Source organism: Hymenobacter sp. PAMC 26628 (assembly GCF_001562275.1).
In the GTDB taxonomy this organism is placed as follows: Bacteria; Bacteroidota; Bacteroidia; order Cytophagales; family Hymenobacteraceae; genus Hymenobacter.
The window spans coordinates 4,900,747-4,956,331 of record NZ_CP014304.1 but is presented as its reverse complement, the minus strand read 5'-3'; the positions used below and the strand labels follow the sequence as shown (position 1 = coordinate 4,956,331).

Annotated in this window: 53 protein-coding genes (1 of these 53 cut by a window edge); 23 read left to right on the top strand and 30 right to left on the bottom strand. The window is 64.4% G+C overall.

What is annotated here, in order from left to right:
* Positions 1–855 carry the 3' portion of an isopenicillin N synthase family dioxygenase gene (locus tag AXW84_RS21435; protein WP_068239905.1) on the top strand. Its footprint begins 123 nt before the window's first position, so 855 of the gene's 978 nt are visible here — the last part of the coding sequence; its start codon lies off the left edge, out of view; the stop codon is at positions 853–855.
* A gap of 157 nt (positions 856–1,012) precedes the next feature.
* Entirely contained in the window at positions 1,013–2,269 is a 1,257-nt protein-coding gene (gene chrA, locus AXW84_RS21430) for a chromate efflux transporter (protein ID WP_068238217.1), read from the top strand.
* 72 nt (positions 2,270–2,341) lie between these two features.
* On the opposite strand, the gene AXW84_RS21425 is transcribed toward chrA, so the two are convergent.
* The gene (locus AXW84_RS21425) at positions 2,342–3,316 is read right to left on the bottom strand and encodes a hypothetical protein (RefSeq protein ID WP_068238214.1); all 975 of its coding nucleotides are present in this window, start codon (positions 3,314–3,316) and stop codon (positions 2,342–2,344) included.
* 60 nt (positions 3,317–3,376) lie between these two features.
* On the bottom strand, positions 3,377–4,762 hold the full coding sequence (locus AXW84_RS21420) for a 1-acyl-sn-glycerol-3-phosphate acyltransferase (protein WP_157887177.1): 1,386 nt from the start codon (positions 4,760–4,762) through the stop codon (positions 3,377–3,379).
* A gap of 205 nt (positions 4,763–4,967) precedes the next feature.
* On the opposite strand from AXW84_RS21420, the gene AXW84_RS21415 reads away from it, so the two are divergent.
* Positions 4,968–5,456, top strand: coding sequence for a hypothetical protein (locus AXW84_RS21415; RefSeq protein WP_157887176.1), 489 nt, complete (start codon positions 4,968–4,970; stop codon positions 5,454–5,456).
* A gap of 24 nt (positions 5,457–5,480) precedes the next feature.
* Here AXW84_RS21415 and AXW84_RS21410 read toward each other — a convergent pair whose 3' ends face one another.
* The 3 genes from AXW84_RS21410 to AXW84_RS21400 form a co-directional block, all read right to left on the bottom strand.
* Positions 5,481–6,143 (bottom strand): SOS response-associated peptidase, encoded by a 663-nt coding sequence (locus AXW84_RS21410; RefSeq protein ID WP_068238203.1) that lies wholly within the window; start codon positions 6,141–6,143, stop codon positions 5,481–5,483.
* A 228-nt stretch (positions 6,144–6,371) separates the two neighbouring features.
* Positions 6,372–8,021 (bottom strand): alpha-glucan family phosphorylase, encoded by a 1,650-nt coding sequence (glgP, locus tag AXW84_RS21405; RefSeq protein WP_068238199.1) that lies wholly within the window; start codon positions 8,019–8,021, stop codon positions 6,372–6,374.
* A gap of 190 nt (positions 8,022–8,211) precedes the next feature.
* A complete protein-coding gene (locus AXW84_RS21400) occupies positions 8,212–9,018 on the bottom strand; it encodes a septal ring lytic transglycosylase RlpA family protein (protein WP_068238196.1) in 807 nt (268 codons plus the stop codon).
* Between the two features lie 446 nt (positions 9,019–9,464).
* Between AXW84_RS21400 and AXW84_RS21395 the strand changes: the two genes are divergently transcribed.
* The 3 genes from AXW84_RS21395 to AXW84_RS21385 all read left to right on the top strand — a co-directional run bounded on the left by AXW84_RS21395 (position 9,465) and on the right by AXW84_RS21385 (position 12,810).
* Positions 9,465–10,379, top strand: coding sequence for a DUF72 domain-containing protein (locus AXW84_RS21395; protein WP_068238193.1), 915 nt, complete (start codon positions 9,465–9,467; stop codon positions 10,377–10,379).
* A gap of 120 nt (positions 10,380–10,499) precedes the next feature.
* Positions 10,500–11,870, top strand: a complete 1,371-nt coding sequence (locus AXW84_RS21390; protein ID WP_068238190.1) for a hypothetical protein — start codon at positions 10,500–10,502, stop codon at positions 11,868–11,870.
* A 232-nt stretch (positions 11,871–12,102) separates the two neighbouring features.
* Positions 12,103–12,810, top strand: coding sequence for a hypothetical protein (locus AXW84_RS21385; protein WP_068238188.1), 708 nt, complete (start codon positions 12,103–12,105; stop codon positions 12,808–12,810).
* A 54-nt stretch (positions 12,811–12,864) separates the two neighbouring features.
* Here AXW84_RS21385 and AXW84_RS21380 read toward each other — a convergent pair whose 3' ends face one another.
* The 3 genes from AXW84_RS21380 to AXW84_RS21370 all read right to left on the bottom strand — a co-directional run bounded on the left by AXW84_RS21380 (position 12,865) and on the right by AXW84_RS21370 (position 15,631).
* On the bottom strand, positions 12,865–14,043 hold the full coding sequence (locus AXW84_RS21380) for an acyltransferase family protein (protein WP_068238185.1): 1,179 nt from the start codon (positions 14,041–14,043) through the stop codon (positions 12,865–12,867).
* 131 nt (positions 14,044–14,174) lie between these two features.
* On the bottom strand, positions 14,175–14,765 hold the full coding sequence (locus AXW84_RS21375) for an arylesterase (protein ID WP_068238182.1): 591 nt from the start codon (positions 14,763–14,765) through the stop codon (positions 14,175–14,177).
* Between the two features lie 197 nt (positions 14,766–14,962).
* Positions 14,963–15,631 (bottom strand): carotenoid biosynthesis protein, encoded by a 669-nt coding sequence (locus tag AXW84_RS21370; protein ID WP_068238179.1) that lies wholly within the window; start codon positions 15,629–15,631, stop codon positions 14,963–14,965.
* A 99-nt stretch (positions 15,632–15,730) separates the two neighbouring features.
* Between AXW84_RS21370 and lptB the strand changes: the two genes are divergently transcribed.
* The 3 genes from lptB (at position 15,731) to AXW84_RS21355 (ending at position 18,649) form a co-directional block, all read left to right on the top strand.
* Positions 15,731–16,462: an LPS export ABC transporter ATP-binding protein gene (gene lptB, locus AXW84_RS21365; RefSeq protein WP_068238174.1), complete on the top strand. Its 732-nt coding sequence runs from the start codon at positions 15,731–15,733 to the stop codon at positions 16,460–16,462.
* Between the two features lie 245 nt (positions 16,463–16,707).
* Positions 16,708–18,258: a GH3 auxin-responsive promoter family protein gene (locus AXW84_RS21360; protein ID WP_071892400.1), complete on the top strand. Its 1,551-nt coding sequence runs from the start codon at positions 16,708–16,710 to the stop codon at positions 18,256–18,258.
* Between the two features lie 169 nt (positions 18,259–18,427).
* On the top strand, positions 18,428–18,649 hold the full coding sequence (locus AXW84_RS21355) for a hypothetical protein (RefSeq protein ID WP_068238170.1): 222 nt from the start codon (positions 18,428–18,430) through the stop codon (positions 18,647–18,649).
* Between the two features lie 28 nt (positions 18,650–18,677).
* On the opposite strand, the gene AXW84_RS21350 is transcribed toward AXW84_RS21355, so the two are convergent.
* The gene (locus tag AXW84_RS21350; RefSeq protein WP_068239902.1) at positions 18,678–19,460 is read right to left on the bottom strand and encodes a TIGR00266 family protein; all 783 of its coding nucleotides are present in this window, start codon (positions 19,458–19,460) and stop codon (positions 18,678–18,680) included.
* 182 nt (positions 19,461–19,642) lie between these two features.
* Between AXW84_RS21350 and AXW84_RS21345 the strand changes: the two genes are divergently transcribed.
* Entirely contained in the window at positions 19,643–20,128 is a 486-nt protein-coding gene (locus AXW84_RS21345) for a toxin-antitoxin system YwqK family antitoxin (RefSeq protein WP_157887175.1), read from the top strand.
* 165 nt (positions 20,129–20,293) lie between these two features.
* On the opposite strand, the gene AXW84_RS21340 is transcribed toward AXW84_RS21345, so the two are convergent.
* Complete coding sequence (locus AXW84_RS21340) at positions 20,294–20,659, bottom strand: hypothetical protein (RefSeq protein ID WP_068238164.1); 366 nt, start codon at positions 20,657–20,659, stop codon at positions 20,294–20,296.
* A gap of 108 nt (positions 20,660–20,767) precedes the next feature.
* Complete coding sequence (gene gltX / locus AXW84_RS21335) at positions 20,768–22,321, bottom strand: glutamate--tRNA ligase (RefSeq protein ID WP_068238158.1); 1,554 nt, start codon at positions 22,319–22,321, stop codon at positions 20,768–20,770.
* A 137-nt stretch (positions 22,322–22,458) separates the two neighbouring features.
* On the opposite strand from gltX, the gene AXW84_RS25265 reads away from it, so the two are divergent.
* The gene (locus AXW84_RS25265) at positions 22,459–23,454 is read left to right on the top strand and encodes an alpha/beta hydrolase family protein (protein ID WP_157887174.1); all 996 of its coding nucleotides are present in this window, start codon (positions 22,459–22,461) and stop codon (positions 23,452–23,454) included.
* Between the two features lie 96 nt (positions 23,455–23,550).
* Here the strand turns inward: AXW84_RS25265 and AXW84_RS21320 are convergent, their stop codons facing one another.
* The 3 genes from AXW84_RS21320 to AXW84_RS21310 form a co-directional block, all read right to left on the bottom strand.
* Positions 23,551–23,934: a RidA family protein gene (locus AXW84_RS21320; protein ID WP_068238151.1), complete on the bottom strand. Its 384-nt coding sequence runs from the start codon at positions 23,932–23,934 to the stop codon at positions 23,551–23,553.
* A gap of 127 nt (positions 23,935–24,061) precedes the next feature.
* Positions 24,062–25,900 carry a glutamine--fructose-6-phosphate transaminase (isomerizing) gene (gene glmS / locus AXW84_RS21315; protein ID WP_068238144.1) on the bottom strand — a complete coding sequence of 613 codons (1,839 nt, stop codon included), beginning with the start codon at positions 25,898–25,900 and terminating at the stop codon, positions 24,062–24,064.
* A 353-nt stretch (positions 25,901–26,253) separates the two neighbouring features.
* Complete coding sequence (locus AXW84_RS21310) at positions 26,254–27,066, bottom strand: glycogen/starch synthase (RefSeq protein ID WP_068238142.1); 813 nt, start codon at positions 27,064–27,066, stop codon at positions 26,254–26,256.
* A gap of 118 nt (positions 27,067–27,184) precedes the next feature.
* Here AXW84_RS21310 and panC point away from each other — a divergent pair, with 118 nt between their 5' ends.
* From panC to AXW84_RS21285, 5 genes are all read left to right on the top strand, one after another.
* The gene (panC, locus tag AXW84_RS21305) at positions 27,185–28,045 is read left to right on the top strand and encodes a pantoate--beta-alanine ligase (RefSeq protein WP_068238140.1); all 861 of its coding nucleotides are present in this window, start codon (positions 27,185–27,187) and stop codon (positions 28,043–28,045) included.
* 81 nt (positions 28,046–28,126) lie between these two features.
* Entirely contained in the window at positions 28,127–28,474 is a 348-nt protein-coding gene (gene panD, locus AXW84_RS21300; RefSeq protein WP_068238138.1) for an aspartate 1-decarboxylase, read from the top strand.
* 77 nt (positions 28,475–28,551) lie between these two features.
* Positions 28,552–29,577 carry a lysylphosphatidylglycerol synthase transmembrane domain-containing protein gene (locus AXW84_RS21295; RefSeq protein WP_068238136.1) on the top strand — a complete coding sequence of 342 codons (1,026 nt, stop codon included), beginning with the start codon at positions 28,552–28,554 and terminating at the stop codon, positions 29,575–29,577.
* 256 nt (positions 29,578–29,833) lie between these two features.
* Positions 29,834–30,583 (top strand): TIGR00730 family Rossman fold protein, encoded by a 750-nt coding sequence (locus AXW84_RS21290; protein ID WP_068239900.1) that lies wholly within the window; start codon positions 29,834–29,836, stop codon positions 30,581–30,583.
* A 156-nt stretch (positions 30,584–30,739) separates the two neighbouring features.
* Positions 30,740–31,966 carry a lycopene cyclase family protein gene (locus AXW84_RS21285; protein WP_068238134.1) on the top strand — a complete coding sequence of 409 codons (1,227 nt, stop codon included), beginning with the start codon at positions 30,740–30,742 and terminating at the stop codon, positions 31,964–31,966.
* Positions 31,967–32,116: 150 nt separating this feature from the next.
* Here the strand turns inward: AXW84_RS21285 and AXW84_RS21280 are convergent, their stop codons facing one another.
* Both AXW84_RS21280 and AXW84_RS21275 read right to left on the bottom strand, forming a co-directional pair.
* Positions 32,117–32,338, bottom strand: a complete 222-nt coding sequence (locus tag AXW84_RS21280; protein ID WP_068238128.1) for a DUF2795 domain-containing protein — start codon at positions 32,336–32,338, stop codon at positions 32,117–32,119.
* Between the two features lie 99 nt (positions 32,339–32,437).
* Complete coding sequence (locus AXW84_RS21275) at positions 32,438–33,754, bottom strand: DUF349 domain-containing protein (RefSeq protein WP_068238123.1); 1,317 nt, start codon at positions 33,752–33,754, stop codon at positions 32,438–32,440.
* Positions 33,755–33,954: 200 nt separating this feature from the next.
* Here AXW84_RS21275 and ettA point away from each other — a divergent pair, with 200 nt between their 5' ends.
* Complete coding sequence (gene ettA, locus AXW84_RS21270) at positions 33,955–35,619, top strand: energy-dependent translational throttle protein EttA (protein WP_068238120.1); 1,665 nt, start codon at positions 33,955–33,957, stop codon at positions 35,617–35,619.
* A 94-nt stretch (positions 35,620–35,713) separates the two neighbouring features.
* Here the strand turns inward: ettA and AXW84_RS21265 are convergent, their stop codons facing one another.
* The 7 genes from AXW84_RS21265 to AXW84_RS21235 form a co-directional block, all read right to left on the bottom strand.
* Positions 35,714–36,229 (bottom strand): hypothetical protein, encoded by a 516-nt coding sequence (locus AXW84_RS21265; protein WP_068238114.1) that lies wholly within the window; start codon positions 36,227–36,229, stop codon positions 35,714–35,716.
* A gap of 111 nt (positions 36,230–36,340) precedes the next feature.
* Positions 36,341–37,300 carry a hypothetical protein gene (locus tag AXW84_RS21260; RefSeq protein ID WP_068238111.1) on the bottom strand — a complete coding sequence of 320 codons (960 nt, stop codon included), beginning with the start codon at positions 37,298–37,300 and terminating at the stop codon, positions 36,341–36,343.
* Between the two features lie 159 nt (positions 37,301–37,459).
* Positions 37,460–38,080, bottom strand: a complete 621-nt coding sequence (locus AXW84_RS21255) for a helix-turn-helix transcriptional regulator (protein ID WP_157887173.1) — start codon at positions 38,078–38,080, stop codon at positions 37,460–37,462.
* Positions 38,081–38,300: 220 nt separating this feature from the next.
* Positions 38,301–38,594, bottom strand: coding sequence for a hypothetical protein (locus tag AXW84_RS21250; protein ID WP_068238107.1), 294 nt, complete (start codon positions 38,592–38,594; stop codon positions 38,301–38,303).
* A gap of 104 nt (positions 38,595–38,698) precedes the next feature.
* Positions 38,699–39,367 carry a zinc metallopeptidase gene (locus AXW84_RS21245; RefSeq protein ID WP_204248395.1) on the bottom strand — a complete coding sequence of 223 codons (669 nt, stop codon included), beginning with the start codon at positions 39,365–39,367 and terminating at the stop codon, positions 38,699–38,701.
* 78 nt (positions 39,368–39,445) lie between these two features.
* Complete coding sequence (rfaE2, locus tag AXW84_RS21240) at positions 39,446–39,925, bottom strand: D-glycero-beta-D-manno-heptose 1-phosphate adenylyltransferase (RefSeq protein WP_068238105.1); 480 nt, start codon at positions 39,923–39,925, stop codon at positions 39,446–39,448.
* 170 nt (positions 39,926–40,095) lie between these two features.
* Positions 40,096–41,355, bottom strand: coding sequence for an ABC transporter permease (locus AXW84_RS21235; protein WP_068238103.1), 1,260 nt, complete (start codon positions 41,353–41,355; stop codon positions 40,096–40,098).
* A 149-nt stretch (positions 41,356–41,504) separates the two neighbouring features.
* Here AXW84_RS21235 and queA point away from each other — a divergent pair, with 149 nt between their 5' ends.
* From queA to AXW84_RS21205, 6 genes are all read left to right on the top strand, one after another.
* Complete coding sequence (queA, locus tag AXW84_RS21230) at positions 41,505–42,554, top strand: tRNA preQ1(34) S-adenosylmethionine ribosyltransferase-isomerase QueA (RefSeq protein WP_068239896.1); 1,050 nt, start codon at positions 41,505–41,507, stop codon at positions 42,552–42,554.
* 152 nt (positions 42,555–42,706) lie between these two features.
* Positions 42,707–43,414: a 2-C-methyl-D-erythritol 4-phosphate cytidylyltransferase gene (locus AXW84_RS21225; RefSeq protein WP_068238101.1), complete on the top strand. Its 708-nt coding sequence runs from the start codon at positions 42,707–42,709 to the stop codon at positions 43,412–43,414.
* Positions 43,415–43,539: 125 nt separating this feature from the next.
* Positions 43,540–44,340 carry an enoyl-CoA hydratase-related protein gene (locus AXW84_RS21220; protein WP_068238099.1) on the top strand — a complete coding sequence of 267 codons (801 nt, stop codon included), beginning with the start codon at positions 43,540–43,542 and terminating at the stop codon, positions 44,338–44,340.
* 80 nt (positions 44,341–44,420) lie between these two features.
* Entirely contained in the window at positions 44,421–45,011 is a 591-nt protein-coding gene (locus tag AXW84_RS21215; protein ID WP_068238096.1) for a DUF4142 domain-containing protein, read from the top strand.
* A 93-nt stretch (positions 45,012–45,104) separates the two neighbouring features.
* Complete coding sequence (locus AXW84_RS21210) at positions 45,105–45,725, top strand: DUF4142 domain-containing protein (protein WP_068238092.1); 621 nt, start codon at positions 45,105–45,107, stop codon at positions 45,723–45,725.
* 107 nt (positions 45,726–45,832) lie between these two features.
* On the top strand, positions 45,833–46,531 hold the full coding sequence (locus AXW84_RS21205) for a TMEM175 family protein (protein ID WP_068238090.1): 699 nt from the start codon (positions 45,833–45,835) through the stop codon (positions 46,529–46,531).
* Here AXW84_RS21205 and AXW84_RS21200 read toward each other — a convergent pair.
* From AXW84_RS21200 to uvrA, 7 genes are all read right to left on the bottom strand, one after another.
* Positions 46,528–46,803, bottom strand: a complete 276-nt coding sequence (locus AXW84_RS21200; protein WP_157887172.1) for a YidH family protein — start codon at positions 46,801–46,803, stop codon at positions 46,528–46,530. The genes AXW84_RS21205 and AXW84_RS21200 overlap by 4 nt on opposite strands.
* Before the next feature lie 53 nt (positions 46,804–46,856).
* Complete coding sequence (locus AXW84_RS21195) at positions 46,857–48,233, bottom strand: hypothetical protein (RefSeq protein WP_068238086.1); 1,377 nt, start codon at positions 48,231–48,233, stop codon at positions 46,857–46,859.
* Positions 48,234–48,345: 112 nt separating this feature from the next.
* A complete protein-coding gene (locus AXW84_RS25260; protein ID WP_157887171.1) occupies positions 48,346–49,287 on the bottom strand; it encodes a hypothetical protein in 942 nt (313 codons plus the stop codon).
* Complete coding sequence (locus AXW84_RS21185) at positions 49,284–49,988, bottom strand: hypothetical protein (RefSeq protein ID WP_068238082.1); 705 nt, start codon at positions 49,986–49,988, stop codon at positions 49,284–49,286. The genes AXW84_RS25260 and AXW84_RS21185 overlap by 4 nt, the downstream gene beginning before the upstream one ends.
* Positions 49,989–49,990: 2 nt before the next feature.
* The gene (locus tag AXW84_RS21180; protein WP_082774030.1) at positions 49,991–50,533 is read right to left on the bottom strand and encodes an RNA polymerase sigma factor; all 543 of its coding nucleotides are present in this window, start codon (positions 50,531–50,533) and stop codon (positions 49,991–49,993) included.
* Positions 50,534–50,737: 204 nt separating this feature from the next.
* Positions 50,738–52,093 (bottom strand): Fic family protein, encoded by a 1,356-nt coding sequence (locus tag AXW84_RS21175; protein WP_071892955.1) that lies wholly within the window; start codon positions 52,091–52,093, stop codon positions 50,738–50,740.
* 160 nt (positions 52,094–52,253) lie between these two features.
* On the bottom strand, positions 52,254–55,325 hold the full coding sequence (gene uvrA / locus AXW84_RS21170) for an excinuclease ABC subunit UvrA (RefSeq protein WP_236943191.1): 3,072 nt from the start codon (positions 55,323–55,325) through the stop codon (positions 52,254–52,256).
* Positions 55,326–55,585 lie beyond the last annotated feature (260 nt).

The window sequence follows — 55,585 nt, the reverse complement described above, 5'->3', positions numbered from 1 at the left end:
GTGGCCCTGAAAAACCACGGCCTCAACGACGCGCAAACCAAGGAACTGTACGCCAATGTGCAGGCGTTTTTCCAGCTCCCCGACGCAGCCAAGCAGGCCTATGAAAAGCCGGAGCTGGCCGGCCAGCGCGGCTACATTAGCAAAGGCAAGGAGCACGCCAAGGGCCGCAACACCGGCGACCTCAAGGAGTTTTACCACGTGGGCCAGGAGGTGGACGACGCCACCGACCCCGTGAAGGGCGAGTACCCCGACAACATTTGGCCCGCGGAAGTGCCTGGCTTCCACGACAGCACCTTCACCGCCTACCGTACGCTGGAGGCCGCTGGCCAGGACGTGCTGCGCGCCATTGCCCTGTACCTGGAGCTGCCCGAAAACTACTTCGACGACAAGGTGCGCCACGGCAACAGCATCCTGCGGCCCATCCACTACTTCCCGATTGAGGACCCCGACGCCGTGCCCGCCGACGCGGTGCGCGCTGCCGAGCACGGCGACATCAACCTGATTACCTTGCTAATGGGCGCCAGCGCCGACGGCCTGCAAGTGCGGCGCCGCGACGGCCACTGGATTCCCATTACGGCCCTGCCCGACCAGATTGTGGTGAACGTGGGCGACATGCTCCAGCGCCTCACCAACGGCGTGCTGCGCAGCACCATCCACCGGGTGGTGAACCCGCCGCGCGAGAAAATGAACACCTCGCGCTACAGCATCCCGTTCTTCATGCACCCGCGCTCGGAAATGAGCCTGGCCGCCCTGGCGCACTGCGTGACGCCCGACAATCCCAAAAAAGAAGCCGACATCACGGCCGGCGAATTCCTGAACGAGCGCCTGATTGAGTTGGGCTTGAAGAAGAAATAATTATCTTTTCTGCCGTTTTGCCAAAGACCGCCCGGGGCCCCGGGCGGTCTTTTTTTGTGGGGCCCCGGCCGGCCAGCGGCGGAGGGCCGCTATCTTCGAAGCCCGTCATTCCCGCCCGTTCGTGCCGCCCCCGCCCCCCGTTCCCCGTTTGTTTCCTGTGCCGCTGCGGCGGGGCGGGCGCCGCCTGCGCCGGACGCGGAACTTCATTTTCCTGAAAGACGTGGCCGCGCTGGCCTGCACGGCCTTTGGGGGGCCCTCGGCGCACCTGGCCATGATGTTCCGGCTGCTGGTGGAGAAGCGCCGCTACCTCAGCGCCGCCGAGCTGCTGGAGCTGCAGGCCCTGTGCGCGCTGCTGCCGGGGCCCACCTCCACCCAAACCGTGACCGTGATTGGCTACCGGCTGGGGGGCCCCAACCTGGCCTACCTCACGCTGCTGGTGTGGGTGCTGCCGGCCACGGTGCTGATGACGCTGGCCGCTCTCACCCTCAGTCACTTGAATTCCGAACGGGTGGCGGCGCTGGTGCAGTTTGTGCAGCCGGTGGCCGTGGGCTTCGTGGCGTTTTCGGCCTACCGAATCGGGGAAAAGGTGATTCAGACCAAAACGGCGGTGGCCCTCACGGTGGCTTCGGCCATGCTGGCCTATTTCTTCCAGCTGCCGTGGGTGCTGCCGGTGCTGCTGCTGGCCGGCGGCGCCGTGACGACGGCGCGCTACCGCAAGCACACTATCGAAACCGAGAAGAAGCCGCTGCAAGTGGAGTGGGCCAATTTTCTGCTCTGGCTGGGCATTTTGGTGGGCGCGGCGCTGCTGGGGCACTACACGCACTGGCTGCCGGTACGGCTGTTCGAAAACTTCTACCGCAACGGCTCGCTGGTGTTTGGGGGCGGGCAAGTACTGGCCCCGCTGCTGTTCGCCGAGTTCGTCGAGTTCAAGCACTACCTCACAGCGCCTGAGTTTTTGTCGGGGCTGGGGGTGGTGCAGCTCATGCCGGGGCCCAATTTTTCCATCGCCGCCTACATCGGGGCCCTGGCCATGCGAGGGCAGGGCAGCGGCACCACCGGCCAGGTGCTGGGGGCCCTGGTGGGCACGGCGGGCATCTTCCTGCCGGGTACATTCTTGATTTTCTTTGTGTTGCGCTTCTGGGCGCGGCTGCGGCAGTACCGCGTGGTGAAGGCCTCGCTCGAAGGCATCAACGCCGTGAGCGCCGGGCTGGTGTGCGCCGCCACGCTGCTGCTCTACCACCCCCTCCCCGACCGCCTGCTGGCCCTGCCCTGGCACTGGCACCTGGGCCCCATCGCCGCCGTGCCCCTGAACCCGCTGCTGGTGGGCACCACCTTCCTGCTGCTGCTCTGGGAGCGGGTGCCGGCCGTGGTACTGGTGGGCGGGGCGCTGGCGGCGGGGGCCCTGCTGGGGTAGTTTTTGGTCGTTCGTTGATGGCAAGCAGTTCCTAGAATTAGCTCAAGCAGCTGATAACGAACAACTAACATCCTAATCTAGCCGATGCCAGTGCTGGGTGCCGTCGGCGTCGAGCAAATTGCCGGCCATGGGCTCGCCCAGCTCGTGGGTGAGCACGGCGAGGCCCGGGCTCCAATTTACTTCCAGCGCCGGTTCGCCCAGGGCCTCAAACTTGGCCCACCACAGCGCCGGCGGGTGGCAGTCGGGGCGGTAGACGTTGGCCGTTTCGGCCACCACTACGGCTTTACCTGGGAATAGTTGACGCGCAGCGGCTAGCAGGGCGGGGAGGTCGTGGTCGAAGTAAATATTCAGCCCCACCACGTCGAGCAAGCTGGCATGGCCCTGCTGCCAGGTGTGGCAGTCGTTGGCCACAGCCACGGCGTCGGGCCAGCCCAGCACGGTGGCGAAGGGCCGGGCCTGGTCGGCGTAGGGCACGGCGGCGTCCCAGCCCCAGGGCTCGCTCATGGCCGTGCGGCAGGCGGGGTCGCCGGCCTTAAGGCCCCGGGCAATGGCGATGGTGATGGCGCTGGTTTGCCGGTACACCTCCCACCAGCTGCGGCCACCGAAGGGCCACTGGCGGCTTTGGGGGGCCGCAATCCAATCCGTCCAAATGCCCAATTCTACGCCCACGTTGTAGCTGCGGAACGCGCCCCGGTAGCGCCGGGCAATTTGAAACGCCAAGTCGTGCATCGCGGCCGCGGCCCGGCCGTCCCAAAACATGACCTCGTCAATCCACTCCGGCAGGGCATAGTGGTTGATTACCAGCTCAATTTGCCCGAGGCCGACGGCGCTCAGCCGGTCGAGCCAGGCATAGTCGGGGCCCCGGCGGGCCTCGTCCCACAGCACCGTGTCGCGGAAGCACGTCAGGCCCATTTGGCGGGCGCGGGCGTAGTGCATCTCCAGGTGCTCGACGTGGCCCGTGGCGCGGGTGTTGGAAAAGTGCAGCGGGCGGCCGTCGTCGCCCCGCCCCCGCACCACACTGCCATCGAAGCACATGCCGTAAATCATAGAATCAGTAATTGGTAAAACAGGTGCAGCAACCGGGCAGCCCGCGGGGGCCCCGGGGCCCTAAGCCGGTGGTGCCGGGGCCCCGAGGTAGCGCACCCGCGCCGCCTCCAGGGCCGCCACGATGGCCGCCCGCTGGGCCAGCAGCCCCGCCCCCACCGCCGGCGCTTGCCGGAACAGCCGCAACGCCCGCAGCCGCCGCAGCCGGGCCGCCAACTCAGCCCCGTAGCCCAGGGCGTAGAAGCCGCTGATGGGCAGGCTGAGCACGTACAGTGCCGTCAGCCACCAGCGGTGCGTGAGCCAGTGCTGGACGGCTGCCGCCTGCAAGCCGTAGAAAAGCGGAAACAGCACCAGCCCCACCCCCATCATCACCGCCGCCCGAAACTCGGGCTCGGTGGGCGTAATGCGCGTGGCCACGACTGCCGGCAGCCGGTAGGGCAGGTAGTTGTTCAGCGCCCCATACAGCCACACGGGCAGGCCCAGGGCCAGGTTCACGAGGCCGGCCAGGCGGCCTCGGCGCTGCTCGTCGAGGGCGGCGTCGTCGAGGCCATGGCGGTGCAGGGCCCCCAGGTAGTCGGCGAGTTGGGTGCGTACGGCGGCGAAGCGGGCGGGGTCGTGCTGCTCGAAGTAGGCCACGGCTTGCAGCAGCGTGCGCCCGAGCTGGAAGTTGTCGTAGAGTGTGTCGGGGTCGTCGTCGGGGTTGAGGTGGTCGCCGAACGTGCGCTCGATTTGCTGGCCCAGGGCGTCGCCGGCCGCGTCGCGGCTGATGACGAGCCGCCGCTCCAGCGCCTGGCGGATGGCGGCGGTGAGGGCGTCGGCCGCGGCGTCGGGGTCGGCGGCGTAAGCAGCGGCGTAGTCGGCCACCCGAATTGGCGGGGCTACGTTCAGCAGCACGTCGGAGCGGAACCGCGTGGGGTCGAAGTAGTTGATGCCCACGGGCAGCACGTGCAGGCCCAGCCGGAAGCCATGCCGGGCCTCGGCCCCCAGCGCGATGCGGGCAGCACCGGTCTTGAGCGGGCGCAGCTTGCGCTCGTTCAGGCTGATGCCTTCGGGGAAAATCATGATGGCCCGGCCCCGCTCCAGGTAATCGTAGCACTTGCCGAAGGCGGCCTCGTTTTGGGCGTGGAGCTCAGCGGCGTTCAGGGCCCGGCCGCTGGCGGCGGCAGCCGCTTCGGCGTCCTGTCGGCGGTAGATGGGCAGGCAGTTCACCGATTCAAACAGGACCTTCGACACTGGGTTTTTGAAGAACGTGCTCTTGGCCAGAAAGGCCGCCGGCCGGGGCATGTGCGCGGCCACCAGCAGCGGGTCCATCAGGGTATTGGGGTGGTTCACGGCCAGCAGCAGGGGCCCCGGCAGCGCCAGGCGCTTGCGGTGGCGCACCTCGGCGCGCCGGAAAAACACGCGCAGCGACGCCTGCACGATGGGCTTCATGATGTGGTAGGCCAGCATAGGCAGCAAAATACGGTGCCGCTGGCCATTGTGCCAGGCCAGGCTGCCGCCGGGGGTTTCATGCACACATAAGTATCTGATTTTTTTGTTTTTACATCACCCAAGGCCGGAGTTAGCAACCAGCGGCAGTGCCAGTGGTTGGGCCACTTGTGGCGCGCCGGTGGTTACTTGCTGGCCCAATTGCCCCAGTCTTTTCCCTTTGAATATGCGCGCTGCCTTGCTTGTTGTTGGTTTGCTATTGGCCGGGGCCCCGGCTTCGCTCTGGGCCCAAACGCCCGGGGCCCCGCCGCCCGCCGCGGCATTCGCGGGGCCCTACGCGGCCCTCAAAAGCGAGGTGGCGGCGGCCGTGGCGGCCCATTCGCCCCAGGCGCCGGCCCTCACCGACCGGCTGTTTCGGCTAAACCCGAACGACGAGCAAGTGTACACCGACCTTATGGGCATCTACGAAGCAGAAAGTGCCGCCCCGGCCCTGCTGGCGTTCTTCATCAGCCGGCTGCCCACGGCCCCGCCCACGCCCAAGGCGCAGGGCTACCTGCACCTGTACGCGGGCATTCTGTCGATGCAATTGGGGCAGCTCGTAGACGCCCGGCCGCACTTCGTGCAGGCCAAAACCCAGCTACGCAAGGCACTAAAGCCCAACGATCCGGCCTTCCGCATCATCCAGCAGGGCCTGGGCGAGGGCACGCACTTCTAGCGCGCTCTTTGGGGCCCCGGCGGGCTACGCGGCGGCCAGCACCTCGGGGTCGTTGTGGGCCGGCGAGTTCACGCGCTTCGTGATTTCGTATTCGCGCATAGCGGCGGCATCGTAGGGCACGAGCAGCTGCTGGTGGGCGGCGGGCCCGAGGCCGTCGTCAAGCCAAGCGCGCTCGGCATCGGGGCCCGGCAGGATGACGGGCATGCGGTTGTGCAGCGTGGCCATCAGGGCGTTGGGCTCGGTCGTGACGATGGTGAAGGTGGGGCGCAGCTCGCCGGTGGCGCGGTCGAGCCATTCGTCCCACAGCCCGGCGAAGGCAAACGGCGCCTCGTCGCGCAGCAAAATGCGGTGCGGTACCTTGCCCGCGGGCAGCGACTGCCACTCAAAAAAGCTGTCGGCCAGCACCAGGCAGCGCCGCCGCGCCAGCAGCTGCCGGAAGCTGGGCTTCTCGGCCAGCGTCTCGGCGCGGGCGTTGATGGGTTTGGGCCCCGCAGCCGGGTCACGGCTCCAGCTGGGCACCAATCCCCAGGGAATCAGCTGGATGCGGCCGGGCGCGGCGTTCGTGATGATGGGCAACTGCTGCGAAGGCGCAGCGTTGTAAGTGGCCGGCACCGGCGCGTCGAAAGCGGCGCCGAAGCGCTTTTCGGCCGCCGGCGCGGGGGTGATGAAGGTGTAGCGGCCGCACATAATTTATCTGAACCACGGATTTATCGGATTAAACGGATTTATCGGATTTTGGGGACGATTTTTACAAAAAAAGCTGCCCGTTGAGGCAGCTTTTTTTGTAAAAAGAATTAACAATGTTCCGTTAAATCATAGGTAAGAATTCAATCCGCGATTGAATCGTCGGCGGTCCTGGGGCCCTGAATCGTCCCCAAAATCCGAAAAATCCGTTTAATCCGATAAATCCGTGGTCTAGATTTTATACAGTTTCTCGTAGTACTCCCGGGCCATGCGGGTGCTCTCAAACACGGGCTCGACGTCCTTCATGGCGGTTTTCACTACTTTCAGGAAGTTTTTGGGCTGGTCGTAGTAGAGCGGCAGCACGTGGTTTTCGAGCACGTCGAGCAGGGCAGTGGCCTCGGCGTCGTCCTTCACGTCGTCGGGCTGGTCCACTGGCGAATGGGGAATGACGAAACCGTTTTCGCCGTCGCGGATGAACTCCGGGATCCAGCCATCGGCGATGCTCAGGTTCACCGAGGCGTTCATGGCGGCGGTCATGCCGCTGGTGCCGCTGGCTTCGCGTGGGTAGCGGGGCGTGTTCAGCCACACGTCGGAGCCCTTCTTCAGCTCGGCCGACAGTTCCAACTCGTAGCCGGTGAGCACGGCGCAGTTGGGCAGGTTTTTGGTGCGCGTGATCAGGCTGTTGAACACGCCGATGGCGCCGTGGTCGAGCGGGTACGGCTTGCCGGCCCAGATCACCTGAATCGGGTGCTTGGCATTGGTGGCCAGGGCCACAAACCGCTCGAAGTGGCGCAGGATCAGGTCGGCGCGCTTGTAGGCGGCGAAGCGCCGGGCCCAAACGATGGTCAGCACGTCCGGGTCGAAGACGTTGCCGGTTTGGTCGGCCACCACCTTGAACAACGCCTTTTTCAGCTCGCGCTTGCGGGCCAGCAACGCCGCGTCGTCCTTGCTTTTTAGGGCCCCGGCCAGCTGCGGGTCGCGCCAGTAGGTGCCGTTCTGGCTGTTGGTGATGGGGATGATGGGGCAAATGCCCTCGTAGTGGCCCCACATTTCGTTGGCCACCTCGCCGTGCACCTTGCTCACGGCGTTGGCGCGGCGCGCAAAGCGCAGGGCCGTGAGGGTGTAGTTGAGCGTAGTGCCGTCGAGGCGGGCCACCCGGCGGATTTCTTCTTCCGGCACGGGCCCGAAAAAGGTCATGTCGGTGAGTAGCTTCATGGGGCGCTCCTCGTTGCCGGCCAGCTCGGGCGTATGCGTCGTGAACACGAGGCGCTTCTGCACCTCCGCCAGCTTGCGGCCGTGCTTCTCGTAGAGGTAAAACGCCAGCGGCAGGCCGTGGCCCTCGTTGAGGTGGTACACGTCGGTTTGGCGGTTCAGCACGTCGAGCAGCTTGCCGCCGCCCACGCCCAGCAGGATGGCCTGGGCCACGCGCGCCGCCGCGTCCGGGTCGTAGAGGTGGTGCGAGATGGTGCGCGAGATGTAGTCGTTCTCCGGAATGTCGGTGGTCAGGAAGAACATCGGCGCCGTACCGAACACCTCCGGGGCCAGGTACAGGGCCCGCACGTGCACATCGGCCCCGTGAATGGTGATGGGGAACAGCAGCCCCGTGTCTTGCAGGTAAGAATAGCTCTTTTGCGTGTAGTCCACGCGCAGGGTCTGGTCGGGGTTGCGGCCCTGGTCGTAGTAACCGTAGCTCCACAAAATGCCGATGCCCACCAAGTTCTGCTTCAGCTCGTAGGCTGAGCGCATGTGCGAGCCGGCCAGGAAGCCCAGGCCACCGGAGTAGGTTTTCAGCGCTTGGTCGAGCGCAAACTCCATTGAGAAGTACGCTGCCGCCTGCTTGTACTTGGCCGCGGGCGCGTAGGGTTTAAACGTGAATTCCATGAAAGAACTAGTGGGGGTGAAGAAGAGGAACGAAGGTAGCCGCGGGCCGGGGCCCCACGCGGCCGCAATGTGCGCACGGCCGCGCAAAAAAGCGGCAACCGGATGCTTTATCCAGTTGCCGCCCCTGTTATCATTCTGGTTATTCTGCGACGGATACCATATATATAAGGTATGCAACCGGCGGCAACGCTTAGCGCAGCGCCACTTCGCGCACTTGCCCGCCGATGCCCCAGACCAGCAGCCAGCGGCGCACGGCCTCGGCCTGGGGCCGCTCGCCAAACGTGCCCACGAGCACGCGGCTGCGCTGGCGGCCGTCGAGCAGGTCGTTGGCTAGCTCCACGTGCACGTTGGGGTCGAGGGCCTGGATTTTGGCCAGCACCGACTGCGCATCGGCGGCCGTGGCAAACTCGCCCACCTGCACTTCAAACGTGACTGGGGCTGCTACTGGCGCCGCCACGGGCGCGGCGGCAACCACTGGGGCCGCTTCGGCAGCGGCGGGGGCTACGGTGTAGGTCGTGAACGGGGCGTGGGGGTGCGGGTCGCCCAGGCACAGGGCCAGCAGGTTGTCGGGGGCCGTGGTGGGGCCCAGGGGGGTTTCAGGGGCCACTACTTCGGCCACGATGGTGGTTGCGCCCAACTCTTGCAGGTTCAGTTCCCGGCTGGCTTTTTCGCTCAGGTCGATGATGCGGCGGTGACGGAAGGGGCCCCGGTCGTTCACGCGCACCACCACCGAGTGGCCGGTGAGCACGCTGGTTACCCGCAGGCGGGTGTTGAAGGGCAGGGTTTTGTGGGCGCAGGTGTAGGCAAAGCGGTTGTAGCGCTCCCCGTTCCCCGTTTCCATTCCCTGGAAATACTTGCCGTACCAAGACGCCCGGCCGCGGAGCACCATGTTGGTGCTAACCTCGTGGGGCTCCAGCACATGCTTGCACATGTGGGTGTGAGCAGCGCGGCGCACCCGGACCGACCGCTTGGTGCGGGCCGAGCTAGGCAAGCTCAACAGTAATGATAAGAGTAAAACGAAGGCGGAAGCAGGACTACGAAATAATTGCATCGATGGCATAGGGTGGTGAATGAGTCAAAATTACCCGCTCCGCCTAGGGCATGCTAAGAATTGGAACCCCGCTGCCAAGCCAACTAGCTCAAGAATTGTCCTTTTTACAGAAAACTTGCACAAAATTCATCCGTTTACTAAAAATCAAAAGGCGCTTAAGGCGCTGGGAAACCTACTTTTCAAAAATCCGGTCCACTGGGGGGTCCATATCACGAAATAAGATTATGCGGCGGGTGCAAAATTTTGGCCTTGGCAGCCGCTCTTAGCTGTTTGCCGGGTTGCACATGTCAGCTTTTATTTGTAATGCCTGAAGTGCCACTTTAAGGCTTAGGCCGGTGGGCCAGAGCCCATGCCCCTGGGGCCCCACGGGGCCCCGGCCCTACCTTTGCCCCATGGATTTTGGCCGCTTGCCCGACCCGCGCTACGTCAACTTTGGCCTGCCCCCCGACCACCCCGACACGGCCCCGCTGCTGGCCCGCGCCCGCCCGGCGCAGCCCCGGCCGCCGGCCCTGTACGTGGGCTGCCCCATCTGGACGAACAAGGACTGGCTGGGCTCGTACTTCCCGCTCGGCATCAAGGAGCCCGAGTACCTGCACTACTACGCCCGGCAGTTCAACAGCCTGGAGCTGAACACCACCCACTACCGCATTCCCGACGCGCCCACCGTGCGGCGCTGGCGCGCGGCGGTGGGCCCTGGCTTCAAGTTTTGCCCAAAGCTGCCGCGCAGCATCAGCCACGAGCGCGAGTTGTTCCAAACCGACGACCTGGTGGTGCCTTTCGCCCGGGCCATCGAGGAGCTGGGCCCCGCGCTGGGCTGGGCCTTTTTGCAGCTGCCGCCGCACCTGGGCCCCGAGCACCTGCCGCGGCTGGAGCGCTTCCTGCTCGACTGGCCCGCCGCCGTGCCGCTGGCCGTGGAGTTGCGCCACCCCCGCTGGTTTGCCGACCGCGGCTTGGCCGACGCCGTGTTTGCCACGCTGGAAGCCCTGAACAAGACGCTGGTTATCACGGACGTGGCCGGGCGGCGCGACGTGCTGCCCATGCGCCTGACCACGCCCACGGCCTTCGTGCGCTTCAACGGCCACGGCCTGCACAGCACCGACTACCAGCGCGCCGACGCCTGGGCCGAACGCCTGGCCGCCTGGTACGCCCAGGGCCTGCACGCGGCCTACTTCTTCATTCACCAGCGCGACGTGCGCCACGCCCCCGTCTGGACGCAGCACTTCCTGGCCCGCATGAAGGAGCTGACCGGCATCGCGATGGCCCCACCGGCCATCATCCCGCAGGCGGTGCAGGGCAGCTTGTTTTAGGACGGGAACAATGACCTAAAAGCCAACGCCGAAATACCCATTTATTATTTTTTTATATTATTAATCAATTGATTGCATAAAAAGTAAATCATGCTTAGTTCTACTTTTTGGACCAGGGCGATGTGGCCACTGCTAGCCGGCTTGGTGCTGTTGCAGGCGGCGCTCTACAACGGGTTTCCGCTGGTTACGTCCGACACGGGCACTTACCTCGTCAGTTCCTTGGACCTGACCGTGCCCATTGACCGGCCCGTTACCTACGGTTTATTCATCCGGGCCACTAGCTTGTGGGGGTGGTCGCTGTGGTGCGCGGTGTTTGCGCAGTGCCTGCTGCTGGGAGGGTTGCTGCTGCGCTACGTTCGGGAGTTTGCGCCGCGGCTGGCGCACCCGGCGGGCCGCCTGGCCCTGCTGGTGTTAGTGGTTTGGGCCACGGGCGTGTCGTGGTTCAGCTCCCAATTGATGCCCGACATCTTTACGGCCATCGGGGTGCTGGCGCTGGGGCTGGTGCTGCTGGGCCGGTGCCGCAGCGGCCGAGAGCAGGCAGGTTGGCTGGCGGTGGCCTTCCTAGCGGAGCTGGTGCACTCATCCAATCTGCTCTCTTTCAATTTAATAGTAATAGTAACGGGCCTGGTTGCGTGGCGGGCCCCGGTGGTGGGCCCCGCGCGGCTGCGGCCGCGCCGTTGGGCCCTAGTCCTGGCCGTGACGCTGACGGGCTGGGTGGCGCTGCCCGCGCTGCATGCCGCGCTAGGCGGGGGCTTCACCATCGTGCGGGCTTCGCCGGCCTTCCTGATGGCCCGCCTCAACGAGTCGGGGGTACTGGAGCGGTTCCTCGACCGCGAATGCAATGGCCCCAACAACTACAGCCTGTGCAAATACCGCAGCAAGCTGCCCGACGACGCGATGGGCTTCATGTGGAAAACCGATACGCCCATGCTACTGGCGGGCGGTATGGAAGCCACCCGCGACGAGTACAGCTACATCATTGGCCGCGTGTTGCGCTCGCCGCGCTACTACCCCGCCCTGGCCTGGACGGCCGTACAGGCCACGCTGCGCCAACTCACGCACGTGAGCTTAGGCGACGGCCTCATCCCGTACCGCGAAAACACCTCCCCCTACTGGCCCATGCGCAGCTACCCCTACGAATTGAAGGCCTACCTGTCGTCGATGCAGAGCTACGGGCAGCTTGGTTTTGGCGGGATTAACGAGCGGGCCGGGCTGGCTTACCTGCTAGCGGTGGTGGCCGGCCTGAGCGGCCTGGCTAGCCGCGCGGTGCGGTGGCGGCTGGGGCCCGGCGCGGCATCCTGGCTGGCATTGGTGGGCACGGCCTTGGTGTCCAACGCTTTCGCGACCGGGGCCGTGGCCAACGTGTACGACCGCCTGCAAGCCCGGGTGGCGTGGCTCCTACCGTTTGCTGTGCTGGTGCTGGCCACCGAGCTACTGCTGGGCCTGTGGGCCGAATGGCGGGCCCGGCCTAAGGCTACCGTCGTTGATTAAGCGGTTAATTTTCCAGCAGCGCCCCACTCAACAGAGGCCCAATTCAGGCCGCACAAAGTAAAGCCAAATCTAACCCGGCCCCCACGGGGGCCCGGTGCAACCCTGACGGTTTCTCCTCAGGACTCCGCGTGCCCAAGTTGCTGCCGCGAGCGGTAACGGCGACCCAGCCGGCACCTTACCAACAGCTCATACTATCTTCACAGCCAGCTCTTCCACCTTGCCCTGCCCAGCTATGAAAACCCTGCTACTAGCCAGTGCGCTGCTCCTGACCCTCGCCGCGTGCCGCAAAGATTCTCCAGACCCTGTGCAGCCGGAATACGCCGACTGGTACGCGCTAAGGGCCCCCGACGACCGGGCCGTCGAAGCGGTTGCCGGCGACCTCGACGGGACGCTGGTTATCACAACGGGCTACGCCGTTTACCAAACTACCGACCGCGGCAAGACGTGGAAAAAAGGGGATTACAAGAATAACCTTAAAGTAGTTGGCTTCGCCCAGCGCCAAGACTCGCTCATAAGTTTATCGGCCGAAACCCTAGGCGCGCCCGATGGGGCCGCCTACGCCGTTGGTCCAAACTATTTCAGCCTCGACCAGGGGCTCACCTGGAGGCCGTACCACGACTGGAGACGCAGCGGTTCTGACCTCCGGGTGGCCCGCAACCGCGCCGCGGCGCTGTCGGGCACGGAGTATAGCGTCGACCTTTTGTTGACGCCAACCAGCCCAAGCTCTTCCAGCAACTACGTCGAAACGGTGGGCGTCAAATCTTCTGCGGGCCGCCAACTGCGCTTGCCCAAAGACCACCAAATCACGAGCTTGTACTTCGACGCCAAGTCGCGGCTGTACGTGGCGGCCTCGGCCGCGCTTTGCGGCCGCCGGGAAAACTTTGCTTTTTGCGGCGAGCAGAACGGCGTGCTCTACGTTTCGAAAGCCCCGCAGCCCTAGCCGGTTTCCCTCACAGCAGGGACTCAAGCGGGGCCTACCCGCGCGCCGCCCGTTTCAGCGCGCGGCGCGCGGGGACGCGGGGGGTTGGCTGGCCGTGCTCAGGCGTTCCGCGGGCTTGCTGAGAATTGTTTCTTCAGCGCCTTGGTCGAGGCGCGTCAGCCAGGCGTTCACGTGGGTTCCCAGCTGCTTGCTGAGGCGTTTTTCGACCAGCGTGTGGATGGCGTAGGCCGCCGCTAGGGCCCCGGCCAGGGCCCCGCCCAGCAGCGCGTATTTGTTGACGAACGGGCCGAGGCGGTGAAACGCCACGAAGCCAATGTTGCCGTGGATGAGGTAGAGCGGGTACGTGAGGGCCCCCAGCCGGGCCAGCCAGGGGAAGCGGCCGAGGCTGATTTTGCGGAAGGCCACCAGGTAGAAGATCAAGAAGAACGCCGCCACGGCCCCCACGCCCACTTGCCAGGCCGTCGGGTCGTGGAAGTACGCCGCCACGTCGCCGGCGCGCGCCACGCTGCTGCGGAGCGCCAGCAGGAAGGCCACCGCCAGCAGCACGTAGCGCAGCCAAGTGCGGCCCTGGGGCTGCTGCAACCGGAAGAACAGCATGCCCGCGATGAAGTACGGGGCGTACTGCGGGAAGAACAAGTACGCGAACGGGCTGGCCACGGGCGCAGCCCCGGCCAGGTCCACGTACAGCAGCCACAGCAGCAGCACCAGGTCGAGGTGGCGCAGGAGCCGAAAGGCAATCAGCAGGGAGACAACGAAGTAGAAGGCAATTTCAATCGTCAGCGTCCAGTAGGCCGTGTCGAGGTCGGGGGCCCCGAAGAAGCCGTGCAGCATCGTCATATTGGCCAGGTACTGGCCCGCGGTGGGGTGCAGGCCGGCGGCCACCGGGGCCCCGGCTGCGCTGGGGCCCCACAGGCGCTCGACCAGAAACGTGAGCGTGCAGGCCGCCCAAAATGCCGGGTACAGGCGCGTGACGCGGGAGAGAAAAAACTGCCGCACCGTTTTGCCCTGGGCGCTGAGCAGCACCACGTAGCCGCTGATGATGAAGAACAGTTCGACGCCCAGGTACCCGTACTTGGTGACGCGCCCGATGCCCACGAACGGCACCGGGCTGTAGTGGTCGGCCATGTAGCCCCGGTACGTGTAGTGGTACAGCACCACGCTCAGCGCGGCCAGGAAGCGTAGTAAGTCAATTTCGTAAAAACGAAGGGGTAATTTGCGCGGCTCGGGTTCCATAAATTGGGTTGAGGCCCCTATAACGGGCTTTGTGTGACTTAGTTGGCCGCTTGGTTCGAAGGTTTTCGCGCGCGCCCCAGCCTGCTTTTCAAGGCTGGCCCCTGGTTCGGATCAACGCATTCAACCGGCGCTCAGGCCCGCTCCGCGGCTTCCAGCAGGGGCCCCAGCACGGCCCACACGTTGTCGGCTAGGATTTGCTGGCCGGCCGCGTTCGGGTGCACGCCGTCGGCCAGGTTCAGGTCGCGGTGGCCCAGCACACCTTCGAGCAGAAAGGGCACGAAAGCCGCCCCAAACTGCTGGGCCAGCGGCCGGAACAGGGCCTTGAACTCGGCGGCGTAGCGCACCAACCGGTGGTTGCCCAGCGGGCTGATATTGAAGGGGAATTCCAGCCCGGCCACCACCAGCTGCGCCGCCGGAAACTGCTGCCGCACAGCTTGCAAAATGGCCTGCAAGTTGGCGCTGGTGTCGGGCACGGGCACGCTCCGGATGCCGTCGTTGGCGCCCAGGGCCAGCACAAACACGTCGGCGGGCTGGCGGGCCAGCGTGGCGGCCAGGCGGGCGCGCCCGCCGGCGCTGGTGTCGCCGCTCACACCGTAATTAAGGGCTTTATAGGGCAGGTGCGCCGCGTCTATTTTTTGCTGAACGAGGGCGGGGAAGCTGGCGGCCGCGGGCAGGCCGTAGCCGGCGGTGAGGCTGTCGCCGAAAAAAAGAATGTTCTTCATACATTTTTATTAACGCGGCGGGGGCCCCGGAGGTGCCGGTAGTAGCTGGCCCGGGCTGCCGGCTTTTCGCCGGCTGCCCGGTAGTCGTTAATCTGGATTGAAAGGGCCGTAACGGGTGCTGGGCAGCGGCTCAACGAAGCATAGATTACTGGATAGCCGGCGAAAAGCCGGCAGCCCCAGCCAGCTACCACCGGCAGTTATTTGCCGGGGCCCAGCCATTCGAGGGCGAAGAAAAACAGCAGCTGCACCGCGTAGAGCAGCGGCGCCAGGGCATTGCTTTTCGCGAAGCGGGCGCGGTTGAACAGCATCTGGGCCAGGCAGGCGAGGATGAACCAGTCGCGGAAGTTGCGGAACGGGATGACGCCCGCCGTCCAGTGCCAGAAGTCGTAGCGGCCGGCGGGCAGCTCCAGGCACAGGTCGAAGCCTACCATTAGCCCAGCCGCCACCAGGGTGCGGCCCAGCTCGCCCAGGGGCAGGCGGTGGGCCAGCACGCCGGCCAAGTAGGTCATCAGCACCCAGTTGAGCCCCATGAGCGGGGGCACGTCGAGCCACTTGGGCCCCAGCGTGTCGCCGTAGGCGTAGTTGCCAAACAGCTTGCCCGTGTGCACGCCCACCACTTCGGCCGCGAAGCCCAGCAGGCCCACAGTGAGGCAAAATTGCCAGAACGACGCGTTGCGCTCCGGCTGAAACGCCAGCAGCAGCGCCGCGCTCAGCAGCAAGGTAAGGGGCGTGAAGCGGAGGTAAAACCCGGGGTCGTGCGAGAACAGTAGCCCCACCAGCCCCGTGGCGTGGAAGAGCAGCACCAGCCCCTGCGCCACCCGCAGCCGGGTGGCATTAGCCGCCAGTGGCGGGAAAGTATCAGACATCAGCAAAGGGTAGAAATTACGGCGGGCCCGGGGGCCCCAGCAAAATTAGCGCAAATGCCGGCCGGTTCCTTTCGGCGGCTGTGGCCGACCTTTGCGGGCATGATTCTCCGCGCCGACCACCTCGTCAAAAAATACAAGGCCCGCACCGTCGTCAACGACATGAGCGTGACCGTGGAGCAGGGGGAAATTGTGGGGCTGCTGGGGCCCAACGGTGCCGGCAAAACCACCTGCTTCTACATGATGGTGGGCATGGTGAAGCCCAACGGCGGCCGCATCTTCCTGGATAACACGGAGATTACCAACATGCCCATCTACCAGCGGGCCCGGCTCGGGGTGGGCTACCTGGCCCAGGAGGCCAGCGTGTTCCGCGACCTGAGCGTGGAGGAAAACATCCTGGCGGTGCTGGAAATGACCGACATGCCCAAAAAAGCGCGCCTCGACAAGGTGGAGGAGCTCCTCAACGAGTTCAGCCTCACCCACGTGCGCAAAAACCTGGGCAAGGTGCTGAGCGGCGGCGAGCGGCGGCGCACCGAAATTGCCCGGGCCCTGGCCGTCGACCCCAAGTTTGTGCTGCTCGACGAGCCCTTTGCGGGCGTCGACCCCATCGCCACCGAGGAAATCCAGGGCATCGTCTCCAAGCTCAAGCACCGCAACATCGGCGTGCTCATCACCGACCACGACGTGAACTCGACCCTCAGCATCGTGGACCGCGCCTACCTGCTCTTCGAAGGCAAGCTCCTCAAAGCCGGCACCGCCGAAGACCTGGCCGGCGACGAAACCGTGCGCCGCGTGTACCTGGGCAAAAATTTCGAGCTCAAGCGCAACGTGTGATTTCTTTTTAAATGTGAAGAATGTGGAAATATGAAGATGTGGGAAATCCAGGGCACTCAGGCGGTCATGCAGAGCGCAGCGAAGCACCTTTCCCGCAGCAGAAACTCCATAATTAGTGGCGCAGTAGAGATGCTTCGGCTGCGCTCTGCATGACTGCTTGGTGATTTATCAAGTGGCTCATAGCACTTAGACACAGTGGCCCCCACATCTCCACCTTCTCACATTCCCCACATTAAATAAACCCCGTGCTCGACCAGCTCCTGTCCGCCGCCGTGCAGCTTGAGAGCCGCCCCCGGTTGGCGCGGGTGCGGGCCGAGCCGCACGCCGTGCAGGCGCGCGTGCTGCGCGAGCTGCTGCGCCGCGCCCAAGGCACCGAGTGGGGCCGGCGCTACGGCTTTGCCGAGGGCCCCGGGGCAGCCGAGTTTGCCCGGCGCGTGCCGGTGAGCACCTACGAGCAGCTGTACCCGGCGCTGGAACGCGTGCTGCGCGGGGCCCCCGACGTGCTGTGGCCCGGCCGCCCGCAGTGGTTTGCCCAGAGCAGCGGCACCACCAACGCCCGCAGCAAGTTCGTGCCCGTGACGCCCGAGAGCCTGCGCCAGGGCCACTACCGCGCCGGGCGCGACATGCTGGCCCTCAGCACTTTTCTCTACCCGCGGCACCGGCTGCTGGCTGGGCGCACGCTCTCGCTGGGTGGCACGCACGCCCCCAACCCGTTCCGGCCCCAGGAGCCGGCCTCGCGGGTCGGCGACGTGTCGGCGCTGATTATGCAGCAGCTGCCAGCCTGGGCCGAAAGCCTGCGCACCCCGCCCCTGCCGCTGGCCCTGCTCGGCGAGTGGCACGACAAGGTGGAGCGCATCGCCCGGCACGCTTTGCGGCAAGACGTGCGCGTGCTGGCCGGCGTGCCCACTTGGATGCTGCTGCTGCTGCGCCGCGTGGTGGAGCTGGCCGGGGCCGCCGACATCACCCAGGTGTGGCCGCACCTGGGGTTGTTTCTGCACGGGGCGGTGGCGTTTGGGCCCTACCGCGAGCTGTTCCGGCAGCTCATCCCGGGGCCCCAGATGCAGTATTTGGAAATCTATAACGCCACCGAGGGCTACTTCGCCCTGCAAGACCAGCCCTACAGCGAAGACCTGCTGCTGCTGCTCGACCACGGCATCTACTACGAGTTCCTGCCCGCCGCCCAGTGGGACGCGCCCGACCCCCGGCCCGTGCCGCTGCACGAGGTGGTACTGGGCCAGCCCTACGCCCTGGTTATCAGCACCAACGCTGGTCTGTGGCGCTACGTAGTGGGCGATACCGTGCGCTTCACCAGCCTAGGGCCCTACCGGCTGCGCATTACGGGGCGCACCAAGCACTTCCTCAACGCCTTTGGCGAGGAGGTGGTGATTGAGAACGCCGAGGCCGCCGTGGCCGCCGCCAGCCACGCCACCGGCTGCCGCGTGCACGACTTCACGGCGGCGCCGGTGTACTTCGCCGCGGGGCCCGGTGGGCAGGTGCAAAGCGGCGGCCACGAGTGGGCCGTGGAGCTGGCCCCCGGGGCCCCCGCCCCCGACGCCGCCCGCTTCGTGGCCGTGCTCGACGCCACGCTGCGCCGCGTCAATTCCGACTACGACGCCAAGCGCCACCGTGACCTGGCCCTGGCCCCGCCCTTGCTGCGGGTACTGCCCCCGGGCACGTTTGCGCGCTGGCTGGCGGGCCAGGGGAAGCTCGGCGGCCAGCACAAAGTACCCCGCTTGCTGAACTCGCGGGCCGTGCTGGAGCAGGTGCTGGCCGTGGCCGCCGGGGCCCCGGCGTAGGACGGAGCACAGTTTGCAGCGATGCAATCCGGGCTATATATTTGTTCGTAAGTAATTGCCTAACAGCTGTTACGCTAATGGATATTTCCGGGATTTATTTTTATGATTCTGTTGTCTTTCTGACAACCGGTGCCTAGTTCGGTTACTCTACTTCTTATCCTATCTTCCCTTGCCCACCCTCTCCCCTCCCCGTCCCCCCCGCGATTCGCGCCGCTGGCGCCAGGCCGCCCAGCGCAACCGCCCTGCCGATGGCCTCGAAAACCGCCGTTTTTTGTGGGTATTAGCTGCTACAATAGCTGTGGTGGTGGGCGTAGTCGGCGTGCTGCTGGCGCAATCGATTCGTAGCAACGAGTTGGCCGACCGGCCGTCGTCGTTCGAGCAGCCCCGCTAGCCGGCCCGGTGGGGCCCCAGCCCCGGCGCTACTCGTCCAACAAGCCGCCCACCAGGCCCCCCAGCACGCTGCCGCTTTCCTTGCGGGCGTTGCCGCCACTGGGGGCCAGCGCCTGAATGAGCTTTTTGACGGGCATGGATTGCAGCCACACGCGGCCGGTGCCGCGCAGCGTGGCCAATAGCAGTCCCTCGCCCCCAAAAATCATCGATTTCAGGCCCCCGGCGCGGGCCACGCTGAAGTCCAAGCTGGGCTCGAAGGCCACCACGCAGCCGGTGTCCACGCGCAGCAGCTCGTTGTTCAGCCGCTTTTCGATGATGGTGCCGCCCGCGTGCACGAAGGCTTTACCATCGCCGGTGAGCTTTTGGAGGATGAAGCCCTCGCCGCCGAACAGGCCGGAGCCAAATTTCTGGTTGAAGTGCAGGCTCATCTTGGTGCCCTTGGCAGCGGCCAAGAAGCCGTCCTTCTGCACGATGAGGCCCTGGGGCAGGGTGCCTAAATCGAGCGGGATGATGGTGCCCGGGTACGGCGCCGAAAACGCCACTTTGCTCTTGCCGTAGCTGCCGCGGTGCGTGAAGTGCGTGAGAAACAGCGACTCGCCGGTGAGCAGCCGCGTGCCGGCCGAGAACAGCTTGCTTAGCACGCCCTGGTCGGGCTCGGAGCCGTCACCCATTTTGGTTTCGAAGGCAATGGCTTCCTCCATGTACACCATGGCGCCGGCTTCGGCCACCACGGTTTCGTTGGGGTCCAGCTCAATTTCCAGCACCTGGATGTCGGTGCCCAGGATGCGGTAGTCTACGTCGTGCGAGTGCATGGCGGCGGGGGCCGGCTGGTGCGCGGCCGGCGGCAAAGGTAACCGCCCGCCCCGCCCGGCGCCAGGGCCCCGGCGGCGCAATAATTTCCGCCCTTGGTGCGTTTCAACTAAAAAATTAGTTGTATTTTGCCGTCGTTACTTTCCCGCCAATTGACCTGCCCATGCCTTGCCGTAGCTTACTCTTGCTGAGTTTATTATTGTGCGGGGCCTGCGCCAGTAACCGCCCCGCCGCCAACCGCACCGACCGCCACGGCCGCAGCCAAGGCCGCTGGCGCACCTACTACGATGAGGCCGCCCGCACCCAGCCGTTCACGGCGGGGCGCTACCGCCACGGCCGGCCCGTGGGCACGTTCCGTTACTACGGGCCCACCGGGGCCCTGGCCCAAACCGAGCGCTACGGCCGCGAGGGCTTTTGCGAGGTCACGTACTGGTACCCGGGCGGCCAGGTGGAGCGCCGCGGCAAGGCCCAGTGGCTGACCGGTGCCAAAGGAGCCCGTTTCTACTGGTTTGGGCCCTGGACGCGCTACACGGAAACTGGCCAGGTGCGGGCCGTCGAAACCTACACCAACGGCAGCCACACCGCCACCGACGTGTACCAGAGCGGCCGCCTCACCACCACCGAAATCTACAAAAACGGCCAACTCGTTGAAGCCCGCCCCGTGCAATAGGGGCCTATCCAATAGGCGCAAGAAATGCACGGTCATGCCGAACGCAGTGAAGCATCTCGCCCGCAGCAGTAAATAGAATTACTTGCGTGGAAGACATGCTCCACTGCGTTCAGCACGACGGCTTTGATAGCCAGCTTGCTACCAGAAAGGTCACGCCCCGGGGCCCTATTCGTCGGTGGCGGGCAGCTCGCCGCGGGTTTCGGCGGCTTCGGCCGCGTCGTCGCCCACGGATTTTTTGCGTTTGGCCTCGCGGCTGGTGCGCTTCATGAAGTCTTCGTCAGTTTCTTCGGGCTCAGGGGCCAAGTCCTCGTCGTCCTCGGTTTTCTCGCCGAATTGCCCGGCGCGGTCCACCAGCTTCTTGTCGCGCACGTGGCGGCCCAGAAACTGGTTAATCTGCTCGATGCTGTAGTTGGAGGTGATTTCGCCCAGCGGGTTCACCCCAATTTCGAAGCCCTCCAGCTCCTTGTGCACGCGGGCTTTTTTGTCGGGGTCGGGGGCCACTTTTTTGGGCTTGACGGGTTTCTTGGCCATGAGGGTCGGAAGTGAGGAGCGGGAAATGGGCAGCACGGGGCCCGTTGCCAAGCAAAAAGGCCGCGCCGTAGTGCATACGGAGCGGCCTTGGGCAAGGGTTATCTAAACCTACGCGGCCGGGGCCCCCAGGCGCTCCACAGCGGTGTGCAGGCGGCCGGCTACCTCGTCGGTACCGAGGATGACGAGGGTTTCGAACAGGTCGGGGCCGGCGGCGGCGCCGGTTACGGCCACGCGCAGGGCTTGCAACACCTGGCCGGGCTTGAGGCCCTGGGCCTCCACGGTCTGGTTGAAGAGGTTTTTGAGGCCCTCAGCCGAGGCGATGGGGGCCCCAGGCAACGCGTCGGCGTAGGCGGCGAGGGCATCGGCCACCTGGGGGGTCCACTTCTTGGCCACCACTGTGGCGTCGTACTCCATCGGGGCGTCAAAAAAGTACTTGGCCTCCTGCCAGAAATCCTGCGGGAAGCTCACGCGCTCCTTCATCACGCCCACGATTTGCGCGGCTTTTTCGGGGGTGCAGCTCAGGCCGTGGGCGGCCAGGGCCTCCAGCAGGTAGGGCGCCAGCTCGGCGTTGGGCTTGGCGCGCAGGTAGTGCTCGTTGTACCACTTGGCCTTGTTCTGGTCGAACTTGGCCGGCGACTTGCTCACGCGGTCGATGGCGAAGGCTTCGATCAGCTCGTCCATCGAGAAAATTTCCTGCGCCGTGCCCGGGTTCCAGCCCAAAAAGGCCAGGAAGTTCACCAGCGCCTCGGGCAGGTAGCCGTCTTCGCGGTAGCCGCGGCTGACGGTGGGCTCGCCGGTTTCGCCGTCGATGCCGTGCCACTCCAGCGGGAACACCGGGAAGCCCAGGCGGTCGCCGTCGCGCTTGCTGAGCTTGCCCGTGCCGTCGGGCTTGAGCAGCAGCGGCAAGTGGGCAAACTGCGGCATGGTGCTTTCCCAACCCAGGTAGCGGTACAGCAGCACGTGCAGCGGCGCCGAGGGCAGCCACTCTTCGCCCCTGATGACGTGCGAAATGTCCATCAGGTGGTCGTCCACGATGTTGGCCAGGTGGTAGGTCGGCATCCCGTCCGACTTCATCAGCACCTTGTCGTCCACGGCGCTGGAGTGCACCACCACCCACCCGCGGATCATGTCCTGGAAGCGGATTTCCTCCTTGCGGGGCACTTTCAGGCGAATGACGTAGGCCGTGCCGGCGTCGAGCAGGGCCTGGGTTTCGTCCTCGGGCAGGGTCAGCGAGTTGCGCATCTGGGTGCGCGTGATGCTGTTGTACTGCGGGTTGGGAACCTTGGCGGCCTGCAAGCGGGCGCGCATGGCGTCCAGCTCCTCGGGCGTGTCGAAGGCGTAGTAGGCAAAGCCGTCGGCGATGAGCTGGTCGGCGTACTGGCGGTACATGGGCTTGCGCTCGCTCTGCTTGTAGGGCGCGTGGGGGCCCCCGACGCCCACGCCCTCGTCAATGACAATGCCGCACCAGGCCAGGGCTTCCAGGATGTACTGCTCGGCGCCGGGCACGAAGCGGTTCTGGTCGGTGTCCTCAATGCGCAGAATCATGGTGCCGCCCAGCTTGCGGGCCAGCAAGTAGTTGTACAAAGCGGTGCGCACGCCGCCGATGTGCAGGGGCCCCGTGGGCGAAGGCGCGAAGCGCACCCGAACGTTTCTCTCGGTCATATCACTAAAAAAAGCGCGTTCCGCCAAAGCCGGAACGCGCCGCAAAGGTAAGGCCGGGGGCACCGGCTAGCCGCGCCGGGTCCACCAAGGTGCCAGCCACCGGCTGAGAGAGCCGGCGTGTTCCCTTCTTTGCGAGTATGAAAAACAGAAACTGGCAGCGGACGGGCCTGGTATTTTTATTCGTGGTGGGCGGACTGGCTTGGCCCTGGGCCCAATCCTGGTGGCCAGCCCCTCCGTCGGTGCTGCTTTATGGCCAAGCCTACGGCAGCGCTCACCGCACGGCCACGCCCGTGTTGGTCGTTGTGCTGCATGGCGATGCGCCCTTGCACCGGCCGAGCTACCAATACTGGCTGGCCCAGCAGGTGGCCCAGGCCGCGCCCGACGTAGTGGCGGTGGGCCTGCTGCGACCGGGCTATGCCGACCCGGCTGGGCACCACTCGCCTGGCACCCGCGGCCTGACCATCGGTGACAACTATACTCCCGCTGCCGTGGAGGCGGTGGCCGCAACCGTGAAAGCGCTGCGCCGACGCTACCATGCCCGCCAAGTGATTTTGGTCGGGCATTCGGGCGGAGCCGTACTGGCAGGGGCGGTGCTGGGCCGCTACCCTTTACTGGTCGATGGGGCCCTGCTGGTGGCTTGTCCGTGCGACGTGCCAGCTTTCCGTCGGCACATGTCTTGGCAGCAGCTCAACCCCTTGTGGTGGCTACCGGTGCCCCTCCTCTCGCCACAGGACATGGCAGGCCAGGTGCGGCCTGGCTTGCCCGTGCGGGTCGTTACGGGGTTGGTCGACCCATTGGCCCTGCCCGCATACAGCCGGCGGTACGTGGCCGCGCTCCGAAAGCACCACGTGGCGGCCCAGCTACTGGAGCTGCCAGGGCAAGGCCATGAGATTTTTCTCGCGCCGACAATAGTTATGCAAATCGTGGACTTGGCTACCAATGGTTTGCATCCACGCCGGCTAGCCGCGCCGGCCGCCCACGCGCCACAGTACGAGGCCCAGCAGCGTGATGCCGCCCCGGATGGCCCAGGCCGCGTTGGGCCCCCAGTTATTAATCCACTGCAAAAAAACGTACTGCACGTTGGGGTTAATCAGCGGCAGCACCAGCGAAATCAGGCCGACGAGCAGCAGTAAGAGTCCAAGTTCTTTCATGAAAGCAGGGCGTGAGAGGGTTAAGAATGAATCCGTTGCCCAACGCGCCCGGGGCCCTGTTTCGTATGGCCGGGGGCCCTATGCGCCCACGGCGATGCAGGAGATTTCCACTTCCACGTCGCGCGGCAGGCGGGCCACTTCCACGGTTTCGCGGGCCGGCGCGGTGGCATCGGCGAAGTACGTGCCGTACACCTGGTTGATGGTGGCGAAGTGGCTCAGGTCCTTTACGAAAATGCTGCACTTCACCACGTCGGTAAGCTGCAAACCCGCCGCGGCCAGCACGGCCGTTAGGTTCTTCAGCACCTGGTGGGTCTGGGCGGCCACGTCGCCGGGCACGAGCTGGCCAGCCGCGTCCAGCGGAATCTGGCCCGACACGTACACGGTATTGCCGGCGCGCACGGCCTGGCTGTAGGGCCCAATCGGCGCGGGCGCCTGATCAGTGAGGATGATTTGGTGGGGCATTACTTAAATGTGAAAATGGGAAGAATGTGAGAGATGTAAAAATGAGGGGGAATGTCGGGATGCGAAAATTGACGAGAATCCATCAATTTTTACATCCCCCACATTCCCCCTCATTTTCACATCCCTTTTACTCCACCGTCACCGACTTGGCCAGGTTGCGGGGCTGGTCCACGTTGCAGCCGCGCATCACGGCGATGTGGTAGCTCAGCAATTGCAGCGGGATGACCGACACGAGCGGCACCAGGGCCTCCGAGGTGTAGGGCACCTCAATGACGAACTCGGCCATGCCGCGGATCACGTCGTCGCCCTCCGTGACCACGGCGATGATGCGGCCTTTGCGGGCCTTCACCTCCTGGATGTTGCTCACCACCTTCTCGTAGGAGCTGTCGCGGGTGGCGATGACCACCACCGGCATGTTCTCGTCGATGAGGGCAATGGGGCCGTGCTTCATCTCGGCGGCCGGGTAGCCTTCAGCGTGTATGTAGCTGATTTCCTTGAGTTTGAGGGCCCCTTCCAGCGCCACCGGGAAGTTGTAGCCACGGCCCAGGTACAAGAAGTTGGGCACGTCGCAGAACATGGCGGCGATGCCGCGGATCTCGTCGTCCAGCTTCAGGGCCTGCTCCACCTTGGCCGGAATCGTGTCCAGCTCCACCATCAGCTCGCGCAGCTTGGTGTCGGTGAGGGTGCCGCGCTTCTGGCCCATCAGCATGGCCAACAGGGTCAGCACCGTTACCTGGGCCGTGAATGCCTTGGTACTGGCCACCCCAATCTCGGGGCCCGCGTGGGTATAGGCCCCGGCGTCGGTGGCGCGGGCAATGCTGCTGCCCACTACGTTGCAGATGCCGAAGATGGTGGCGCCCTTGCTCTTGGCCAGCTCGATGGCGGCCAGCGTGTCGGCCGTTTCGCCGCTCTGCGAAATGGCAATCACGATGTCGCGTTCCGTAATAACGGGGTTGCGGTAGCGGAACTCCGAAGCGTACTCCACCTCCACCGGGATGCGGGCCAGGTCTTCGAGCAGGTACTCGGCCACGAGGCCGGCGTGCCAGGAGGTGCCGCACGCCACGATGATGATGCGCTGGGCGTTCACAAATTTCTGTTCGTAGGCCCGGAAGCCGCCCATGTTCAGGTGGCCGGCGTTCATTTCCAGGCGGCCGCGCATCGAGTCCATGATGGAACGCGGCTGCTCGAAAATCTCCTTCAGCATGAAGTGCTCGTAGCCGCCCTTCTCGATGCTGTCCAGCTCCATTTCCAGCTTCTGGATGTAGGGTGTCTGCTCCACGTCTTCCTTGCTGCGTAGCTCCAGCCGCCCGTCGCGGATGATGGCAATCTCGTAGTCGTTCACGTACACCACTTCGTTGGTGTACTCGATGATGGGCGTTGCGTCGGAAGCGATGAAGAACTCGCCGTCGCCGATGCCAATCACCATCGGCGAGCCTTTGCGGGCGGCGATGAGCTGGTTGGGGGCGTCGCGGCTCATCACCACGATGGCGTAGGCCCCCACCACTTCGTGCAGGGCCAGGCGCACAGCTTCCTCCAGGTTGCAGTGGTTTTGAGTCTGAATCTCCTCAATCAGGTTGACAAATACCTCCGTGTCAGTGTCCGAATGAAACTCGTGGCCTTGCTGCTGCAAGTGGGTTTTCAGGGCCGCGTAGTTCTCGATGATGCCGTTGTGGATGATGGCAATCCGCTCCGAAGTCGAGTAGTGCGGGTGGGCGTTGGTGTCGTTGGGCTCGCCGTGGGTAGCCCAGCGGGTGTGGCCCATGCCCACGCGGGCGTGGGTGTCCTTCTCGGCGATGTAGTTTTCCAGCTCCGCCACCTTGCCCTTTTTCTTGTACACGTTCAGCTCCCCGTCGTTCATCAGGGCCACGCCGGCCGAGTCGTAGCCGCGGTATTCAAGCCGGTGCAGGCCCTTGAGGATAATGGGGCAGGCCTGACGGTAGCCCAGGTACGCAACGATGCCGCACATAGTAGTAAAACGTTAAATAATTGAAAGGTTCCTAGGAAAAAAGCCGGCGGCCCATCCAGGAAAAGGACAGGCCGCCGACGCAAAATTTACGCTACACGCTCTGCGCAAGGCAAAGCGAATGCCGCGGGAAACAGCTAACGTTAAGTACAAATACAGCGCAGTTCACGAGCAATGCAAAGCAATGAAAGGCGAAGCTACTGTTTTTTGGGTATTGGCGGGCCCCCAGGGCCCAACATTACGCCTTCTTTACCAAGCAACCAGCTGATAATTAGCAGATAAAAAAACAAAGGCCGCAGCCACACGCTGCTTTGTTATTGCAGCTTACCAAGAGGTTGACCGGGGCCCCTGGCTGCTTAGTTAGCCAGCTCGTTGTAGAGGGCCAGGTAAGAAGAATGCAAGTTCTCGTCGGTGGCCACTTGGCTTAGCGTCTTGCGCGAGGCGTACTCCTGGAACATGCCGTTGAGGTTGTCGGAGAAGTCCTCGTCGGAGCGTACCACGGTGTCGGCGTAGTCCATGCCGATTTTCACGAAGCCGCTGAAATCGGCCGTTTTCAGCGAGTTCAGCATCTGGTCGTCGATGTCGAGCATCTTCGCTTTCTCCAGGATGTTGCCCTCGAATTTGTCGAGGAACTCGTTGTTGTAGATCGAAAACACCGACTTGGCATCTTTGAACACCGGGTCTTTTTTGTAAGTTGTTTTCAGGTAGAGCGGGATCAGGCCCGTCATCCAGTCCGAGCAGTGCACGATGTTCGGCGACCAGCCCAGCTTCTTCACCGTTTCCAGCACGCCCTTGCAGAAGAAGATGGCGCGCTCGTCGTTGTCAGCGTGGAAGTGGTCGTCCTTGTCCACCAGGGCCGACTTGCGGTGGAAGTAATCCTCGTTGTCAATGAAGTACACCTGCAGCTTGGCCGTCGGGATGGAGGCCACCTTGATGACCAGCGGCTTCTCGTCGTCGCCCACGGCGATGTTAATGCCTGAGAGGCGCACCACCTCGTGCAGCCGGTTTTTGCGCTCGTTGATGATGCCAAAACGGGGCACGAAAATCCGAATCTCACAACCCATTTCCTGCATGCCCGCGGGCAGCCGACGCAGCAGCTCTGCCACCTTCGTCGTGTTCAGAAAAGGGTCAATTTCGGTGGCCGCGTAAAGGATGCGCAACTTCGACATACAGGTGGATTTAAAAGAAAAAATGAAAAGGCCATACGATGGCCGCACAAAATTACACAATTTTGGGCAGAAATTCAACCCCCTCCTCCCCAGGGCTCGGCTAACGGGCCTTTTTTCCATGCAGATATTTTTTACCTTGGCCGAGTTGCGCGCCTTTGTCGAAAGCGCGCGCCGCGCCGGCCAGCGCCTGGGCCTGGTGCCCACCATGGGGGCCCTGCACGCCGGCCACCTCCAGCTGGTGGCCGCCGCCCGTGCCGAGTGCGACGCCGTGGTGGCCACCGTGTTCGTCAACCCCACGCAGTTCAACAACCCCGACGACTACCGCCTCTACCCGCGCCTGCTCCAGGCCGATACCGACCTGCTGGCCGCCGCCGGCTGCACCGCCGCCTTCCTGCCCAGTGCCGAAGAAATGTACCCCCAGCCGGCGGTGCTACGCTTCGACTTCGGGGCCCTGGAGCGGGTGATGGAGGGGGCCCAGCGGCCGGGCCACTTCAACGGGGTGGCCACGGTGGTGAGCAAGCTCTTCCATGCGGCACGGCCCCACCGGGCCTATTTTGGGCAAAAAGACTGGCAGCAGGTGGCCATTGTGCGGCAGCTGGTGGCCGACTTGTCGTTCGACCTCGAAATCGTGGCCTTCCCCACGGTGCGCGAGGCCGACGGGCTGGCCATGTCCTCGCGCAACCGCCGCCTGGGCCCCGAAGCCCGCGCCGCCGCACCGCAGCTGCACCAGGCGCTGGCCGCCGCCGCCGCGCAGGTACGCCAGGCCGTGCCGCCCGCCCAGGTACAGGCCGAAGCCGAAGCCGCCCTGGCCCGGGGCCCCGAAATAGTGCTGGAGTACTTCGCCGTGGCCGATGCGGCCACCTTGCAGCCGCTGGCCGCCTACGCCCCCGGCCGGGCCGTGGTGCTGTGCCTGGCCGCCGACCTGGGCGGCGTGCGCCTCATCGACAACGTGGTGGTGGACGGCGGCGCGGGGGAATGAGGGGCCCCGCCGGCCGGCGGCGTACCTTTGCGGCCCCAAATCCTACCCTTTTGTCCAATTCCAGCTTTCCCGTTTATGGCGATGTACATCGAGGTGATGAAATCCAAAATCCACCGCGTTACGGTCACGCAGGCCGAGCTGCACTACGTGGGCAGCGTCACCATTGACGAGGACCTGCTGGACGCGGCCAACATGGTGGAAAACGAGAAGGTAACGGTCGTCAACGTCAACAACGGGGCCCGGTTCGAAACCTACACCATCCGCGGCGAGCGGGGCACGGGCACGCTGTGCCTCAATGGGCCCGCCGCCCGCCAGGTGGCCCTGGGCGACGTGGTAATCATCTTTTCCTACGCCCAGATTGACTTTGCCGACGCCCGGGCCCACCGCCCCACCGTCATCTTCCCCAACGAGCACAACCGCCTGGTATAGGTTTTCTAGCTGTTAGCTTCTCAAAGACGCCTTAACAAAAAGCCAACGGCCACCAGCTATTAGCCAACCACCAAGCCTTGAAGCTCCTCTTCACCATCCTTAAGTACGCCCTGCTGCTGGCCGTGTCGGGGGCCCTGATGGCGTACGCCGTGCGGGGCCAGGACCTCTCGCGCATCGGCCACTACATCCGCACGGCCAATTACTTCTGGCTGGGCCTCACCATGTTGCTCTCAGCGCTGGGCTACTTCAGCCGGGCCTACCGCTGGCAGATGCAGCTCACCGCCTCGCAGCACAAAACCGCCTATTGGGAAGTGTACCACGCCATGATGGTGGGCTACCTGGCCAACTTGGTGCTGCCGCGCATGGGCGAGGTCATCCGGTGCTCGGTGCTGCGGCGTACCAGCCGCGTGCCGGTCGAGGTGTCGCTGGGCACGGTCGTGACCGAGCGGGTGATTGACGTGCTGGTGCTGGCCTCGCTGCTGGCCGCCACGCTGCTGCTCGACTTCCACACGTTCTGGACTTTCGTGACCGACAAAGTGTTGGGCGGGCGCTTCGATGCCCTGGCCCGCAACCGTACGCCCCTGCTGTGGGCCGCCAGCATTGCGGTGCTGCTGCTGGCGCTGGCCGTCGGAGCCCTGGTGCGCAACCTGGAGCGGCTGCGCCAGCACCGCCTGTTTGCCCGGGCCGTGGTGTTTGCCAAGGGCATGCTGGCGGGCATGTTCAGCATCTGGCGGATGGAGCGCAAGGGCGTGTTCCTGGCGCACACGGCCTTCACGTGGGGCGTGTACTTTTTGATGGATTACCTGGCGTTTTTCTGCTTTCCCGAAACCGACCAGCTGGGCCTGCGGGCGGGCTTAGCGGTGCTCACCTTCGGGGCGTTTGGCATGGCCGCGCCGGTGGCGGGCGGCATCGGGCCCTTCCACGTGATGGTGCAGAGCACGCTGGTGGCCTACGGCGTGGGCCTGGAGGCCGGCATTGCCTACGCCCTGGTGGTACACGGGGCCCAAACGCTGCTGGTGGTGCTGCTCGGCGGCATCAGCTTCGCCCTCAGCATGGTGCAGGCCGGGCGCACGGGCCGGGCGGTGGCCGCCGAAGCGGCTTAGGAGCCCTAAATGCCGAACCGGCACAACGGCCATTTTCCGGTAACAATTCGGTAACTTTGACGCCCTACTTTTGGCCGCCCCGCCCGCGGGGCGGTTTTTCTTTTGCTCCTCCTCCCACCCTGTTTATATGTCTGACCTTAAAAAAGCGCCTAAGACCAGCAAAACCAAGCTGGCCGACGACATCCAGAACGCCGGCAGCGGCAAAACCATCAAGCAGCCCAACGTCAACGACGATAAGCTGACCTCCATCACCGAGATGCGCGAGCAGGCCCACGGCCAGGGCCAAACCGGCGTCGCCGTCGACGACGAGCAGCGCCTACGCAAGGCCTTCGTGGACAAGGACTGGAACGAGATTAAAATCGCCGACAGCTGGCAGATTTTCAAGGTGATGGCCGAGTTTGTAGAGGGCTTCGAGAAGATGTCCAAAATCGGGCCCTGCGTGAGCATCTTTGGCTCGGCCCGCACCAAGCCCGACAACCAATACTACCAGCTGGCCGAGGAAATTGCCTCGAAGCTGGTGCGCCACGGCTACGGCGTCATCACCGGCGGGGGCCCCGGCATCATGGAAGCCGGCAACAAGGGCGCCCGCGCCGAGGGCGGCAAGTCGGTGGGCCTCAACATCGAGCTGCCCTTCGAGCAAACCCACAACATCTACATCGACCAAGACAAGTGCATCAACTTCGACTACTTTTTCGTGCGCAAGGTGATGTTCGTGAAGTACGCCCAGGCCTTCGTGGGCATGCCCGGCGGCTTCGGCACGCTCGACGAGTTGTTTGAGGCCATCACGCTCATCCAGACCAAGAAAATCGGCCGCTTCCCCATCGTGCTGGTGGGCTCGGCCTACTGGAACGGCTTGTTTGAGTGGATTACCGACGTGATGCTCAGCCAGGAGCACAACATCTCGGCCGAAGACCTGAACCTGATTCAGATTGTGGACGACGCCAGCGAAGCCGTGAAAATCATCGACGACTTCTACCACAAATACTCGCTCTCGCCGAACTTCTAAATCACTGATTAGTCGCGATTAACCATGATTCCGCTGATTTTTTAACCGGCGGTTTTTATCGGGCATCTGCTTAACGCTACCGATTAACGCTACCGAAAGCCGGTCCTTAGGGCCCGGCTTTTTGTTTGTCGCGCACCGTCCCACCTTTGCCTTCCCATGCTGCCATCTCCGAAATCCGACCCATCTGATAAATCCGAAAAATCCGTGGTTCAGACGGATTACCTCATTGTGGGCGGCGGCGCGGCGGGCCTCAGCCTGGCCTACCACCTTAGCCAAGAGCCGCGGCTGGCCGACAAAACCGTGCTGCTGATCGAGCCCGAGGCCAAGGACCAAAACGACCGCACCTGGTCGTTCTGGACGGCCGAGCCGCACCCCTTCGAGGCCGTGGTGGCGCACGAGTGGCACCACATTGCGTTCCGCAGCCCGGGTTTCGAGCGCGTCATCGGCCTGGGCCCCTACCGCTACCAGATGATTCGGGGGCTGGATTTCTACCGCTTCGTGCGCCAGGCCCTGGCCGCCAATCCGCGCTTTACGCTGCAACGCGGCACCGTGGACGAGCTGGCCAACACGCCCACCGGCGTGCGCGCCCACGGCAGCGCCGGCATCGCCACGGCTTGCTACGGCTTCGACAGCCGCCCGCCCAAAATGGTCCGGAACCCTGCCAAGCACCGCTACCTGTTGCAGCACTTCGTGGGCTGGGAGGTAGAAACCGACGCCGACGCATTCGACCCGGCCGTGGTGGAATTCATGGATTTCCGGGGGCCCCAGCACCACGAGGCGCGGTTCATCTACGTGCTGCCGTTTGGCCCGCGCCGGGCCCTGGTCGAGTACACACTGTTCTCGGAAACGCCGCTGCCCAAGGCCGAATACGAAACCCATATTACTGATTACTTGCAGCATACGCTGGGCCTGGCCGCTGGCCAATACCGCGTGGTGGCCGAAGAGGCCGGCGCCATCCCGATGACCGACCACCCGCTACCAGCCCGCTTGGGGGCCCACATCGTCAACCTGGGCACGCGCGGCGGGCGGGCCAAGCCCAGCACGGGCTACGCGTTTAAACGCATTCAGGCGCACTCGGCGCGGCTGGTGGCCGCACTGGCCACCACTGGCCGGCTGCCCGCCGACGCTACCGGTGACCGGTGGCAATTCCACCTCTTCGACACGCTGCTGCTCGACATCATGCGGCGCCGGGGCGAAACCACGCGCGACATTTTCCGGCAGCTGTTCGCCCGCAACCCGGTGGACCGCATCTTCCGGTTCCTGGACGAAACCACTAGCTGGGCCGACAACCTGCGGGTGATGCACTCGGTGGCCCCGGGGCCCTTCCTGCGCTCCATCGGGCACGTGCTGCGCGGCCGGCCGGGGCAAAAAAGGAAGGAGTAGGGCCCCGGGTTTCTGGCGAAACCCGGGGCCCTACTCCTTCCTTTTTTGAATTAAAAATTAAAAATGAAGAATTAAAAATTTGCGCTAAAGAGAGCAAATCATTCTTTTTAGCACGAATTTTTAATTCGTCATTTTTAATTTTTAATTACCTTAATATTCGTCCTCGTTGAACATAAAATCCTCCTTGGTGGGGTAGTCAGGCCACACTTCCTCGATGCTCTCGTAGGGCTGGCCGTCGTCTTCCAGGCCCTGGAGGTTTTCTACCACTTCCATGGGCGCGCCCGAGCGGATGGAGAAGTCGATCAATTCGTCTTTGGTGGCGGGCCAAGGGGCGTCTTCCAGGTAGGAGGCCAGTTCGAGGGTCCAGTACATAGTAAAAGGAAAATAAAGAGTTGAGCGAAGGTAGGCGCAAAGCCCGAATAAATACGGTAGAAGCTTCGCGTTTCCGCCAACGTAAACCGCAGTCAAAAGTTAAGCCAGTTTGCGGGCCTGTTGGTCGAAAAGCACAATCAAATCGTTTTTGGTGCGCACTTTCCGCTCCAGCGAGCGAATTTTGGTTTGCAGCAGCTGCCGAAACCCCTCGTTGGCGGGCGTGGCGGCCAGGTTGTCGAAGTTGCCGCGTAGCGTTTCCAGCTCCTCGGCGTCGGTTATTAGCAGCTCGCGTAGGGCAGCGGCCCGCAACTGGGCCCGCCCGCCGGGGGCCCCGCCCTCGGGCAGCGGGCGCTTGCGCAGGTGGTACTCCAAGGCGCTCAGCTCGAATACTTTGTCGCAGGCCAACATGAAGCGCTGCCAGATGCGGTCCGACTCCTCGCCGCGCACGGTGCCCACTTGCTTCCACTCGGTTTGCAGGTTTTTGGCCTGCTGGATGGCTTCCTGCGGGGCCACGTTCAGCAGGGCCTCGGCGCGCTCGGCCAAGGCGCGCTTGCGGGCCAGCAGCTCCTCGGGCGAGCCGGGGGCCCCGGCGTGGGGCCCCGCGGCGCGCTGGCTTTCCACATGATGCTTGAGGCGCTCGAAAAAGTAATTGTTGGCCCCGCGGAAGCGCGACCACAGCTCGGCGGCCTGCTTTTTGGGCAGGTTGCCGCCCACTTCGCGCCAGGTTTGCTGGAGCTGTTTGAGCTGGCGCGAGGCCACCTCGAACTGCGGCGAATCTTTGAGCTGCTCGGCTTGCAGCACCAGGTCGCGGTAGCGGTTCACGGCGCGGTTGGCCATGGCCTTTTTATCGGCCTGGAAGGCGCGGCGGCGGTCGAAAAACACCTGGATGGCGGCCTGGAAGCGCGCCTCCAGCTCGTCGGCCCGGGCCTTGTCCACGGGCCCGGTTTTGAGCCAGCCCTGGCGCAGGTCCTTCACTTTTTCGCTGGCCGACACCCACTCCACGCTCTCGCGCAGGGCTTCGGCCTCTTCCACGAAGCCGATTTTGGTGGCCAGGTTTTTTTCGCGGTTGCGGGCCACGCCCACAGCTACGGCGGCCTCGGCGGCCTCCAGCCGGTGGCGCAGGGCCGCAAAGTCGCCCAGCGCGTCGAAGGCTAGGGTTTGCTCCTTGAGGTGCAGCACCTTCATCAGGAAGGAGCCCTGGTTGTCGCTGGCCGCCATGCGGTCCAGCAGCTCGTCGACTTTGGCCTGGAAGGCCTCGAAGCGACGGGCGAAGTAAGTGAGGGCGTCGGCGTCCGACTCCTTCACCAGGCCCACGCGGCGGGCGGGCTGGCCCAACACCGGGCGCAGCCACACTTCGCCGTCGGCCACGTAGCCGAAGCGCTGCGCGGCAGCCAGCAAGTGGTCGGTTGGTTCCATAAGAAAAGTACAGGCAGGAATTTGAGGCAATAAGAAGGGCAGTGGCCGCACGAAACGGCCAGAAATTACAAGTTTACGTGAAAACGGCCGCGCGGGAAACACAACTTGCCCTGGCATGGGGCCCCGGGCGGGCCGGTTTACCGGGCGGGCTGCCGTTCTTTGTTTTTTCCGTTCCCCTTTTCCTTCTTTCGTCCCTGCCCATGAGCGACCAGACCATCATCTTCAGCATGGCCGGCGTGAGTAAAATTTACCCGCCGCAAAAGCAAGTTCTCAAAAATATCTACCTCTCGTTTTTCTACGGCGCCAAGATTGGCGTGCTCGGCCTCAACGGCTCGGGTAAGTCGAGTTTGCTGAAAATCATCGCCGGCGTCGACAAGCAGTTCCAGGGCGAGGTGGTGTTTTCGCCCGGCTACTCGGTGGGCTACCTGGAGCAGGAGCCCCAGCTCGACCCCACCAAAACGGTGCGCGAAATTGTGGAGGAGGGCGTGGGCGAGACCGTGGCCCTGCTGAAAGAATACGATGAAATCAACGAGGCCTTCGGGGCCGAAGACGCCGATTTTGACAAGCTGCTCGACCGCCAGGGCCAGGTGCAGGAGCGGCTGGACCAGCTCGACGCCTGGAACCTCGACACCCGGTTGGAGCGCGCCATGGACGCGCTGCGCACCCCGCCCCAGGAGGCCATCGTCGGCACCCTTTCGGGGGGCGAGAAGCGCCGCGTGGCCCTGTGCCGCCTGCTGCTGCGCGAGCCCGACGTGCTGCTGCTCGATGAGCCCACCAACCACCTCGACGCCGAGAGCGTGCTGTGGCTGGAGCAGCACTTGCAGCAGTACAAGGGCACCGTAATTGCCGTGACCCACGACCGCTACTTCCTCGATAACGTGGCCGGCTGGATTCTGGAGCTCGACCGCGGCGCGGGTATTCCGTGGAAGGGCAACTACAGCAGCTGGCTGGAGCAGAAAACCGACCGCATGGCCAAAGAGGAAAACTCGGAAAGCAAGCGCGCCAAAACCCTCCAGCGCGAGCTGGACTGGGTGCGCATGTCGCCCAAGGCCCGCCAGAGCAAGGGCAAGGCCCGCCTGGCCAACTACGACAAGCTGGCCAGCGAGGAAGCCAAGGACAAGGAGCAGAAGCTGGAGCTGTTCATCCCCGACGGCCCGCGCCTGGGGGCCCAAGTGATTGAGGCCGCAGGCTTGCGTAAGGCGTTTGGCGACAAGCTGCTGTTTGAGAACCTGAGCTTTTCGCTGCCCCAGGGCGGCATCGTAGGCATCATCGGGCCCAACGGCGCGGGCAAAACCACGCTGTTTCGGATGATAACGGACCAGCTGCAGCCCGACGCTGGCACGTTTGAAGTGGGCCCCACGGTGCTCACCGCCTACATCGACCAGCAGCACGACTCGCTCGACGGCAGCAAGTCGGTGTTCGATACCATCACGGGCGGCACCGAAACCATGCTGCTCGCCGGCCGGCCGGTGAACTCGCGGGCCTACGTGAGCAAGTTCAACTTCGGCGGCGGCGACCAGGAGAAGAAGGTCGGCACGCTGAGCGGCGGCGAGAAAAACCGCGTGCACCTGGCCATGACCCTCAAGCAGGGCGCCAACCTGCTGCTGCTCGACGAGCCCACCAACGACCTGGACGTGAACGCCATCAGGGCCCTGGAAGACGCCCTGGAAAACTTCGCCGGCTGCGCCGTCATCATCAGCCACGACCGCTGGTTCCTTGACCGGCTCGCCACCCACATCCTGGCCTTCGAGGGCGACTCGGAGGTGGTGTGGTTCGAGGGCAACTTCACCGACTACGAGGAAGCCAAGCGCAAGCGCCTCGGCGACGTGGAGCCGAAGCGCGTGCGCTACAAAAAGCTGGGGTAGGGCCCCAAGGAGCCACCCGGTGCACCAACGCAATAGCGCGAACCTACCCGGTTCGCGCTATTTTTTTGCTACGCGCCTAAAAGCGGGCGATAACTCATTTACTGGCAGTGCCTGTCTGAACTTCCACGAGCCTAATACCGGCCGCATTACCCGCCTCGAACAATATTTTGTAGAGCCGCGGCGCGGGCACGGCGGAAGCCCCATTCTCCTGAGCCCGCACTTTTAAGCCTGTCACGCTGGGCAAGACGCCGCCGATGGCCGTGATGAGGTTAGGCACCTTTGAATCGGTGGCGCCGCCAAATTGGGTGAGCAACCCGCTCTCGGTGAGAGCCGCCGTGACGTTGACGGTGCCTAGCCCGCCGTGCCGCTGGATGACGTAGGTCTGGGCCGGGTCGGGCAGATACACTACTTGGTAGGCCACCGTGGCGGCGGCAGTTTCTGCAGCCGGGGTGCTCACCGAACTCACCAACAGGTAGGGCGCCGAGCGGCAGTAGCGCAGGCCTTCGGTAGTGGTGTCTGCGGCGTCGACTTTTTTGATTCGGTAGCCGGCGCAGCTACTGAACCCGCACCAGCCAGCGGCGGCGAGCAGAAAGAGGACACATTTTCTCATGGCGACAAAATATTGAGGGTGAGAACAAACGATGTCGACAGGAGGGGCCCGGCGGCTACTTGCTGCCCGCGCAGGGCCCGGCACCGGCGTGGCAAGCCAGTAACGGGGGCCCTACGCCGGCACCAGCAGCGCCGCAAACCGGTCGGCCACGCGGCCGAAGCCTTTGGGGCTGGGGTGCAGCTCGTTGGCCCACCAGTTGCGGTAGGCGCCGTCGGTGGGCAGGGTGCCGCGCAGGTCCACGTACTGCACGTGGGCAAATTCGGGCCGGGCTACTACCTCGGCCAGCATCACGTTGAAGGCATCGATGAGCTGCCGGATCAGGGCTTTGCGCTGCACCAGGTCGTGGTAGCCTTTTTGCTCGAAGCCGGGGGCCAGCCACGGGCCGGGCAAGGGGCCCCAGCCACCCCAGAAGCCCCGGCCGTCGGGCACGGGGTAGTCGTAGCCGTGCAGTAGGATGGGCAGCGGCTGGCCCGTGCGCGCCACGCAGATGTGTGTCACGGTGGCCAGAATGTTGACGTAGGCCGCTTGCAGCCGCTCTTCGATGAGGCCCCGGACGATGGTTTCGTTCAGGCCCGGCGCCGCCGATTCGGCGTGGTTCAGCAGCACGTGGAAGTCGGTGCCGGCCACGTCGTTGCCCCCGCCGGAAAGCAGAATGGCCCGCGGCAGTACCCCGCGCCGCAGCAGCACGTTTTCCAGGGTGCGGGCAAAGGCCTGAAGCTGGCCGCCCTCGTAAGCCATGGCCTCCACGGGGTCGCCCCGGTGCGTCACCGATTCAACTTCGAAGCCGTGCTGGTTTTCGAGTTGCTTTAGAATGTCGGTGCCCGGGTAGTCAAACCACGAGTCGCCCTCGGCCACCAAGATGCCGGCGCTGGGCAGGCCCCCAAAGGCGGCGACGAACGCCTGCGCCGCGGGCGGCAGCGCGGGGGCCGGGGCCCGCGTTGCCAGGCGCGCGCCGGCTGGTTGGTTGGCGCGCTTTTTCAGCACGGCTTGCCGGGTTTGCAGGGCTTGGTCGCGCAGCGCCAGCACCTGCTGGGCCTGAGCGGCGGCACTTTTGAGCGCAGCCGCTAGCATTTTTTTGTTGGCATGATGCGTCGAGAAAAAATTAATCCCCCTTTACCCAGCACGGGCCCCGGCGCGGCGCTCCACGTTAGACCAGCACCGACGGGACAAGCGAATTATGCTGCAAAACACCGCCTTCTACCGAATACCTGGCCCCGCAGTTGCTAATCGTCACGTCACCATGCCCGCGCGCAGGGCCCACGCCACCAGCCCCACCAGCGTGCGGGCCCCCGATTTTTGGAGCAGGGCGCGGCGGTGGCTTTCCACGGTGCGCACGCTCAGGTAGAGGTGGCCGGCAATTTCCCGGTTGCAGTAGTCGTCCACTACCAAGCGCAGCACTTCCAGCTCGCGGGGGCTGAAGCCGGTGGCCACCGCGGGGGCCCGGGCCGGGCGCACGGCGGCCGGCCCGCTGGCGGAGTTGGCAGCGTCTTCCAGCCAAGGGGCCAGGGCGGCGGCCAAGGCCTGGGGCAGCACGTGGCGGGGCAGCACCAGCGGCAGGCCGGGCCCCTCTGGCGGGGCGGGTTGGCGGGCATCGGCCAGCACCAGCAGGCGCTGGGCGGGGCGCACCTGGCGCACCTGGGCCAGCAGGCGGGGCAGCGCCAGCCCGGGCAGGGCCCCGTCGAGCACCAGCGCGCCGAAGGGGCGGCGGGCCACCAGCGCGGCCACCTGCGTGGCGTCGGCGGTGAGGGTGAGTAGCAGCTGGGGCCACCGCTGGCGCAACAGCCCCAACAGGCCCTGCCGCAGCAGGCTAGGCGCGGCCACGAGCAGGACCGCCGGAGGAGAAACAGTCATCGCAAAGGCAAGGAAGCTTTTCCGCTGCGGCTCCGCGCCAGCAAAGTGGCAGCGCCTGGCGGTTGTGAGTGAAAAGACGCCCCAAAGTAGTTAATATATATTATACAATATTTATTTAATCCTACTAAATGTCAAAAAATACTGCTTCCTGCTGAGACGACTAAGGCCTGGCCGCCGGCACCCCGCTGCGAACGGACGGGGGCTAGTGGCAATCGTTTTACTACAGCGGCGGGTCCGGCATTTGCCATATTTCGGTGCCCGGCGGCACCGTCACTAGGGCCCCCAGGTCCAGCAGCAGGCCGTAGGAGGCTACGCCTTCGCGCTCAATCTCCTCCACCGTGGCCGTGCCGCCGGCGGTGGGGCCCCCAGGCAGGCGGGCTTCGATGGGCAGGGCGGTATGCAGGGCGTGGGCGCGCAGGGCCCCGTCGGGGCCAGCGGGCAGGGCCAGTAGGCCCAGGCCGGGCACGGCCCAAGCGGCGGCTACGCGCAGCAATAGCGTGGGAGAATCGCTCATACCCAGCCTTAACGGGCCCCAGGGCCCCGGCGTTGGCCCACGCAAAAGCCCCGGCCCTGCTGCGCAGAACCGGGGCTTACCGAAGGCGAAACCGGCCGCAAAAACTAGCGGCGGCGCATAAAAATCATCACGTAGTAGAGCAGCGTGGCCAGCGAACTGATGGCCGCCACCACGTAGGTCATGGCGGCCCACCAGAGGGCGTCTTTGGCCATGGCGTGCTCCTGCACGGTCACCACGCCGCGCTTGTCCATCCAAGCCAGGGCCCGGCGCGAGGCGTCGAACTCGACGGGCAGCGTAACGAACGAGAACAGGGTAGCCAGCGCGAACAAGGCGATGCCCACCAGCAGCGGAATGGCGTTGAAGCGCAGCATCAGGACGCCCGCCAGCAGGATCATCGGCATGAAGCGCGACACGGCGCTGAGGGCCGGCACCATGGCCGAGCGGAACTGGAGCATGGAATACGCTGTAGCGTGCTGCACGGCGTGGCCGCATTCGTGGGCGGCCACGGCGGCGGCGGCGGCGCTGCGTTCGGCGTACACGCCTTCGCTCAGGTTCACAGTTTTGGTGGCGGGGTTGTAGTGGTCGCTAAGGCTGCCCTCCACGCTCTCGATGCGCACGTCGGTAATGCCGTGGTCGGCCAGCATCAGCTCGGCAATTTGGGCCCCGGTGAGGCCCGATTGCAAGCCCACCTGGGCGTACTTTTTGAACTTGCTGCGCAGGCGCCACTGAATGCCCCAGCTCACGGCCATCAACAGAATCAGAAGGATAAACATGGCAAAATGGAATTAGGAAAACGAATGATTAGGGCCCCGGGACCCCCAGGTAGCGGAGCAAATTAGGGTCCAATCCGGCTAGGCGCCGCGCCGGATTTTCTCCACGATGCGCGAGGTGCTGTAGCCCGGCACGAGCGGCACGGTGAGGACTTGCCCGCCGTTATTTAACACGAATTCGTGGCCCACAATTCCGTCGATGGCGTAATCGTCGCCCTTCACCAGCACGTCGGGCCGCACCGCCTCGATGAGGGCCCGCGGCGTGGGCTCGCCGAAGAGCACCACCGCGTCCACGAAGGCCAGGCTGGCCAGGATGCGGGCCCGGGCCTGCTCGTCTTGCAGCGGCCGGCCGGGCTTGAGGCAGCTCACCGAGGCGTCGGTGTTCAGGCCCACCACCAGGGCCCCGCCCAGGTGCCGGGCCTGCTCTAGGTAATCGACGTGCCCGAGGTGCAGCAAATCGAAGCAGCCGTTGGTGAACACCACGGGCCGGCCGGCGGCGCGCCACTCGGCCAATTTGGCCGGTAGCTGGTCCAGGGTCAGGATTTTATCTTTCGTCCACATGGGTATAAACGTTATTTTTGAACGTCATGCTGAGTGCAGCGCAGCGGAGTCGAAGCATCTCTACTGCTCAACTATTCTAATCGATTGGTTTACTGCTGCGGGAGAGATGCTTCGACTCCGCTCCGCTGCGCTCAGCATGACGGTCTTTTATCACATTATAGGGCCCTCAATTACTTGGCCCGGATGGCCTCCACGGGGTCGAGGTTGGCGGCAATGATAGCGGGCACAATGCCGGCCAAAATGCCGATGCCCACCGACACGAGCAGGCCCAGCGCCACGTTGCCGCCCGAGAGGAACAGCGGCAAATAGTCTTGCGGCACCAGCGTGATGAGCCAGACCAGCAGGATGCCCAGCCCGCCGCCAATCACGCACAGAAACACAGCCTCGAACAGGAACTGGAAGAGGATGAAGAAGTTCTGGGCCCCCAGCGACTTCTGGATGCCGATGATGCTGGTGCGCTCGCGCACCGACACGAACATGATGTTGGCGATGCCGAAGCCGCCCACCAGAATGGCGAACGAGCCGATAACGGCCCCCGCCACCCCGATGATGTCGAAAAGCTTGCCGATGGCCGAGGCAATCATTTCGGGGCGGTTCAGGGCGAAGTTGTCTTCCTGGCGGGGCTTGAGGCCGCGGATGTTGCGCATCACGCCCTGCATCTCGTACTCCAGGTTCAGCAGGCCGGGGTCGTCGTCGCGGCCCTTCACGCCGAGCGACGGGCTGGGGCCCCCCATGCCGGTGGCGCTCAGGGCAAACAGCTTGGCGAAGGCCCCGTACGGAATCAGGCAGTTGGCGTCGTTGCTGGGCGTGTCGAGCATGTTCTTGCCCTCCTTTTTCATCACCCCGATGACCGTGAACTTGGCGCCGCGCACCTTGAACTCCTGGCCCAGGGCGTGGCCCTGCGGGTAAAGGTTTTCGGCGATGGTGGCCCCGATGATGGCCACGGGGCGGCCGTCGGCCATTTCCTGGGGCGTGAAGTAACGGCCGTCCTCCACGGGCACGTTGCTAATGATGCGGTAATCGTAGCTCACGCCCTGCAAAGCACAGTCGGCCACCGAGTTGACGGCGGCTTTGAGGGTATTGCCGCCGCTGGCTACGAAGATGGCCACGCCCTTGTTGTTGGGCCCCAGGCGCTTTTGCAGCTCCCGGAACTCGCGCTCGGTGGGCACGGGCCGGTTGAAGTATTTCCACCAGGGCCGGGTGGGGTCGAACTTCCAGGGCCACTTGCCCACGTAAATCACCTTGTCGCCGATGAAGTCCATGCTGTGGCGCACGTTGGCCTCCAGCGAATCGACGACGGCGAATACGGCGATGATGGCAAAAATGCCCACCGTGACGCCCAGCAGCGAGAGCACCGTGCGCAGCACGTTGCCCCGCAGGGCGTCCCAAGCAAAACGGAGGCTTTCGAAGGTGAGGCGCAGGGCGAGCATGGGGTAAAGGTAGCGCGGGCGCGAAAAGCCGGGACCCCGGGAACCCTACCGGGGGGGCCACTGGCTGCCCGTTAACTTCTTCCCGAAAAAAGCCGTACTTTTGCGTTCCCAAATTTCGTTAACTTCCCCCTAATACTGCCCGGATGGCCATGAAATTGCACGAGTTCAAGTTTGAACTCCCCCAGGAGCTAGTTGCTACGCACCCGGCCCGCAACCGCGACGACAGCCGCTTGATGGTGGTGCACCGCGCCACCGGCCAAATTGAGCACCGCGGCTTCAAAGATATTCTCGATTATTTCACCGAAGGCGACACCTTCGTGCTCAACGACACCAAGGTTTTTCCGGCCCGCATGTACGGCAACAAGGAAAAGACCGGCGCCACGATTGAGGTATTTTTGCTGCGCGAGCTCAACAAGGAGCTGCGCCTGTGGGACGTGCTGGTGGACCCGGCCCGGAAAATCCGCGTTGGCAACAAGCTGTACTTCGGCGAAAGCGACATGGTGGCTGAGGTCATCGACAACACCACCTCGCGCGGGCGCACCATCAAGTTTTTGTTTGACGGCTCGGACGAGGACTTCCGCAAGGCCCTGTACGAGCTGGGCGAGACGCCCATCCCGAAGGAAACGCTGCAACGCGAAACCGAGCCCGCCGACAAGGAGCGCTACCAGACCATCTACGCCGAGAACATCGGCGCGGTGGCCGTGCCCGCGGCCGGCCTGCACTTCACCCGCGAGGTAATGAAGCGCATGGAAATCAAGGGCATCGAAACGGCGGCCGTGACGCTGCACGTGGGCCTGGGCACCTTCCGCACGGTGGACGTGGAGGACCTGACCAAGCACAAAACGGACTCCGAGAACTTCATCGTGGGCCCCGAGGCCTGCGCCGTCGTCAACAAAGCCCTGGACGCCAAGAAGCGCGTGTGCGCCATCGGCACCACCACGCTGCGGGCCATGGAATCGTCGGTGTCGGCCAACGCCCGCATGAAGCCCACCCAAGGCTGGAACGACCGGTTCATCTTCCCGCCCTACGAATTTAAAATCGCCAACTGCCTGCTCACCAACCTGCACCTGCCGGAGAGCACGCTCATCATGATTACGGCCGCCTTCGCCGGCTACCCGCTGCTGATGGAAGCTTACAAGGAGGCCATCAAGGAGAAGTACCGCTTCTTCAGCTACGGCGACGCCATGCTGATTCTGTAAAGTGTAATTTGGGCATGATTGAATGAGTGAAGGCTCGGCTGTTTTTGCGGCTGGGCCTTTTCTTTTGCACCACTGTAGCGCGGACTTTAGCTACAGTGGTGCCGATAACCGTTCAACTCGCGGACTCGCAGAGTCCACGCTACAAACACTTTATGCCTGCTCCTTTCTCCTCCCAAACCGCCGCGCCGCGCTACGCCATCCTCGTGGCCGGGGGCACGGGCACGCGCATGGGCGCGGGCATGCCCAAGCAGTTTCTGCTGCTGCGGGGGGCCCCGGTGCTGCTGCACACGCTGCGCCGCTTCGCCGAGCCAGCGTTGGACGTGGCCGAAATCATCGTGGTGCTGCCCGCCGACCAGCTGGCCACCTGGCGGGCCATTTGTGCCGAACACGGCGTGGCCATTCCGCACCGGCTGGTGGCCGGGGGGCCCACGCGCTGGGCCTCGGTGAAGGCCGGGCTGGGGGCCCTGGCCGGCCACGCCGATGGCCTGGTGGCCGTGCACGACGGCGTGCGCCCGCTGGTGAGCACCGCCGTGGTGGCGCGCACCTACGCCGCCGCCGCCCAGCACGCCGCCGCCGCCGCCGCCGTGGCCCCTAAGGACTCGGTGCGCACCCTGTCGCAGCACGGCTCATCGGCTCTCAACCGCAGCCGCCTGCGCCTGATGCAAACGCCCCAAACCTTCGAGATTGACCTGCTGCGCCGCGCCTACGCCATGCCCGAGCTGCCCACCTTCACCGACGACGCCAGCGTGGTGGACGACCTCTGCCGGGTGGAATTGGTGGAGGGCGACTACCGCAACCTGAAAATCACGACCCCGGAAGATTTGCTGGTGGCCGAAGCTTTATTAAATGTGGAAATGTGAGTTGAATGTGGAAATGTGGAAGGATGAGACGATACATTTCCGCTCGTTTTGTGTCCGCAGCTTCACTTTCTTATTCCCCACATTTTCACATCTCCCACATTGCCACATCTTTCACATTAATTAAAATGACCTACACCCGCCTGCTCTACGACGTGCGCCCCGACGGCGTGGCCACCATCACCCTCAACCGGCCCGAGGTGTTCAACGCCTTCGACGACGCGCTGAGCTACGAGCTGCAAGACGCCTGGCAGCAGGTGGCGCGCGACGCCGCCGTGCGGGCCGTGGTGCTCACCGGCGCCGGCCGCGCCTTTTGCTCGGGGCAGGACCTGAAAGCAGCCAAGGAGGCGGAGGCCGCCGGGGGCCCGCCCCGCTCCTTCCACGACTCGCTGCACCAGCGCTACAACCCCATCATCCGGGCCATGCGGGGGCTGCCCAAGCCCATCATTGGGCGGTTGAACGGGGTGGCGGCGGGCGCCGGCTGCTCGCTGGCCCTGGCCTGCGACGCGCTGGTAGCCAGCACCGAAGCCTCGCTGATGGAGGCATTTATCAACATCGGGCTGGTGCCCGACTCGGGTTCGTCGTGGTTTTTGCCGCGGCTGGTGGGCACGCTCAAAGCGTTTGAGCTGTGCGCGCTGGGCTCGAAAGTGCCGGCCGAGGAGGCGTTGCGCCTGGGCCTGGTGAACCAGGTAGTGGCCCCCGACCAGCTCGACGCAGCCACCTACGCCCTGGCCGCGCGCTACGCCGGGGCCCCCACCCGCAGCATCGGCCTGCTGAAGCAGATGCTGAACAGGGCGGCTACGGCCACCCTCGACGAGGTGCTGGACTACGAGGCGCACTGCCAGGAACTGGCGGGCGCCACGGCCGACTACCGCGAGGGCGTGGCTGCCTTCGCCGAAAAACGCAAACCTGTCTTTACAGGGCAATAGAAAAAGCGGCCGGGGCCCCAGGGTTTGGCGTATAGGCTGAACCGGCTGCGGCGGCGTTGCCGCAGCTTTTCCCCTGCCCCATGCTGCTCTCGGCTACAATTCTGCACCGGCTGCCACTACTGGCTTTGACGGGCCTGCTGGCCTGCTCCTCCAATTCCAACTCTGCCGATGCGCCCGTGGACGCCGCCCGGGCCCAGAACGAGGAAAAAATCAAGGGCGCCGCCATCACGAAAAAGCAGTTGGCCGACGCCGACTTCCTGGTAAAAACGGCTAGTAACAGCCTATTGGAGCAGGAATTGGCCAAGCTGGCCCAGGCCAAGGCCTCCACCGTGGCCCTGCGCGCCTACGGCCCGCGCCTGCTGCAAAGCCGCCTCGAAGCGCTGGGGGCCCTGCGTACCCTGGCGGCCGCCAAGCAGCTGGCCGTACCCGCCGACATGGGCCAGGACGAGCAAACCGCCTACCACGAGGTGGCCAAGCTGGCGGGCCCGGCCATGGACAAGCAGCTCCTCGAAACCGTGGTGAGGGCCCTGAAGAAGGACCGCGACGCCTTCGGCAACATGGAAAAGGAGGCCTACGACGGCGACATCCGCGCGTTTGCAGCCCGCTACGGCCAACCGGTGCGCGACCAGCTAGCCGAAGCCGAAGCTACCCAGGAGGCGGTCGAAAAGTAAGCTCAACCATTTGGCGAAAAGTCCATTAGGCCAACCCACGCGCGGCATTAGCGTATGATAGGCACTTGTTTTTTCCTTCTTTCCCTTTTTCTTATGAACCGTTCCCTCCTGCCCACCTTCGCCGCCGGCCTGCTCGCCTTCAGCGCCTGCAACAGCGCCGACAAGTCCGCCACCGCCAGCCAGCCGGCCACCACGCCGGCCACCGAAAATGCCGCCCCCCCGATGGCCAACACCACCGACACGGCAGCTACTGCCGGGGCCCCCGGCGCCGGCGCCATGCCGCCCATGAGCGATGCTGATTTCATCACCAAAGTCGACGAAGGCGGCCACAACGAGATGGGCTTGAGCAAAGTGGTGCTGACGAAAAATCCGTCGCCCACCGTGAAAGCCTACGCCAATAAAATGATTGCCGACCACACCAAGGCCGGCGCCGAGCTGACGCCCATTGCCAAAGCGCACGGCGTGAAGCTGAAGGGCATGATGGACGCGGAGCACCAGACCATCCGCGAGGCCATGCTGAAAATGTCGGGCCCCGACCTGGAGAAAAAGTACATGGACCAGATGGTGACCGACCACGACAAGACGGTGGCCCTGTTCCAGAGCGAAATTGCCAACGGTAAGCAGGCCGACACCAAGGCCTTCGCCTCCAAAACGCTGCCCACTATCCAGCAGCACGACAGCATGGCCAAGTCCGGCGATAAAATGAAGATGTAAGCAGCAAATCGTGCTGCTTATTTGAGCCGCTGTCCATTGGGCAGCGGCTTTTTTGTGGGCTAATTTTCCGCGGGGCCCTACTTTAGCCCATCCGCTTGCCCTCGCTTATGGCCCATCCCGACACCGCCCTGCACCACCACGACCGCACCGAGTTCCAGCTGGAGCGGCTGATTTTGTTCACCGATGCCGTGTTTGCCATCGCCATCACGCTGCTGGCCATCGAGATAAAGGTGCCCGAACTGCACAAAGTGCACTCGGAAACGGAGGTGGTGAACGCCGTGCTGCGCCTAATTCCGCGGTTCGTGGGCTTTTTTGTGGCGTTTTTCGTCATCGCCATCTACTGGGCAGCGCACCACCGCGTGTTCCGCTACGTGTACCAGTACACCAACGGGCTGATTTGGCTGAACATCCTGTTCCTGCTCAGTATCGTGCTCATGCCCTTCACGGCCGCGTTTCAGGGCGAGTACCCCCTGCTGGCCACGCCGTGGGTCTTGTATTGCTTCAGCGTTCTTTTCACGGCTCTCATGCAGGTGGGGCTGCAAGCCTACATCCGCAACCCGGCCCACGGCATCACCCGCCCCGAGCACCGGCACCACCCCGACCTCGACTTGTTGCGGCCGCTGGTATCGGTGGCCGCGTTCACGGCCAGCCTGGTGCTGATGCTGCTGGGCTTCTACGTGCTGTCCCGGCTGGCCCTGGTTGCCATCTTCCCGCTAATGGCGCTTTATGGGCGCCGCTACCGCCGCCGGCTGGCCCGGCACGAGGCGCTGCACGCCCCGGCGGGGGCCCCGGCAGCCACCGCCTAGCCGGGTACCCGGCAGCCCTCAATCTCGCGGCGGCGCGCCCGGAAGCGCAGCCAGCCCACCACCAGCATGGCGCCCGCCGTGGCCAACGCGCTGTAGCCCAGCCGCCCACCCCGCTCGGGGTGCAGCTGCAACAGCGCCAGCCCAAACGCCACCAGCGCCAGGCTGGTGCGCACGTACGTGAGCAAGGTGCGCTCGTTGGCCATGCGGGTGCGGAAGGCGGCCAGCTGCTGCTGGTCGTAGTTGGGGCGCGGCTTGGAGGCGTTGGGCATCATACGGGGGCCTACGCGCCGGCGCACCGGCTGGTTGGCCACCGGGCCCCGGGGCCCTACCGGTAGCCGAAGCGGTAGCGCAGCCCTATACTGGTCCCACCCTGTAAATCTTCCCGGCCGTCGCGGAGAATGGTGCGCACATCTTTGTTGAGCACCCCTTCGGCCGTGACCTGCACCCGGCGGCGGCGGCCAAACCCATAGCTGGCCGTGAACCCCGCGGTGGCGTGGAGGCCAAAGGTGCTAACCTGTACCCGGAGTGTTTCCTGGTCGGTAGCTTGACGGTTGACAATCAGGTATTCCCGGAAGTCTATCGATGACCACAAGGGCACTAGGCCGCCCACCGCTTCGAACTGCAACTGATGCCGGAAGTCGGCCGTGAGCGAGTAGCGCAGCAGCACTGGCAAGGCCAGTTCCCGCCGGCTATCCACACGGTTAGGCACCGTAAAAACCCCTTGGGGCGTGCTGAGAACGACGCCATATTCCCGGCTAATATCTACCTCGCGCTGCACACTAAGCTGCACGGCCAGGCGCGGGGCCACGTAGTAGCCCACGTAGATATAGGGCAATGGGAACGACGTTACCGTCTGGCTATAAGGCCCGTAACCGTGCCCAAAATATTCCTGGTAGTTAGCCGTTTGAGTTTCATTGGGAGAAACCTTCACAGTAGTCGGCGGGTAAGGATTCTGCGCCGAATACTGCATCCGGTATTCATACAAGCCCACCTGCGCCCCGGCGTAGAAACGTGGCCGCAGCGTCACGACTTCACCAACGGGCGCAAGGCGCGCCAGGTAGGCTACTGGCGGGGCCCCCAGCACGAGGCCCACGCGCAGGCTGCCGCCCAAGTCCACCCGGCTAAGCACCGACGAGGTTGACACTAGGCCCGTCACCCCTACATTGGCATCTACGAAGCCGGAGCGGCCCAGGCGGCGCTGCACCCCGTAGAGCAGCGCCGCGTCGAACGCAGCCACACCCCCGCGGGGAGCGGTAAAGAGGTAGAACGGCGTTTCGTGCGCGTTCCGGCCCAGGCCCGCGCCCACGGCCAGCGCTAGGTAGTTGGCCGAGAAGTTGCCGGCGCTGCGGCCCTGGCGCAACCGGCGCTCCAGGTTGTGGTAGTAGCGCGCTCCCACCTGGGCCCGCACGCTCAGGGCCTGGCGCAAGTCGCCGCTATTGCCGAGCCGGAAGTGAGTGATGGCCGGGCTCACCTCGCCCAGCACCGAAAAGGCCGGGCGGCTCAGCTTGCGCTCGTAGGCCAGGTGCAAGCCGTAGCGGGTGTAGTAGGTATCGTCGCCCAAGGAGCGGGCCCCGGGCAGGAAGTTGTTCAGCCCCAACTTCCAGAGGCTGCGTTCTTCGCGCTGCACGCGCAGCGGCGCATCGGTGGCCGGCGGGGTGGCCACTTCCTCACTGTACTGCAGGTGGGTGGTGTCGGCGGGCACGGTTTAGGCCCCGGCGCGCAGGGCCGGGCCGGCCAGCAAGCCCGCCCCAAGCAAAAGGCGGCCGAGCAGAGAGTAGTGGTAAGGCATGAGCTAGGAAAGGGAGGAAGGAAGGCTATAAGGTGGCCGGCAGCGGCAGGGTCTGCAAACTGAGGGGGGCGTAGGAGGTACTGACGCGCACCAGCGGGCGGGCGTTGGCCGCGGCGTCCGTCGAGAGCGAGGCCCGGCTCGCCGACCCTTTGCGGGCGGCGGCGTAGGCCGGCGGCAGGGTCAGGGCCCCTTCCTGGGTGCTGAGCTGGTAGGCAAACAGCTCGGGCTGCGGCGCGCTAATGACGACCTCCGTGCGGTCGGCTTCCACCGTGAGGCGGCGCAGGGCGGCCGTGGGCTGCACGCGCACGCTGCCGTAGTAGTTGCGCACGAAGCACTTGCCGCCCAGCCCCAGCACCAGCACCGCCGATTTGTTAGCCTCGCAGGTGAAGTCGGCCAGCAGGTTGGTGGCCGTCAGGTCGGCGTATCGCACGGTGGCGGCCAGGGTGCCGCGCAGGTTACGCAGCGTGATTTGCCCGAAGCTTTGCTCCAGCGCTTGCCGGCCACTCAGGTCGGCCAGCGTGGTTTGGCCGTAGGCATTCACCACTTGCAGGGGGTTACCAGCGGGCATCCACACCGTGTACTCGGCCCGCAGGTCGGCGCGCACGGCCGGGGCCCCGGCGGGCAAGGTGAAGAAGTTGACCAGGTCCAGGGCGTTGCCGTTTTGCTGGAGGCGGTAGCCAGCCGCGGGCAGGTCCTGCTCGGCCACGGCCCGCTCGGGGTGCCGGGCGCTGAGGCGCAGCGTTACCTGCACGGTGGGCTGGTCCCAGCCCCGCACCAGCACCGTTGCTTTCTCGGCCCGGATGCGCACGGCCATGCCCGGCGGGCAGCGCCAGGTTTGCGCCAGCGTGCGCGTCACCACCTGCACTTTCGGCTGGGCCTGGGCGGCGGGCAGCAGCCCCAACAGGGCGGCCACCAGGGGCCCCAGCCGCCACCATTGCCGATTCAATGCATTAATAATTAGCCTCATGAGATAAGCAATTGAACCAGTTCGCGGGTAATGCTGGCGTGCAGCGTGACGAGCCGCGCCTGCTCGCGCAGCAGCTCGGGCGAGGTGCCGAAGCGGCGGGTGTCGCGGCGCAGCTGCGCCTGCTGGGTTTCCAGCTCGGCCAGTTGCGTGCGCAGCGAGCGAAACGCACCCGACTGGCACACCGCTGGCAGTGCCGAGCAGTGCGAATCGATGAAAGCCTGTCCTTGCCGGTCCAGCGGGTCGGGCCCGGGGGCCAGGGCGGGCGCTGGGGCCCCGGGTTCTTCGCTGAACGAAAGCGTTTCGTGCAGCGCCACCGCTGGGGCCCCCGGGGCCGGCCGCTGCTGCCACCACACCCCCAGCACCAGCAGCACACTGGCCGCCACGGCCAGCACCCGGCGCCCGGCGCGGGCGGGCCACAGGGGCCGCACCACGGCCGGGGGCCCCTGCGCCACCGGCCCCCGGCTAGGTTGCGCGGCAACGGGTTCCGCAGCGTCCAGCCGGGCCGCGATGACGCCCCAGAGCGCGGCAGCGGGCTCGTGCTGGGGCAGCGCGGGCACGGCGCGCGCCAGGGCTTCGTCGGCGGCCAGTTGGGCTTCGATGCGCGGCCAGGTGGCCGGGGCCGGCGCGTGGGCCGGCAGGTTAGCAATGGCTCGCCGAAGGTGTGCATGGCCGTCCTCGGGCGTGTCGGGCTTTGGGCTCATAGCTAGAGGTGCTTTAGTTTTTGTTGCAGCAGGCGCTTGGCGTGGTGGAGCTGCGACTTGCTGGTGCCCTCGCTGATGGCGAGCAGCGCGGCCACCTCGCGGTGGGCGTAGCCTTCCACCTCCACCAGGCAGAATACGGCCCGGTAGCCGGCCGGCAGCTCGCCGATGGCCCGCTCCAAGGCCTCGCCGGTGAGGTTGTCGCGCCAGGCCACCAGGGGCTCGGGGTGGCGGTCCTGGTCGTACACCTCCATGCGGTGGGCGCGCCGCAGCGTGCGCAGGGCCTGCCGCACCACAATGGTTTTCACCCAGCCCCCCAGCGTGGACTCCTGCCGGAAGTCCGCCAGCTGCTGGAACACCTCCACGAAGGCATCTTGCAGCGCATCCTGGGCCAGGGCGTGGTCGCCGCCCAGCAGGCGCAGGGCGGCCGAAAACATGGCCGTTTTGTAGCGCTGGTACAGTTGGTACTGCGCCTGGCGGTCGTGCGCCAGGCAGCCGGCCAGCAGGCGCTGTTCTTCGGGAAGCAGGTGGGGCGGCGAGTCGGGCACGGACCGGTTTTTTATTCGTTGGCCCAAAGTGCCGGCTGGCGAGGGAAAGGTTGGTTAACCCAGCAATTATTTTTTTCCGCCGGGGCCCCATTTCACACAAAAAGCCCGCTGCGCGGCGCACAACGGGCTTTCCCAGGAAATAAATTTAGCGGCGCATGGCCATCAGGGTCTTTGGGGGCCCTAATTCGGTGGCGTGGTTGGCCATCACCGGCCGCCCTTCAACCCAGCTACCACTTCGTCAAAGTTCTCCGCGCGCAGATACAGAATCTTGACTTTGCCTTCGCGGCGCTTATCAAGTAAGCCTAAGCTTTCGAGGTGCATCAGGTCGGTACGGGCAGTGTCGTATACCACTCCGAATCGGTGTTGCACTTCCCGAATCGTCCAAATGGCGTCCGGGTCGGTCATCAACTCTTGCAGAATGGCTACTTGCCGCTGGTTGAACTGATCGAATTGCCGAAAGCTACGCAGCTGCTTTTTTTCGGCCACTTTACGCTCGATGTATTGCTGGAGGCTGGTAAATGCCAAGTCGAGCGTTTTTACTTGATAATTAATGAAATAGGTCAGGTCGTTGCCATCATATTCAGTATGGAGGTAGGCGCGAGCATACTGGGAGGCCGACTTATGAATGATGCGCGAAATTGACATATACTCTAATTGCCAGTACCCTTTCCGCAGCAGATACCAGTAGAAAACTGCCCGGGCCGTGCGCCCATTGCCGTCGACAAAAGGGTGAATGTAACCGATGAGAAAGTGCAGGATGGAGGCCCGCACAATGGGGTGAATGAACGAGCCGGGCGTGCCGTGCTGGTCCGGCACTTCGTCGTTGGCTAGGGCGCAGTACCAGCGCAGCAGCTCGGGCAGGTGCTGGTGGGGCGGTGGAATGTGGACCACTTCACCAGTCGTAAAATCCTCTACCCGCACCTCGTCATTCAGGCGAAAGCGCCCCTCGTGCTCCGGATTTTCCAGGGTGCCCTGCGTCATACGCGCCTGAATCTGGCAGAGCATTTCCGGGGTCAACGCCTGCTCCTTCTGCTCCAGAATGTACTGGATAGTCTGGTAATTATTGAAAATCATGCGCTCCGAAGCATTCCGCGGATTACGCTTTTTCCGCAGCATATCTTTGGCTACCTCCCGGGTAGTAGCGGCGCCTTCGAGCTGGCTGGAGGCAATGGCCTCCTCCATGATGGAGCCCACCAGGTATCGGGTCCGGTCATCGGCCGGTATTATGCTGTCCGTCTGCATAATACCGCCCATATACAAATCGAAGCGGTGCAGCTTTTCCAGCGTGGGCTCGGTTACCTGGTAGCTAAATCGGCAGCCCGGCACGCCCGGTACGGAGAGGTCGCGCAGGTTGCCTAGTCGGCTGTTTTTAGCCAGTAGCCACACGGGCCCCGGGACGAAGCCGGCGGGCAGCTTTTGGCGCTTCAATTCGGCCCAGTACAAGTATTCGTAGTTGGCCTTCCGCACTACTGCATTGATTTCTTTATTGGTGAAGTAGCGCATCAATTCTTCAGGTCCGAAAGCTGAGAAGTTAATCGCTGGCGGGGCTTCGATGTTCATGTTGCCAAAAGCTACCATTTTTGTTATTAATTGGTAACTTTTGACAAAGGTAATACGGGCAACCAAAAGCTACCAATTCTTATTAAAATTGGTAGCTTTTGGTTGCCCGTATTACCTATTTTCCAGAATTGCCGGCTGGCACGCCGGAACTTTAGGGGCCCTAGGCTGTGGCGTACTTGCTGGTGCGCAGCTCCTCGGCCAGGAAGCGGCTGGTGTGGCCCTTTCCGCTCTTGGCTACTTGCTCAGGCGTGCCCTGGGCCACGATGCTGCCGCCGCCCCCGCCGCCCTCGGGCCCGATGTCGATGACGTGGTCGGCCACCTTGATCAGGTCCAGGTTGTGCTCGATGATGAGGACGGTGTTGCCCTTGTCGGCCAGCTTTTGCAGCACGGCGGCCAGGTGGTTGATGTCCTCGAAGTGCAGGCCGGTGGTGGGCTCGTCGAGGATGTAGAACGTCTTGCCGGTGTCCTTTTTGCTGAGCTCGGTGGCCAGCTTCACGCGCTGGGCCTCGCCGCCGCTGAGGGTGGTGGCCTGCTGGCCCAGGGTGAGGTAGCCCAGGCCCACCTCGTTGAGGGTCTTGATTTTGCGCAGGATGCGGGGCTGGAACTCGAAGAAGTCCACCGCCTTTTCCACCGTCATGTCGAGGATGTCGGTGATGGACTTGCCCTTGAAGCGCACCTCCAGCGTTTCGCGGTTGTAGCGGCGGCCCTTGCAGGTTTCGCAGGGCACGTGCACATCGGGCAGGAAGTTCATCTCGATGGTGCGGATGCCGGCGCCCTCGCAGGTTTCGCAGCGCCCGCCCTTCACGTTGAACGAGAAGCGCCCGGGGCCGTAGCCACGAATTTTCGCCTCCGGCATCTCCGCGAACAGGGCCCTGATTTCGGTCATCACCCCGGTGTAAGTAGCGGGGTTCGAGCGCGGCGTGCGGCCGATGGGCGACTGGTCCACCTCAATCACCTTATCCAGCAGCTCCAGCCCTTCGATGCCGCCGTGGGCCAGCGGTTCGCGCTTGGCGTTGAAGAAGTGCTGGTTGAGGATCGGGTACAGCGTGTCGTGGATGAGCGTGCTTTTGCCCGAGCCCGATACGCCCGTGACGGCCACCAGCTTGCCTAGCGGCACCTTCAGGGTTACGTTTTTGAGGTTGTTGCCTTTGGCACCCTTCAGCACCAGCTCGGTGCCCTCGCCCTTGCGCTTTTTCTTTTGCAGCTCGATGTGCTTCTGGCCGCTGAGGTACTGCGAGGTGAGCGAGCCGGAGTTGAAAATTTCCTGCGGCGTGCCGCTGGCCACGATGTACCCGCCGTGGATGCCGGCCCCGGGCCCGATGTCGAGCACGTGGTCGGCGTGCATGATCATGTCCTTGTCGTGCTCCACCACAATCACCGAGTTGCCGATGTCGCGCAGGTGCTGCAAGGCCTTGATCAGGCGCTCATTGTCGCGCTGGTGCAGGCCAATGCTGGGCTCGTCCATGATGTAAAGCACGCCCACCAGCTGGGTGCCAATCTGGGTGGCGAGGCGGATGCGCTGGCTCTCGCCGCCGCTGAGCGTGCGCACCGGGCGGTGCAGGCTGAGGTAGTCGAGGCCCACTTCCAGCAAAAAGCCGATGCGCTTGCGGATTTCCTTGAGCAGCTCGCGGGCGATGACGTTCTGGCGCTCGCTCAGGCGGTCTTCCACGCCTTCAAACCAGGCGGCTAGCTCGGTCAGGTCCATCGTGGATAGCTCGCCGATGTGCTGGCCGGCCAGCTTGAAGTGCAGGCTTTCCTTCTTGAGGCGGTAGCCCTGGCACTCGGGGCAGGGCTGGGCCTGGGCGTACTGGGCAATCCACTCGCGGATGTTGTCCGACTCCGAGTCCATCTGCCGGCGCAGGAACGGGATGAGGCCCTCGAACGGCTCCGAGTACACGGTTTTGCTGTCGTCGGCCTCATCTTCCGAAATGCCGTGCAGCAGGCGCTGGAGCAGCTCCTCGGGCAGCTTTTCGAGCGGCGTGTTCAGGGTGGCCTTGTGCTTCTTGACGATGAGCTGGAGCTGCTGGAAAATCCAGATGTCGCGGTACTCGCCCAGCGGCGCAATGCCGCCGCGGCTGATGCTCAGCTTGCGGTCGGGCAGCACGGCCTCCTCCGTGATTTCCTGCACCTCGCCCAGGCCGTTACAGGTGGGGCAGGCCCCGTAAGGCGAGTTGAAGCTGAACGTGTTGGGCGCCGGGTCGTCGTAGGCAATGCCGGTGGCGGGGTCCATGAGGAAGCGCGAGAAGAACTGCGGCTTGCCCTTCTCGCCCTTGGTTTCGCCCTTCGCGTCGGGGTCGAGCACCAGCATGGTGCCTTTGCCGTGGGTCAGCGCGTTCTGCACCGAGCCGCTGAGGCGGAAGCGGTCTTCCTCCTTTACTACGAGCCGGTCGATGACGATTTCGATGTCGTGGATTTTGTAGCGGTCCACTTGCATCTTGGCCGTGATGTCAAGCAGCTCGCCATCGACGCGCACTTTGGTGAAGCCCAGCTTGGCAATCTTCTGGAAATCTTCGCGGTAGTGGCCCTTGCGGCCTTTCACCACGGGCGCCAGCACGACGAGCTTTTTACCGTCGTAGTGCCGCAGGATGTAGTTGATGATCTGGTCGTCGGACTGCCGGATCATCTTCGCGCCGGTGGCGTAGCTGAAGGCCTCGGCCGTGCGGGCGTAGAGTAGGCGCAGGAAATCGTAGATTTCGGTGATGGTGCCCACCGTGGAGCGCGGGTTGCGCGAGGTGGTTTTCTGCTCGATGCTGATGACCGGCGAGAGGCCCTCAATCTTGTCCACGTCGGGCCGCTCCAGGCCCCCCATGAAGGAGCGGGCGTAGGCCGAAAACGTTTCCATGTAGCGCCGCTGCCCCTCGGCGTAAATCGTGTCGAAGGCCAGGCTGGACTTGCCCGAGCCCGAAATGCCCGTGAACACCACCAGCCGGTTGCGCGGAATCTGCACGCTCACGTTTTTGAGGTTGTGCTCGCGCGCGCCGTACACCTCGATGAACGGGGCGTCGAAGGGGCGCGGCGCGGGCAGCCCCGTGGGGCCCCCAGCAGAAGCCCCGGCGGGCGGCAGGGTTTCGGGCGTTTGGTGCTGCAAAGCCACCGCTAGGCCGGCAGCGCTGGGCTGGCTGCCGGGGGCCCCGGCGGCGTCGGTAATGACGCCTGCTAGTTTCTTTTTCAACGAGGTAGCCGCCACTTTGGGAGCTGGGGCGACGGAAGTAGCCGAGTTTTTTTTGGCCATGCGGAAGAGCAGCGGAATAAGTCCGCAAAAGTACGGGAAACGCCGCCCGGCGGCTGGGCTTTGCAGCAAAACCCCGCCGCCCGCGGCGCGCAGGGGCACAACCCCAAACCGTGGCCATTTGTGCCCGCAAATTTTTAGGGGCCCGGTACGCCAGGGGTTTGGGCCCGTTGGTCGATTGTTTGGCCCGCGGCCGAACGCGGCCGGATAACCTGGCATTTGCCTTGCATCTATTAGGCAGGCGCCACCGTTAGCGTCTCGCC

Coding starts and splice junctions, on each gene's coding strand:
- AXW84_RS21375 (WP_068238182.1), bottom strand. CDS start 14,765: ATGAAGAACATTCTTTTTTTCGGCGACAGCCTCACCGCCGGCTACGGC.
- AXW84_RS21350 (WP_068239902.1), bottom strand. CDS start 19,460: ATGCACTCGCACGACGTAGACTACCGCATCCTGGGCACCGACATCCAG.
- AXW84_RS21380 (WP_068238185.1), bottom strand. CDS start 14,043: ATGGAACCCGAGCCGCGCAAATTACCCCTTCGTTTTTACGAAATTGAC.
- AXW84_RS21265 (WP_068238114.1), bottom strand. CDS start 36,229: ATGAGAAAATGTGTCCTCTTTCTGCTCGCCGCCGCTGGCTGGTGCGGG.
- rfaE2 (WP_068238105.1), bottom strand. CDS start 39,925: ATGTGGACGAAAGATAAAATCCTGACCCTGGACCAGCTACCGGCCAAA.
- AXW84_RS21275 (WP_068238123.1), bottom strand. CDS start 33,754: ATGGAACCAACCGACCACTTGCTGGCTGCCGCGCAGCGCTTCGGCTAC.
- glmS (WP_068238144.1), bottom strand. CDS start 25,900: ATGTGCGGCATCGTTGCGTACCTGGGCTACCGTCAGGCCTGCCCCATT.
- uvrA (WP_236943191.1), bottom strand. CDS start 55,325: ATGGCCAAAAAAAACTCGGCTACTTCCGTCGCCCCAGCTCCCAAAGTG.
- AXW84_RS21235 (WP_068238103.1), bottom strand. CDS start 41,355: ATGCTCGCCCTGCGCCTCACCTTCGAAAGCCTCCGTTTTGCTTGGGAC.
- queA (WP_068239896.1), top strand. CDS start 41,505: ATGAAATTGCACGAGTTCAAGTTTGAACTCCCCCAGGAGCTAGTTGCT.
- AXW84_RS21420 (WP_157887177.1), bottom strand. CDS start 4,762: ATGCTGGCCTACCACATCATGAAGCCCATCGTGCAGGCGTCGCTGCGC.
- AXW84_RS25260 (WP_157887171.1), bottom strand. CDS start 49,287: ATGAGGCTAATTATTAATGCATTGAATCGGCAATGGTGGCGGCTGGGG.
- AXW84_RS21205 (WP_068238090.1), top strand. CDS start 45,833: ATGGCCCATCCCGACACCGCCCTGCACCACCACGACCGCACCGAGTTC.
- AXW84_RS21395 (WP_068238193.1), top strand. CDS start 9,465: ATGGATTTTGGCCGCTTGCCCGACCCGCGCTACGTCAACTTTGGCCTG.
- AXW84_RS21225 (WP_068238101.1), top strand. CDS start 42,707: ATGCCTGCTCCTTTCTCCTCCCAAACCGCCGCGCCGCGCTACGCCATC.
- lptB (WP_068238174.1), top strand. CDS start 15,731: ATGATTCTCCGCGCCGACCACCTCGTCAAAAAATACAAGGCCCGCACC.
- AXW84_RS21245 (WP_204248395.1), bottom strand. CDS start 39,367: ATGTTTATCCTTCTGATTCTGTTGATGGCCGTGAGCTGGGGCATTCAG.
- AXW84_RS21290 (WP_068239900.1), top strand. CDS start 29,834: ATGCGCGAGCAGGCCCACGGCCAGGGCCAAACCGGCGTCGCCGTCGAC.
- AXW84_RS21415 (WP_157887176.1), top strand. CDS start 4,968: ATGCGCGCTGCCTTGCTTGTTGTTGGTTTGCTATTGGCCGGGGCCCCG.
- AXW84_RS21370 (WP_068238179.1), bottom strand. CDS start 15,631: ATGTCTGATACTTTCCCGCCACTGGCGGCTAATGCCACCCGGCTGCGG.
- AXW84_RS21310 (WP_068238142.1), bottom strand. CDS start 27,066: ATGTCGAAGTTGCGCATCCTTTACGCGGCCACCGAAATTGACCCTTTT.
- glgP (WP_068238199.1), bottom strand. CDS start 8,021: ATGGAATTCACGTTTAAACCCTACGCGCCCGCGGCCAAGTACAAGCAG.
- AXW84_RS21215 (WP_068238096.1), top strand. CDS start 44,421: ATGCTGCTCTCGGCTACAATTCTGCACCGGCTGCCACTACTGGCTTTG.
- AXW84_RS21425 (WP_068238214.1), bottom strand. CDS start 3,316: ATGATTTACGGCATGTGCTTCGATGGCAGTGTGGTGCGGGGGCGGGGC.
- panD (WP_068238138.1), top strand. CDS start 28,127: ATGTACATCGAGGTGATGAAATCCAAAATCCACCGCGTTACGGTCACG.
- AXW84_RS21200 (WP_157887172.1), bottom strand. CDS start 46,803: ATGATGCCCAACGCCTCCAAGCCGCGCCCCAACTACGACCAGCAGCAG.
- AXW84_RS21390 (WP_068238190.1), top strand. CDS start 10,500: ATGTGGCCACTGCTAGCCGGCTTGGTGCTGTTGCAGGCGGCGCTCTAC.
- AXW84_RS25265 (WP_157887174.1), top strand. CDS start 22,459: ATGAAAAACAGAAACTGGCAGCGGACGGGCCTGGTATTTTTATTCGTG.
- AXW84_RS21250 (WP_068238107.1), bottom strand. CDS start 38,594: ATGAGCGATTCTCCCACGCTATTGCTGCGCGTAGCCGCCGCTTGGGCC.
- AXW84_RS21220 (WP_068238099.1), top strand. CDS start 43,540: ATGACCTACACCCGCCTGCTCTACGACGTGCGCCCCGACGGCGTGGCC.
- AXW84_RS21260 (WP_068238111.1), bottom strand. CDS start 37,300: ATGCTAGCGGCTGCGCTCAAAAGTGCCGCCGCTCAGGCCCAGCAGGTG.
- AXW84_RS21255 (WP_157887173.1), bottom strand. CDS start 38,080: ATGACTGTTTCTCCTCCGGCGGTCCTGCTCGTGGCCGCGCCTAGCCTG.
- AXW84_RS21340 (WP_068238164.1), bottom strand. CDS start 20,659: ATGGCCAAGAAACCCGTCAAGCCCAAAAAAGTGGCCCCCGACCCCGAC.
- AXW84_RS21410 (WP_068238203.1), bottom strand. CDS start 6,143: ATGTGCGGCCGCTACACCTTCATCACCCCCGCGCCGGCGGCCGAAAAG.
- AXW84_RS21385 (WP_068238188.1), top strand. CDS start 12,103: ATGAAAACCCTGCTACTAGCCAGTGCGCTGCTCCTGACCCTCGCCGCG.
- gltX (WP_068238158.1), bottom strand. CDS start 22,321: ATGACCGAGAGAAACGTTCGGGTGCGCTTCGCGCCTTCGCCCACGGGG.
- ettA (WP_068238120.1), top strand. CDS start 33,955: ATGAGCGACCAGACCATCATCTTCAGCATGGCCGGCGTGAGTAAAATT.
- AXW84_RS21280 (WP_068238128.1), bottom strand. CDS start 32,338: ATGTACTGGACCCTCGAACTGGCCTCCTACCTGGAAGACGCCCCTTGG.
- AXW84_RS21210 (WP_068238092.1), top strand. CDS start 45,105: ATGAACCGTTCCCTCCTGCCCACCTTCGCCGCCGGCCTGCTCGCCTTC.
- AXW84_RS21320 (WP_068238151.1), bottom strand. CDS start 23,934: ATGCCCCACCAAATCATCCTCACTGATCAGGCGCCCGCGCCGATTGGG.
- panC (WP_068238140.1), top strand. CDS start 27,185: ATGCAGATATTTTTTACCTTGGCCGAGTTGCGCGCCTTTGTCGAAAGC.
- AXW84_RS21175 (WP_071892955.1), bottom strand. CDS start 52,093: ATGAACATCGAAGCCCCGCCAGCGATTAACTTCTCAGCTTTCGGACCT.
- AXW84_RS21285 (WP_068238134.1), top strand. CDS start 30,740: ATGCTGCCATCTCCGAAATCCGACCCATCTGATAAATCCGAAAAATCC.
- AXW84_RS21185 (WP_068238082.1), bottom strand. CDS start 49,988: ATGAGCCCAAAGCCCGACACGCCCGAGGACGGCCATGCACACCTTCGG.